The organism is Streptomyces sp. NPDC001100 (genome assembly GCF_053598575.1).
Genome location: NZ_JBSFKO010000051.1, coordinates 1 through 54655 on the forward strand (window position 1 = coordinate 1; position 54655 = coordinate 54655).

The 54655-nt window shown below is 70.5% G+C and carries 51 protein-coding genes and 1 pseudogene; 32 read left to right on the forward strand and 20 right to left on the reverse strand.

The genetic code is table 11. The features are described 5' to 3' along the window. Positions 1–175: 175 nt before the first annotated feature. Positions 176–349 (reverse strand): hypothetical protein, encoded by a 174-nt coding sequence (locus tag ACWDEW_RS43870; protein ID WP_019072956.1) that lies wholly within the window; start codon positions 347–349, stop codon positions 176–178. A gap of 415 nt (positions 350–764) precedes the next feature. On the opposite strand from ACWDEW_RS43870, the gene ACWDEW_RS43875 reads away from it, so the two are divergent. The 4 genes from ACWDEW_RS43875 (at position 765) to ACWDEW_RS43890 (ending at position 4280) form a co-directional block, all read left to right on the forward strand. Beyond that, positions 765–1418 carry a response regulator transcription factor gene (locus ACWDEW_RS43875; protein ID WP_010983842.1) on the forward strand — a complete coding sequence of 218 codons (654 nt, stop codon included), beginning with the start codon at positions 765–767 and terminating at the stop codon, positions 1416–1418. Between the two features lie 6 nt (positions 1419–1424). Then, positions 1425–2657, forward strand: a complete 1233-nt coding sequence (locus tag ACWDEW_RS43880; protein ID WP_450521206.1) for a sensor histidine kinase — start codon at positions 1425–1427, stop codon at positions 2655–2657. A 395-nt stretch (positions 2658–3052) separates the two neighbouring features. After that, a complete protein-coding gene (locus ACWDEW_RS43885) occupies positions 3053–3349 on the forward strand; it encodes a DUF4193 domain-containing protein (RefSeq protein ID WP_005481602.1) in 297 nt (98 codons plus the stop codon). Positions 3350–3362: 13 nt separating this feature from the next. Further along, positions 3363–4280, forward strand: coding sequence for a hypothetical protein (locus ACWDEW_RS43890; RefSeq protein ID WP_450521208.1), 918 nt, complete (start codon positions 3363–3365; stop codon positions 4278–4280). Between the two features lie 10 nt (positions 4281–4290). On the opposite strand, the gene ACWDEW_RS43895 is transcribed toward ACWDEW_RS43890, so the two are convergent. Continuing rightward, positions 4291–4755 (reverse strand): DUF3093 domain-containing protein, encoded by a 465-nt coding sequence (locus ACWDEW_RS43895; protein ID WP_399121467.1) that lies wholly within the window; start codon positions 4753–4755, stop codon positions 4291–4293. A 58-nt stretch (positions 4756–4813) separates the two neighbouring features. Between ACWDEW_RS43895 and ACWDEW_RS43900 the strand changes: the two genes are divergently transcribed. The 8 genes from ACWDEW_RS43900 to ACWDEW_RS43935 all read left to right on the forward strand — a co-directional run bounded on the left by ACWDEW_RS43900 (position 4814) and on the right by ACWDEW_RS43935 (position 12769). Continuing rightward, on the forward strand, positions 4814–5398 hold the full coding sequence (locus tag ACWDEW_RS43900; RefSeq protein WP_450521210.1) for a PaaI family thioesterase: 585 nt from the start codon (positions 4814–4816) through the stop codon (positions 5396–5398). Next, positions 5395–5916, forward strand: coding sequence for a dUTP diphosphatase (gene dut, locus ACWDEW_RS43905; protein ID WP_019072962.1), 522 nt, complete (start codon positions 5395–5397; stop codon positions 5914–5916). The genes ACWDEW_RS43900 and dut overlap by 4 nt, the downstream gene beginning before the upstream one ends. A gap of 1 nt (position 5917) precedes the next feature. Continuing rightward, positions 5918–6670, forward strand: a complete 753-nt coding sequence (locus ACWDEW_RS43910) for a DUF3710 domain-containing protein (protein WP_019072963.1) — start codon at positions 5918–5920, stop codon at positions 6668–6670. A 281-nt stretch (positions 6671–6951) separates the two neighbouring features. Further along, entirely contained in the window at positions 6952–8157 is a 1206-nt protein-coding gene (locus ACWDEW_RS43915) for an alginate lyase family protein (RefSeq protein WP_450521213.1), read from the forward strand. Between the two features lie 152 nt (positions 8158–8309). Further along, entirely contained in the window at positions 8310–10886 is a 2577-nt protein-coding gene (locus ACWDEW_RS43920; protein WP_450521214.1) for an ATP-binding protein, read from the forward strand. Continuing rightward, on the forward strand, positions 10883–11566 hold the full coding sequence (locus ACWDEW_RS43925; protein ID WP_019061071.1) for a response regulator: 684 nt from the start codon (positions 10883–10885) through the stop codon (positions 11564–11566). The genes ACWDEW_RS43920 and ACWDEW_RS43925 overlap by 4 nt, the downstream gene beginning before the upstream one ends. A 45-nt stretch (positions 11567–11611) precedes the next feature. After that, positions 11612–12010 (forward strand): OB-fold nucleic acid binding domain-containing protein, encoded by a 399-nt coding sequence (locus tag ACWDEW_RS43930; protein WP_019072967.1) that lies wholly within the window; start codon positions 11612–11614, stop codon positions 12008–12010. A gap of 3 nt (positions 12011–12013) precedes the next feature. Then, on the forward strand, positions 12014–12769 hold the full coding sequence (locus tag ACWDEW_RS43935) for a DUF3159 domain-containing protein (protein ID WP_450521217.1): 756 nt from the start codon (positions 12014–12016) through the stop codon (positions 12767–12769). Between the two features lie 146 nt (positions 12770–12915). Here the strand turns inward: ACWDEW_RS43935 and ACWDEW_RS43940 are convergent, their stop codons facing one another. Both ACWDEW_RS43940 and ACWDEW_RS43945 read right to left on the reverse strand, forming a co-directional pair. Next, positions 12916–13593 carry a potassium channel family protein gene (locus tag ACWDEW_RS43940; protein WP_019061074.1) on the reverse strand — a complete coding sequence of 226 codons (678 nt, stop codon included), beginning with the start codon at positions 13591–13593 and terminating at the stop codon, positions 12916–12918. Beyond that, the gene (locus ACWDEW_RS43945) at positions 13593–14264 is read right to left on the reverse strand and encodes a potassium channel family protein (RefSeq protein WP_329259214.1); all 672 of its coding nucleotides are present in this window, start codon (positions 14262–14264) and stop codon (positions 13593–13595) included. Before ACWDEW_RS43945 ends, ACWDEW_RS43940 begins: the two co-directional genes overlap by 1 nt. A gap of 381 nt (positions 14265–14645) precedes the next feature. Between ACWDEW_RS43945 and ACWDEW_RS43950 the strand changes: the two genes are divergently transcribed. From ACWDEW_RS43950 to ACWDEW_RS43960, 3 genes are all read left to right on the forward strand, one after another. Continuing rightward, complete coding sequence (locus ACWDEW_RS43950; protein ID WP_450521220.1) at positions 14646–16697, forward strand: APC family permease; 2052 nt, start codon at positions 14646–14648, stop codon at positions 16695–16697. Positions 16698–16799: 102 nt separating this feature from the next. Continuing rightward, positions 16800–18128: a class I SAM-dependent RNA methyltransferase gene (locus ACWDEW_RS43955; protein ID WP_450521222.1), complete on the forward strand. Its 1329-nt coding sequence runs from the start codon at positions 16800–16802 to the stop codon at positions 18126–18128. Positions 18129–18240: 112 nt separating this feature from the next. After that, positions 18241–18642: a hypothetical protein gene (locus tag ACWDEW_RS43960; protein ID WP_450521224.1), complete on the forward strand. Its 402-nt coding sequence runs from the start codon at positions 18241–18243 to the stop codon at positions 18640–18642. On the opposite strand, the gene ACWDEW_RS43965 is transcribed toward ACWDEW_RS43960, so the two are convergent. The 4 genes from ACWDEW_RS43965 to ACWDEW_RS43980 form a co-directional block, all read right to left on the reverse strand. After that, positions 18616–19212 carry a cysteine hydrolase gene (locus ACWDEW_RS43965; protein WP_450521226.1) on the reverse strand — a complete coding sequence of 199 codons (597 nt, stop codon included), beginning with the start codon at positions 19210–19212 and terminating at the stop codon, positions 18616–18618. The two genes, ACWDEW_RS43960 and ACWDEW_RS43965, sit on opposite strands and share 27 nt — an antisense overlap. Then, entirely contained in the window at positions 19209–20669 is a 1461-nt protein-coding gene (locus ACWDEW_RS43970; RefSeq protein ID WP_450521227.1) for an MFS transporter, read from the reverse strand. Before ACWDEW_RS43970 ends, ACWDEW_RS43965 begins: the two co-directional genes overlap by 4 nt. After that, positions 20666–21136 (reverse strand): MarR family winged helix-turn-helix transcriptional regulator, encoded by a 471-nt coding sequence (locus ACWDEW_RS43975; protein ID WP_450521229.1) that lies wholly within the window; start codon positions 21134–21136, stop codon positions 20666–20668. Before ACWDEW_RS43975 ends, ACWDEW_RS43970 begins: the two co-directional genes overlap by 4 nt. Before the next feature lie 66 nt (positions 21137–21202). Then, complete coding sequence (locus ACWDEW_RS43980; RefSeq protein ID WP_450521231.1) at positions 21203–22120, reverse strand: alpha/beta hydrolase; 918 nt, start codon at positions 22118–22120, stop codon at positions 21203–21205. 145 nt (positions 22121–22265) lie between these two features. Between ACWDEW_RS43980 and ACWDEW_RS43985 the strand changes: the two genes are divergently transcribed. Then, positions 22266–23141: a helix-turn-helix transcriptional regulator gene (locus ACWDEW_RS43985; protein ID WP_450521233.1), complete on the forward strand. Its 876-nt coding sequence runs from the start codon at positions 22266–22268 to the stop codon at positions 23139–23141. A 10-nt stretch (positions 23142–23151) separates the two neighbouring features. On the opposite strand, the gene ACWDEW_RS43990 is transcribed toward ACWDEW_RS43985, so the two are convergent. Both ACWDEW_RS43990 and nac read right to left on the reverse strand, forming a co-directional pair. Next, positions 23152–24144, reverse strand: coding sequence for a 2-hydroxyacid dehydrogenase (locus tag ACWDEW_RS43990; RefSeq protein WP_450521235.1), 993 nt, complete (start codon positions 24142–24144; stop codon positions 23152–23154). Positions 24145–24268: 124 nt separating this feature from the next. Continuing rightward, entirely contained in the window at positions 24269–25183 is a 915-nt protein-coding gene (nac, locus tag ACWDEW_RS43995; protein ID WP_450521237.1) for a nitrogen assimilation transcriptional regulator NAC, read from the reverse strand. Between the two features lie 340 nt (positions 25184–25523). On the opposite strand from nac, the gene ACWDEW_RS44000 reads away from it, so the two are divergent. The 8 genes and pseudogenes from ACWDEW_RS44000 to ACWDEW_RS44035 form a co-directional block, all read left to right on the forward strand. Then, entirely contained in the window at positions 25524–26306 is a 783-nt protein-coding gene (locus ACWDEW_RS44000; protein WP_450521239.1) for a LamB/YcsF family protein, read from the forward strand. Between the two features lies 1 nt (position 26307). Then, positions 26308–27021, forward strand: a complete 714-nt coding sequence (locus ACWDEW_RS44005) for a 5-oxoprolinase subunit B family protein (RefSeq protein ID WP_450521241.1) — start codon at positions 26308–26310, stop codon at positions 27019–27021. Then, on the forward strand, positions 27014–28000 hold the full coding sequence (locus ACWDEW_RS44010; RefSeq protein WP_450521243.1) for a 5-oxoprolinase subunit C family protein: 987 nt from the start codon (positions 27014–27016) through the stop codon (positions 27998–28000). Before ACWDEW_RS44005 ends, ACWDEW_RS44010 begins: the two co-directional genes overlap by 8 nt. 254 nt (positions 28001–28254) lie before the next feature. Further along, positions 28255–29571: an MFS transporter gene (locus ACWDEW_RS44015; protein WP_450521245.1), complete on the forward strand. Its 1317-nt coding sequence runs from the start codon at positions 28255–28257 to the stop codon at positions 29569–29571. A 69-nt stretch (positions 29572–29640) separates the two neighbouring features. Then, positions 29641–30384 (forward strand): SDR family oxidoreductase, encoded by a 744-nt coding sequence (locus tag ACWDEW_RS44020; protein WP_450521247.1) that lies wholly within the window; start codon positions 29641–29643, stop codon positions 30382–30384. A 4-nt stretch (positions 30385–30388) separates the two neighbouring features. Beyond that, the gene (locus ACWDEW_RS44025; protein ID WP_450521249.1) at positions 30389–31603 is read left to right on the forward strand and encodes an aspartate transaminase; all 1215 of its coding nucleotides are present in this window, start codon (positions 30389–30391) and stop codon (positions 31601–31603) included. A 9-nt stretch (positions 31604–31612) separates the two neighbouring features. Continuing rightward, a complete protein-coding gene (locus tag ACWDEW_RS44030; protein ID WP_450521251.1) occupies positions 31613–32287 on the forward strand; it encodes a 4-carboxy-4-hydroxy-2-oxoadipate aldolase/oxaloacetate decarboxylase in 675 nt (224 codons plus the stop codon). Between the two features lie 158 nt (positions 32288–32445). Beyond that, a pseudogene (locus ACWDEW_RS44035) lies at positions 32446–32550 on the forward strand (sigma factor-like helix-turn-helix DNA-binding protein); the annotation flags it as partial. A gap of 34 nt (positions 32551–32584) precedes the next feature. On the opposite strand, the gene ACWDEW_RS44040 reads toward ACWDEW_RS44035, so the two are convergent. From ACWDEW_RS44040 to ACWDEW_RS44060, 5 genes are all read right to left on the reverse strand, one after another. Next, the gene (locus ACWDEW_RS44040; protein ID WP_450521253.1) at positions 32585–34321 is read right to left on the reverse strand and encodes an RICIN domain-containing protein; all 1737 of its coding nucleotides are present in this window, start codon (positions 34319–34321) and stop codon (positions 32585–32587) included. A 49-nt stretch (positions 34322–34370) separates the two neighbouring features. Further along, positions 34371–35207, reverse strand: a complete 837-nt coding sequence (locus ACWDEW_RS44045) for a carbohydrate ABC transporter permease (RefSeq protein ID WP_450521255.1) — start codon at positions 35205–35207, stop codon at positions 34371–34373. Continuing rightward, entirely contained in the window at positions 35204–36067 is an 864-nt protein-coding gene (locus ACWDEW_RS44050; RefSeq protein ID WP_450521257.1) for a carbohydrate ABC transporter permease, read from the reverse strand. The genes ACWDEW_RS44045 and ACWDEW_RS44050 overlap by 4 nt, the downstream gene beginning before the upstream one ends. A 72-nt stretch (positions 36068–36139) precedes the next feature. Continuing rightward, positions 36140–37387: a sugar ABC transporter substrate-binding protein gene (locus ACWDEW_RS44055; RefSeq protein ID WP_450521259.1), complete on the reverse strand. Its 1248-nt coding sequence runs from the start codon at positions 37385–37387 to the stop codon at positions 36140–36142. Positions 37388–37435: 48 nt separating this feature from the next. Then, positions 37436–39358 carry a glycoside hydrolase family 127 protein gene (locus ACWDEW_RS44060; RefSeq protein WP_450521261.1) on the reverse strand — a complete coding sequence of 641 codons (1923 nt, stop codon included), beginning with the start codon at positions 39356–39358 and terminating at the stop codon, positions 37436–37438. Positions 39359–39542: 184 nt separating this feature from the next. On the opposite strand from ACWDEW_RS44060, the gene ACWDEW_RS44065 reads away from it, so the two are divergent. Further along, positions 39543–40562, forward strand: coding sequence for a LacI family DNA-binding transcriptional regulator (locus ACWDEW_RS44065; RefSeq protein ID WP_450521263.1), 1020 nt, complete (start codon positions 39543–39545; stop codon positions 40560–40562). Between the two features lie 6 nt (positions 40563–40568). Here the strand turns inward: ACWDEW_RS44065 and ACWDEW_RS44070 are convergent, their stop codons facing one another. Next, positions 40569–41057 (reverse strand): MarR family winged helix-turn-helix transcriptional regulator, encoded by a 489-nt coding sequence (locus tag ACWDEW_RS44070; RefSeq protein WP_450521265.1) that lies wholly within the window; start codon positions 41055–41057, stop codon positions 40569–40571. Positions 41058–41170: 113 nt separating this feature from the next. Here ACWDEW_RS44070 and ACWDEW_RS44075 point away from each other — a divergent pair, with 113 nt between their 5' ends. Then, positions 41171–41683 (forward strand): YceI family protein, encoded by a 513-nt coding sequence (locus tag ACWDEW_RS44075; protein ID WP_450521267.1) that lies wholly within the window; start codon positions 41171–41173, stop codon positions 41681–41683. 7 nt (positions 41684–41690) lie between these two features. Here ACWDEW_RS44075 and ACWDEW_RS44080 read toward each other — a convergent pair whose 3' ends face one another. Together ACWDEW_RS44080 and ACWDEW_RS44085 are read right to left on the reverse strand one after the other, a co-directional pair. Beyond that, the gene (locus ACWDEW_RS44080; protein ID WP_450521269.1) at positions 41691–43367 is read right to left on the reverse strand and encodes a hypothetical protein; all 1677 of its coding nucleotides are present in this window, start codon (positions 43365–43367) and stop codon (positions 41691–41693) included. A 199-nt stretch (positions 43368–43566) separates the two neighbouring features. Then, positions 43567–47601: a molybdopterin-dependent oxidoreductase gene (locus ACWDEW_RS44085; protein WP_450521271.1), complete on the reverse strand. Its 4035-nt coding sequence runs from the start codon at positions 47599–47601 to the stop codon at positions 43567–43569. Between the two features lie 198 nt (positions 47602–47799). Here ACWDEW_RS44085 and ACWDEW_RS44090 point away from each other — a divergent pair, with 198 nt between their 5' ends. The 4 genes from ACWDEW_RS44090 to ACWDEW_RS44105 all read left to right on the forward strand — a co-directional run bounded on the left by ACWDEW_RS44090 (position 47800) and on the right by ACWDEW_RS44105 (position 50517). Further along, a complete protein-coding gene (locus ACWDEW_RS44090) occupies positions 47800–48195 on the forward strand; it encodes a cell division protein SepF (RefSeq protein ID WP_450521273.1) in 396 nt (131 codons plus the stop codon). Positions 48196–48293: 98 nt separating this feature from the next. After that, positions 48294–49520: an AAA family ATPase gene (locus tag ACWDEW_RS44095; protein ID WP_450521275.1), complete on the forward strand. Its 1227-nt coding sequence runs from the start codon at positions 48294–48296 to the stop codon at positions 49518–49520. Further along, positions 49517–49843 (forward strand): nucleotide pyrophosphohydrolase, encoded by a 327-nt coding sequence (locus ACWDEW_RS44100; protein WP_262063276.1) that lies wholly within the window; start codon positions 49517–49519, stop codon positions 49841–49843. The genes ACWDEW_RS44095 and ACWDEW_RS44100 overlap by 4 nt, the downstream gene beginning before the upstream one ends. A 191-nt stretch (positions 49844–50034) precedes the next feature. Continuing rightward, positions 50035–50517 carry a DUF6099 family protein gene (locus tag ACWDEW_RS44105; protein WP_450521277.1) on the forward strand — a complete coding sequence of 161 codons (483 nt, stop codon included), beginning with the start codon at positions 50035–50037 and terminating at the stop codon, positions 50515–50517. A 30-nt stretch (positions 50518–50547) separates the two neighbouring features. Here ACWDEW_RS44105 and ACWDEW_RS44110 read toward each other — a convergent pair whose 3' ends face one another. Continuing rightward, positions 50548–50724, reverse strand: coding sequence for a hypothetical protein (locus ACWDEW_RS44110; RefSeq protein WP_200713655.1), 177 nt, complete (start codon positions 50722–50724; stop codon positions 50548–50550). 244 nt (positions 50725–50968) lie between these two features. Here ACWDEW_RS44110 and ACWDEW_RS44115 point away from each other — a divergent pair, with 244 nt between their 5' ends. Then, positions 50969–51892 carry an LLM class F420-dependent oxidoreductase gene (locus ACWDEW_RS44115; protein ID WP_450521279.1) on the forward strand — a complete coding sequence of 308 codons (924 nt, stop codon included), beginning with the start codon at positions 50969–50971 and terminating at the stop codon, positions 51890–51892. 83 nt (positions 51893–51975) lie between these two features. On the opposite strand, the gene ACWDEW_RS44120 is transcribed toward ACWDEW_RS44115, so the two are convergent. Beyond that, a complete protein-coding gene (locus ACWDEW_RS44120) occupies positions 51976–53445 on the reverse strand; it encodes an MFS transporter (RefSeq protein WP_450521281.1) in 1470 nt (489 codons plus the stop codon). A gap of 164 nt (positions 53446–53609) precedes the next feature. On the opposite strand from ACWDEW_RS44120, the gene ACWDEW_RS44125 reads away from it, so the two are divergent. Next, positions 53610–54281, forward strand: a complete 672-nt coding sequence (locus ACWDEW_RS44125; protein WP_450521283.1) for a TetR/AcrR family transcriptional regulator — start codon at positions 53610–53612, stop codon at positions 54279–54281. The last annotated feature ends 374 nt before the right edge of the window (positions 54282–54655 follow it).

Genomic DNA, 54655 nt, shown 5'->3' on the forward strand with positions numbered 1-54655 from the left:
CGCCTCCGCGCGGTGGGCCTCTCGACACCGGCGCGCCCCTGCGGCTCCCTCTCGGCCGGCGCGTGGGGACGGTGGGAGTTGGTGGGCCCTTGCCGTGGGTCGGGGTGGGCGGGGAATGCAGCAGAACCCCGGCGCTGGATTCGCCGGGGTTCTGCTTTTCTGCTGTTTGCGCTGATCAGACGCTCGTCGCGCTGACCTCCACACCGTGGTCGGCGGCGAGGCGGCGCAGGTCGTCCAACTCGGCCTGTTCCACCTCGACGAGGAAGTCGTCGCCCTCGTCGCGAGCCCGCGTCAGGTCGGTCTCGGTCGCCCTTATGCGCTGCAGAAGTCCTGCGGTGAATGCGTCCATGCTGCGCCCCCTCGTCCTGGGTCGTGGGTCGGGTGGCACGGGGGTGTGCCGTTCGGAAGGGGCGATCACGTCTGCGGATGCGGGTGCCCAGCGCTGCCCTGGCTGGGCGGCGACGGTGCCGGACACCCACGCCCGCTCTGCGGAAGCGTTGGACGTACCACAAGGTGGCTTGCCACATGCAGAGCGTGATCGCGGGGTGTAAAGCCGTCCTCCCCGCACTCCCTCCGGTGGAAACCTCAACCCATCGAGAAAATCCCGCATTCCCGGGCCGCATACCCGACCTTCATCTTGCGTCCGGCCGCCTTACAGCCGACTTATGGCCGAAAAGGGCAGGATGGAGGTCACACAGCCACGAAGACCCTGCCCGCGTGCGCCGAGACGCGCTACGCGGGTGGACAGAGGAAGGACAAGCGACGTGCGCGTACTCGTCGTCGAGGACGAGCAGCTGCTCGCCGATGCGGTGGCCACCGGACTGCGCCGGGAGGCCATGGCCGTCGACGTCGTGTACGACGGTGCGGCCGCCCTGGAGCGCATCGGCGTCAACGACTACGACGTGGTCGTCCTCGACCGCGACCTCCCGCTCGTGCACGGCGACGACGTCTGCCGCAAGATCGTGGAGCTCGGCATGCCCACCCGCGTGCTGATGCTCACGGCGTCCGGCGACGTCAGTGACCGCGTGGAGGGCCTGGAGATCGGCGCCGACGACTATCTGCCCAAGCCCTTCGCGTTCAGCGAGCTGACGGCACGCGTGCGTGCCCTCGGCCGCCGTACGAGCGTGCCGCTGCCGCCCGTCCTGGAGCGCGCGGGCATCAAGCTCGACCCGAACCGGCGCGAAGTGTTCCGCGACGGCAAGGAAGTCCAGCTCGCCCCGAAGGAGTTCGCCGTCCTGGAGGTGCTGCTGCGCAGCGAGGGCGCCGTCGTCTCCGCGGAGCAGCTCCTGGAGAAGGCGTGGGACGAGAACACGGACCCGTTCACCAACGTGGTGCGAGTGACGGTCATGACGCTGCGCCGCAAGCTCGGCGAGCCCCCGGTCATCGTCACCGTCCCCGGCTCCGGCTACCGGATCTGATCCACCGTGGCGACGACCCCCGCGCCTCCCCAGGCGCCCCCGAAGCCCACGTGGGACCCCAGAAGGCCCGAACCGCCGTTCCCCTGGCTGCGTCCCACCATCCGCATAAGGCTCACGCTGCTGTACGGCGGCATGTTCCTGATCGCCGGGATACTGCTGCTGTCGATCATCTACCTGCTCGCGGCGCACGCGCTGAACGTGGGCAGTGAGCTGCCCTTCAAGGTGATCTCCGGCTCGGTCAGCAGCAGCACCTGCAACTTCCCGTCCGAGCCGCTGGCCAGCGAGCTGAACAACGCGATGAACCAGTGCGTCAACGAACAGCGTCAGCACGCCCTGGACGACCTGCTCAGCCGCTCCCTGCTGACCCTGCTCGGCCTCGCGATCATCGCCTTCGCCTTCGGGTACGCGATGGCGGGCCGGGTGCTGTCCCCGCTGGGTCGGATCACCCGGACCGCCCGCGCGGTGGCCGGCTCGGACCTGTCCCGCCGGATCGAGCTGGACGGCCCCGACGACGAGCTCAAGGAACTCGCGGACACCTTCGACGAGATGCTGGACCGGCTGCAGCGGGCCTTCACCGCACAGCAGCGTTTCGTGGGGAACGCCTCGCACGAGCTGCGCACCCCACTGGCGATCAACCGCACGCTCCTGGAAGTGCATCTGTCCGATCCCGGCGCCCCGGTCGAGCTCCAGCAGCTCGGCAAGACGCTGCTGGCCACCAACGAGCGCAGCGAGCAGCTCGTGGAGGGACTGCTGCTGCTGGCCCGCAGCGACAACCAGATCGTCGAGCGCAAGCCCGTGGACCTCGCCGAGGTCGCCGAGCAGGCCGTCGACCAGGTGCACGCGGAGGCGAGCGCGAAGAACGTGGTCATCCGCGGCGAGCGCAAACCCGCCGTCGTCCAGGGCAACGGCGTCCTCCTGGAGCGGATCGCCCTGAACCTGGTGCAGAACGCGGTGCGGTACAACGTGCCCGAGGACGGGTGGGTCGAGGTCACCACCGAGGTTCAGCACGGCCACGCGGTGCTGGTCGTGTCCAACACGGGTCCGGTGGTCCCGGCGTACGAGATCGACAACCTCTTCGAGCCCTTCAGACGGCTCCGTACGGAGCGAACGGGCAGCGACAAGGGTGTGGGCCTCGGCCTGTCGATCGCGCGGTCCGTGGCGCGCGCACACGGTGGCCATATCTCGGCCCAGCCCCGCGAGGGGGGTGGGCTCGTGATGCGAGTCACCCTGCCCATCTGAGATCATGTCGCCGACACACGAGGATGTTCGCTTTGCGCGGAATTTTCGGACCGCATCTTCGGCACTCTTGTGTGTGATCGATCACAAGCACGATTTTCGGGGCATCTACTCTCCGTGATCATGCACCCTGTCGGAAAGCCGGGAAAATCCGGGTTTTCAGGGGTCTTGATCACGGGAAGTACACGGTGAGGTGCCTTTGAAGAGCGGCATTGGGACCGTGTACGGTCCCCTTCGCCATCCAAGCCGATCACTCTTGAGGGGTCCGGTTGGGTGTCGATTGAGTAACAGACCTTGATGTGAGGCAAAATCTCCGCCTCAGGTCGGGCACAAGTCCGGCCTCTCACGCGTTACGTGCGCTGGAGACACCGCAGACACCCAGAGGGGGAGAGCGCGACATGGCAACGGATTACGACACCCCACGCAAGACCGACGACGACGTCGACTCGGACAGCCTTGAAGAGCTCAAGGCGCGTAGGAACGACAAGTCGACTTCCGCAGTGGACGTCGACGAATTCGAGGCGGCCGAGGGCCTCGAACTGCCCGGAGCGGACCTCTCGAACGAAGAGCTGGCCGTCCGGGTGCTGCCCAAGCAGCAGGACGAGTTCACTTGCATGAGCTGCTTCCTGGTGCACCACCGCAGCCAGCTGGCCCGCGAGAAGAACGGCCAGCCGATCTGCCGCGACTGCGACTGAGGAGGGGTCGGCCGTGACTGGCTCGACCCCACCCTGGAAGCGCCGCTCCCTCCAGCAGGGAGCGGACGAAGGGCCGACCGACGGCCCTCATGGCGCGCGTGACGACGAGCGGGGCTCATCCGATCTGGGATCAGCCTCGCTCGAACCGGCGGCCGACCGGGTTGACCTCCCGGTGCCGTTGGACGTTCCCGCAGCCGCCCCCGTCGCCAAACGACGGGTGGCGGTCATCCGGGACAAGGCCAGGGAAGGCGTCCGCAAGGGCGGCAGCCGGGCCAGGGCGGGCCTGGCGTACCTCGCCGACCGAATAATCGACATCGCCCCGCGGATCCCCGTACGGGACCTCGAAGCCCTTCGGCGCCAGTTCCCGGGCCTCGGGCCCGAGCAGCTCGCCGACAAGCTGGTGGCGGGCGCTGCGAACGCGACGTCGACCGTCGGCGCGGGCATCGGTGCCGCGGCGATGCTGCCCGTCCCGCCCGCGATGCCCACCGAACTGGCCGCCGAGATCACCGGCGTCGCCGCGATCGAGCTGAAGCTGATCGCCGAGCTGTACGAGGTCTACGGCGTCCGCCCGCCCGGCGACCTGAGGCAGCGCAGCACCGCGTATCTGAACTCCTGGTCCGGGGAGCGCGGTATCGACGTGACCAAGCCGTCGACCATGAGCGCCGCGCTGAACGGCCACATGAAGCGCGAACTGCGCCAGCAGATCATGAAACGTATGGTCCGCGACCTGCCGAACCTGATGCCTTTCATGGTCGGCGCCGCCGTCGGAGCGGTCATGAACCGCCGGGACACCAAGAAGCTCGCCGAGCGCATCCGCAAGGACCTGCGCAAGGCCCAGGTGCCCTGGGACGCGCTGCCCGAACTCCCGCCCCTGGAGGCCCCGCCCGACCCGTTGAGGATGGGCGAGATCGCCAAGGAACTCGGTCCCTAGGGGGCAGGTGCTAGACGGCCGCCGCCTGTGCGGCCCTCAGCGCCTCCGCCAGCCGCTCCGGCTCGCGCGTCGACAGGTACAGGTACGGCGTCGGGTCGGCCGGATCGGTGACCTCCACGCGCAGTGCCGTGGGGATGTAGGAGCGCAGCAGCAGGAAGGCGCGGGTGTCGGCCTTGTACGTGCGCCAGGCACGTGCCTCCTCCGGGTCCAGGATCTCCGCCTCGCCCAGGGCCGTCACCGGGATCTTCGCCTCGCCGGCGATCAGCGAGTCGCCCACGATCCGGATCCGGAGCGAGCCGTAGGAGCTGGCCGTGACCGCGGCGAACGCGGTGCCGCCGACCAGGCCGCCGAGCAGCGGCAGGGTGCCGAAGGGCAGCAGGATCAGGGCGAAGGAGACGCCGACCAGGAACGAGATGAACCACCACGAACGGGGGGCGGTGAGGCGCTCGTCGTAGGGGGAGGCGGAAAGCTGCATGGAGCCAAGCTTGGCACGGTGTCGGGAACTTACCGACGCGCGGGTAAGGTCTGCGCCTGTGGGTGGTACTTCTCCAGCTCTCAAGCCTCCGTCCGACGCCGTGAAACCGGTGCGGCACCCTGACGCGCCCGCGCCCGGTGAGTTGCTGGGTGCCCACTACGAACAGTGTTTCGGGTGCGGCGGCGACCAGCAGCACGGGCTGCATCTGGCGGCGCGGGCCGGCGAGGGCGTGACCATCACCGCCGAGTTCACCGTGCGGGCCGCCCACCAGGGCGCCCCGGGCCTCGCGCACGGCGGAGTGCTCGCCAGCGCGCTGGACGAGACCCTCGGCTCGCTGAACTGGCTGCTGCGGACGATCGCGGTGACCGGCCGCCTGGAGACCGACTTCGTGCGGCCGGTGCCCGTGGACACCGTGCTGTACCTGGAGGCCGAGGTGACGGCCGTGGCCGCCCGGAAGATCTACTCGACCGCCACCGGACGCATCGGCGCCCCCGACGGGCCGGTCGCCGTCCGCGCGGACGCGCTCTTCATCGAGGTGAAGGTCGACCACTTCATCGACAACGGCCGCCCGCAGGAGATCCGGGCCGCCATGGACGACCCGGACCAGGTCCGGCGTACCCGTGCCTTCGAGGTGAACCCGTGAGCAGTGGCCGTAGTCCCCTGGACGTACTGATCCGGCGCGTCGACCCCGACGTACCGCTTCCGTCGTACGAGCATCCCGGTGACGCGGGCGCGGATCTGCGGACCACCGAAGGCCGGGAACTGAAGCCGGGTGAACGGGCCGTACTGCCCACGGGGGTGTCTGTCGCGCTCCCGGAGGGGTACGCGGCCTTCGTACACCCCCGTTCGGGGCTCGCCGCCCGCTGCGGTGTTGCCCTGGTGAATGCCCCGGGGACGGTTGATGCCGGGTACCGTGGGGAGATCAAGGTGATCGTGGTGAATCTCGACCCGTACGAGTCGGTACGGTTCGAGCGCTTCGACCGGATCGCCCAGCTGGTCGTCCAGCAGGTCGAGAGGGTCCGCTTCCAGGAGGTCGCGGAACTTCCCGATTCGGCGCGGGCCGAGGGGGGCTTCGGGTCCACCGGCGGTCACGCCGCAGTGGGCGGCACCACGGGTGGGAATCGATACGCTTCGGTCGTATCCGACCGGGAAGGACAGTGACGTGTTCGGACGTCGCAAGAAGGGCACTGCCGCCGAGGACGCGGCGAGCGAGGCCGAGCAGGTCGTCGACGACGTCGACACTGAGGCGGACGCGGTGGAGCGCGTGAGGCTCGAACCGGAGCCCCGCCCCGACGGACCCTGGGACGACTCGGAGGTCGGCGACCCCGCGGAGGGCCGGGTGGACCTGGGCGGTCTGTTCGTGCCGGGAGTCGACGGCATGGAGTTGCGGGTCGAGGTCGCGGGTGACGCGATCGTCGCCGCCACCGTGGTCCTCAAGGACAGTGCCATCCAGTTGCAGGCCTTCGCCGCTCCCAAGCGCGAGGGCATCTGGGGTGAGGTCCGCGAGGAGATCGCCAGCGGCATCACCCAGCAGGGTGGCATCGTCGACGAGGTCGAGGGTCCGCTGGGCTGGGAGCTGCGCGCGCAGGTTCCGGTGCAGCTGCCGGACGGCACGGGCGGTTTCCAGGTGGTGCGGTTCGTCGGTGTGGACGGTTCGCGCTGGTTCCTGCGCGGGGTGATCTCCGGGCAGGGCGCGGTGCAGCCGCAGGCGGCCGGTCTGCTGGAGCAGATCTTCCGGGACACGGTCGTCGTGCGCGGCGAGGGCCCGATGGCGCCCCGCGACCCGATCGTCCTGAAGCTGCCGAACGACGCCCAGATGGTTCCCGAGGGCGTCCAGCAGGAGGAGGCGGGTTCCCGCTTCTCCGGTGGCATGGGCCAGTTGCAGCGCGGACCGGAGATCACCGAGGTCCGCTGAGCGCTCCGCTGGGACGGCCGGGTTGCGCCGTCCGTCGTCTGCGGCGCCGTCGTGGCTGGTCGCGCCTACGCGGCGGAGCCGCAAATCGGCACAGCCCCGCGCCCCTTCGGAGCGCGGTCGAACCATGGCCGACTTCGCCGGACCCGCCTGATGGGAACGAACAGAGGCGAAAGGGCCGTATCCCTCCCGGGGTGCGGCCCTTCGTCATGCGCGCACTCTTGACGGTGCATTGGTCCGTACCTATGGTCTCGGCTCAACGCCCGAGTTCATGAGGGTGCTCTGTGTTCACATACGAGAACGGAGTCACCGTGCGCCGCGCTGCCCTGCTCTCCGTCGTCACCGCACTCGTCCTGGGCTTCTTCGCCCAGCCCGGCGGCCCCACCGCCGAGGCGGCCCCCGCCACCTTCGTCCACCCCGGGGTCGACGTCTCCAGAAGCCAGCTGGACTTCGCCCGCACCGAGGTCCTCGCCGGCGCCCAGCCCTGGAAGGGCGCCTACGACCAGATGATGGCCAGCTCCTACGCCAGTCTGAGCCGGACCCCGAAGCCCAGAGCCGTCGTCGAGTGCGGCTCGTACTCCAACCCCAACTACGGCTGCACCGACGAACGCGAGGACGCGATGGCGGCCTACACCGACGCGCTCGCCTGGTACATCACCAAGGACGCGCGCTACGCCCAGAAGGCGATCGAGATCATGGACGCCTGGTCGGCCACGATCACCAGCCACACCAACAGCAACGCGCCCCTGCAGACCGGCTGGGCCGGAGCCTCCTGGCCCAAGGCCGCCGAGATCATCAAGTACACGTACACCGGGACCTGGACCAACTCGGCCCGCTTCACGACCATGCTCCGCAACGTCTACCTCCCCGAGATCATCAACGGCTCCAATTCCAACGGGAACTGGGAGCTGACGATGATGGACGCGGTGATCGGCATCTCCGTCTTCCTGGAGGACAGGACGTCGTACGACAAGGCGATGGCGCTCTTCCGGACGCGCACGGCCGCGTACATCTACCTGGCCTCGGACGGTTCCGTACCGAAGACCGTGCCGAGCCAGAACCTCAACACCACGGCGAAGATCGTCGCCTACTGGCAGGGCCAGTCGACCTTCGTCACCGGGCTCACCCAGGAGACGTGCCGCGACTTCACGCACACCGGGTACGGCCTCTCCTCGATCTCGCACGTCGCCGAGACCAGCCGGATTCAGGGCACCGACCTCTACGGCACCGACGTCGGCGAGCGGCTGCGGCAGGCGCTCGGCTTCCAGTCCAAGTACCAGCTGGGGGTGGCCGTCCCGAGCTGGCTGTGCGGCGGGTCGCTGACCCTCGGGCTCGGACCGGTCACCGAGGTCGGCTACAACGCGCTGCACAACCGCCTGGGCATCGCCATGACCAACACCCAGACGCTCACCCTCGACAACCGCCCGGCCGGCACCAACAACCTCTTCGTGGCCTGGGAGACCCTGACTCACGGCGACAACCCCAACTGAGCACCGCCGCGCCCCGATGCCCGTACCGTGCCGTACGGGCATCAGGGTTGTGTCAAAGACGTCCAGGACCAGGCTCGTCACCCCTTTTGTCGGACTTATTGGCCGTAAAGTCGACGCTGCGTGCACGGGTGTGACGGGAAGACAATGGGGCCATGGGACGCGGCAAGCTTCGGATCTACCTCGGTGCGGCACCGGGCGTCGGCAAGACGTACGCCATGCTGTCCGAGGCCCACCGCAGGGTGGAGCGGGGCACCGACTGCGTGGTCGCCTTCGTGGAGCACCACGGCCGGGCCCGCACCGAGGTGATGCTGCACGGTCTGGAGCAGGTCCCGCGCGCGGAGCTGGCCTACCGGGGCACCGTCTTCACCGAGATGGACGTCGACGCCGTACTGCGCCGGGCCCCCGCCGTCGCCCTGGTGGACGAACTCGCCCACACCAACATCCCGGGCTCCCGCAACACCAAGCGCTGGCAGGACATCGAGGAGCTGCTCGCGGCGGGCATCGATGTCATCTCGACCGTCAACATCCAGCACCTGGAGTCCCTCGGCGACGTCGTCGAGTCGATCACCGGAGTGCGCCAGCAGGAGACCGTGCCGGACGAGGTCGTCCGCCGGGCCGACCAGATCGAACTGGTCGACATGTCGCCACAGGCGCTGCGGCGACGGATGGCGCACGGCAACATCTACCAGCCCGACAAGGTCGACGCGGCCCTCTCCAACTACTTCCGCCCCGGCAACCTCACCGCCCTGCGGGAGCTGGCCCTGCTGTGGGTGGCCGACCGGGTCGACGAGTACCTCCAGGAGTACCGCAGCGAGCACCAGGTGTCGGCGATCTGGGGTTCGCGCGAGCGGATCGTCGTAGGACTGACCGGCGGGCCGGAAGGGCGGACGCTGATACGGCGGGCCGCGCGGCTCGCCGAGAAGGGGGCCGGCGGCGAAGTGCTGGCCGTCTACATCTCCCGCAGCGACGGCCTGACCTCCGCCTCCCCGAAGGAACTCGCGCAGCAGCGCACCCTGATCGAGGACCTGGGCGGCACCTTCCACCACGTAGTGGGCGACGACATCCCGGCCGCGCTGCTCGACTTCGCGCGCGGGGTCAACGCCACCCAGATCGTCCTCGGCTCCTCGCGCCGCAAGACCTGGCAGTACGTCTTCGGGCCCGGCGTCGGCACCACGGTCGCCCGCGAGTCCGGTCCCGACCTGGACGTCCACATCGTCACCCACGAAGAGGTCGCCAAGGGGCGCGGACTGCCGGTGGCCCGGGGCGCGCGGCTCGGCCGGGCCCGGATCGTCTCGGGGTGGGTGGTCGGCGTGGCCGGGCCGGTGGGCCTCGCGTTCCTGCTCAACGCGATCCATCTCGGGCTCGCCAACGACATGCTGCTGTTCCTGTCCCTGACCGTCGCGGCGGCGCTGCTCGGCGGACTGCTGCCGGCGCTGGTCTCGGCGGCCCTCGGGTCGTTCCTGCTGAACTACTACTACACGCCCCCGCTGCACCGGCTGACCATCGCCGACCCCAAGAACATCGTCGCCATCGCGATCTTCGTCGGGGTCGCCGTGTCCGTGGCCTCCGTCGTCGACCTCGCCGCGCGACGCACCGAGCAGGCCGCCAGACTGCGCGCCGAGTCGGAGATCCTCTCCTTCCTCGCGGGCAGCGTGCTGCGCGGCGAGACCAGCCTCGACTCGCTCCTGGAGCGGGTCCGGGAGACCTTCGGCATGGAGTCCGTGGCGCTGCTGGAACGCAAGAGCGACGTCGACCCCTGGACCTGCGCGGGCCGGGTCGGCGTCGGGGCGCCGCTGGAGCGGCCCGAGGACGGCGATGTGGACATGCCGGTCGGCGACCACATGGCCCTCGCGCTGACCGGCCGGGTGCTGCCCGCCTCCGACCGCCGGGTGCTGGCCGCCTTCGCCGCCCAGGCCGCCGTCGTACTGGACCGCAGACGCCTGCGCGAGGAGGCCGACCAGGCCCGTGCGCTCGCCGAGGGCAACCGCATCCGTACGGCCCTCCTGGCGGCCGTGAGCCACGATCTGCGGACCCCGCTGGCCGGCATCAAGGCGGCTGTCTCCTCCCTGCGCTCCGACGACGTGGCGTGGTCCGAGGAGGACCGGGCCGAGCTCCTGGAGGGCATCGAGGACGGCGCCGACCGGCTCGACCACCTCGTGGGCAACCTCCTCGACATGTCCCGCCTGCAGACCGGCACGGTGACCCCGATCGTCCGGGAGATCGACCTCGACGAGGTGGTGCCCATGGCGCTGGTCGGGGTCCCCGAGGGCAGCGCCGAACTCGACATCCCGGAGACGCTGCCCATGGTCGCCGTGGACCCGGGGCTGCTGGAGCGGGCGGTGGCCAACCTGGTCGAGAACGCCGTCAAGTACAGCCCGCCGGACCGACCGGTCCTGGTGTCCGCCAGCGCCATCGCCGACCGGGTGGAGGTCCGGGTGGTCGACCGGGGCCCCGGAGTCCCGGACGAGGCCAAGGACCGCATCTTCGAGCCCTTCCAGCGCTACGGCGACGCCCCGCGCGGTGCCGGAGTGGGGCTCGGCCTCGCCGTGGCGCGTGGCTTCACCGAGGCCATGAACGGCACCCTGAACGCCGAGGACACTCCCGGTGGCGGCCTCACCATGGTCCTCAGCCTCCGCGCGGCGAAGCCACTGGAGCTCGCGCCGGAGGACAGTGCTCTGGAAGACGTGCGTGACGCGAAAGACGTACAACCGGAAAGGCAGGTCTCATGACCAGGGTCCTCGTGGTCGAGGATGAGCCGCAGATCGTGCGGGCCCTCGTGATCAACCTCAAGGCGCGGAAGTACGAGGTCGACGCGGCGGCCGACGGCAAGACCGCGCTCGACCTCGCCGCCTCCCGCCACCCCGACGTGGTCGTCCTCGACCTGGGGCTGCCCGACATGGACGGCGTCGAGGTGATCAGGGGGCTGCGCGGCTGGACCCGGGTGCCGATCCTGGTGCTGTCCGCCCGGCACTCCTCGGACGAGAAGGTGGAGGCGCTGGACGCGGGCGCCGACGACTACGTCACCAAGCCCTTCGGCATGGACGAGCTGCTGGCGCGGCTGCGGGCCGCCGTGCGCCGGGCCGAGCCCACCGGGGGCGGCGAGGACGACGTCCTGGTCGAGACCGAGGAGTTCACCGTCGACCTGGCCGCCAAGAAGGTCCAGCGCGACGGGCGGGACGTACGGCTGACGCCCACGGAGTGGCATCTGCTGGAGGTGCTGGTGCGCAACACCGGGCGGCTGGTCAGCCAGAAGCAGCTGTTGCAGGAGGTGTGGGGGCCGTCCTACGGGACCGAGACGAACTACCTCCGCGTCTACATGGCACAGCTGCGGCGCAAGCTGGAGACGGACCCCGCGCACCCGAAGCACTTCATCACGGAGCCCGGGATGGGCTACCGGTTCGAGCGCTGACGACGCGGGTACGTCGCTGTCGGTGGACCCCGGTACGCTTCAGATATGAGCGCTGTCTCCCGTTCCGAAAAGCCGGCCGGCCGGTTCCGGCGCATGCTCGACCGGCTGTCCTCCTCGCAGGAGGACCTGGAGTCCGAGGAGCTGCGTGAGGACTCCGAGACCGAGGGCTGTGTCCGGATCGGCGACTGCCACGACCGACAGATCGTGACGGTTACTGGTACCTTGCGCACGGTCACGCTGCGCCCCCGGGCAGGAGTCCCGGCCCTGGAGGCCGAGCTGTTCGACGGCTCCGCCGCCCTGGACGTGGTGTGGCTCGGCAGGCGTTCCATCGTGGGCATAGAGCCGGGACGCAAGCTGATCGCGTCCGGCCGGATCTCCATGAGCAGAGGCCGCCGGGTGCTCTTCAACCCGAAATACGAACTGAGACCCCTCGGACGGGAGTAGCCGGTGACGTCGCTCGACAAGCCGACCACAGAGACCGTGGACGCCGAAGACAGCGAGCAGGATGTCCGGGCGGTGACCGAGGCGGCCCTCTTCGAGGCGTTCGGCGGACTGCGCGGCATGATCGAAACGGTCCTGCCCGGCCTCCTCTTCGTCACCATCTTCACGATCAACAAGGACCTGCACTGGTCGGCGATCGCCGCCCTCGCCGTGTCCCTGGTCCTGGTCGTGGTCCGCCTGGTGAAGCGTGACACCGTCAAGCACGCCTTCAGCGGTGTCTTCGGCGTCGCCTTCGGTGTCGTCTTCGCGATGATGACCGGCAACGCCAAGAACTTCTACCTCCCCGGCATGCTCTACACGCTGGGCCTGGCGCTGGCGTACATCATCACGACCCTCGCGGGCGTCCCCCTGATCGGCCTGATCCTCGGCCCGGTCTTCAAGGAGAACCTCTCCTGGCGCACCCGCAACCCCGGCCGCAAGAAGGCCTATGCCAAGGCCAGTTGGGCCTGGGGCCTGATCCTGCTCGCCAAGTGCGCGATCCTCTTCCCGCTCTACTGGTGGGCCAACACCGCCCAACTCGGCTGGGTCCTGGTCGCGTTGAAGATCCCGCCCTTCCTCCTCGCCGTCTGGCTCACCTGGGTCTTCCTCGCGAAGGCGCCCGCGCCGATCGACGTGTTCGCGGAGATGGAAGCGGAGGAACAGGCGGAGAAGGAACGCAAGGCGGCGGCCGCGGCGGAGGGGCGTCACCGGCGAGACGTGTGACCGGCGTCGGTGTGAGCGTCCCTGGGGCTCTGCCCCCAGACCCCGGGGACCTTTGCCCGCCCACCAGCCGTTTACCGCCTGTCGAGAAGTGAACGTGGAAGGGCGCCCTGTTTTCCAGGGCGCCCTTCTCGTCGTATCGCCGCCGATCAGCTCGCCGCGTCCTCCCGGCGCACCGACAGCAGGTCCTCCAGCTGCTCCTCGCGAGCCTGGGCCGCGACGAACAGCAGCTCGTCGCCCGCCTCCAGGGAGTCCTCGCGGGACGGGGTCAGGACGCGGGTGCCGCGGATGATCGTGACCAGGGAGGTGTCCTCGGGCCACTCCACGTCGCCGACCTGGGTGCCGGCCAGGGCAGACTCCTCCGGAAGGGTCAGTTCCACCAGGTTCGCGTCGCCGTGGCTGAAGCGGAGGAGGCGGACCAGGTCGCCGACCGAGACCGCTTCCTCGACCAGGGCCGACATCAGGCGCGGGGTGGAGACGGCCACGTCGACGCCCCAGGACTCGTTGAAGAGCCACTCGTTCTTCGGGTTGTTGACGCGGGCGACGACGCGCGGAACGCCGTACTCCGTCTTCGCCAGGAGGGAGACGACCAAGTTCACCTTGTCGTCGCCCGTCGCGGCGATCACCACGTTGCAGCGCTGGAGCGCCGCCTCGTCCAGGGACGTGATCTCGCAGGCGTCGGCCAGCAGCCACTCCGCCTGGGGGACCCGCTCGACCGAGATCGCGGTCGGGGCCTTGTCGATGAGAAGGATCTCGTGACCGTTCTCCAGCAGCTCTCCGGCGATCGAACGTCCGACCGCGCCGGCTCCGGCAATGGCGACCCTCATCAGTGACCGCCCTCCTCTTCGGGACCCTTGGCGAACGCCGCCTCGACCTTGTCGACCTCGTCCGTACGCATCATCACGTGCACGAGGTCGCCCTCCTGCAACACGGTCTGCGAAGAGGGCAGCATCGCCTCGCCGAGACGGGTGAGGAACGCCACGCGGACGCCCGTCTCCTCCTGCAGTTTGCTGATCCGCTGGCCGACCCAGGCGGCCGAGGCGTGCACCTCGGCGAGCTGGACACCGCCGGTGGGGTCCCGCCACAGCGGCTCCGCGCCCGAGGGCAGCAGCCGGCGCAGCATCTGGTCGGCGGTCCAGCGGACCGTGGCGACGGTGGGGATGCCCAGGCGCTGGTAGACCTCGGCGCGGCGGGGGTCGTAGATACGGGCCGCCACGTTCTCGACGCCGAACATCTCGCGGGCCACCCGCGCGGAGATGATGTTCGAGTTGTCACCGCTGGAGACGGCCGCGAACGCGCCCGCCTCCTCGATGCCCGCTTCGCGCAGCGTGTCCTGGTCGAAGCCGACCCCGGTGACCCGGCGACCGCCGAATCCCGGGCCCAGCCGACGGAAGGCGGTGGGGTCCCGGTCGATCACGGCGACCGTGTGCCCCTGTTGCTCCAGGGTCTGGGCGAGAGCGGAACCCACTCTGCCGCAGCCCATGATGACGATGTGCACGACCGTCCTTCCGGTGTCCTGAAATCAATGCTCAGCCCCATCAGGGTCTCAGACCGAGGCCAAAGTACACACGTCCGGCCCTTCCGGGGCACCCCTGTGCGTCAGCGGCGCCCGATGCTGCGCACACTGGCCAGGGTGAGGATTCCGAGGCCGGCCAGGGCGGCGAGGGCGCCGATCAGCTCTGCGGTCGAGGGCATGGAACCTCCAGGGGGCGGGCGGGAGCGGGGTTTTGTCATATAGACACGGAGTCGCCACTCCCGACGGAATCCGCAACTCCACTCGTCACCGATTTCACCCGTGAGGCAGATGAGAGGCAGATGACATGGCTCAGGCAGGTGGCGAGTAGAGGATCGCCTGTTCGAAGGCCTACGATCCTCTGTTGTGTCCAAACTGACCGACGTGCCCAAGCGCATCCTCATCGGGCGCGCACTGCGCAGCGACCGGTTGGGCGAAACGCTCCTGCCGAAGCGCATCGCACTCCCCGTCTTCGCTTCCGACCCGCTGTCCTCCGTGGCCTACGCGCCCGGCGAGGTGCTGCTGGTCCTCTCCATCGCGGGCGTGTCGGCCTACCACTTCAGCCCCTGGATCGCGCTCGCGGTCGTGGTGCTGATGTTCACGGTGGTCGCCTCCTACCGGCAGAACGTCCACGCCTACCCCAGCGGTGGCGGCGACTACGAGGTGGCCACCACCAATCTCGGCCCCAAGGCCGGCCTCACCGTCGCCAGCGCCCTGCTCGTCGACTACGTCCTCACCGTCGCCGTCTCGATCGCCTCCGGCATCGAGAACCTCGGCTCCGCGGTCCCGTTCGTGGTCCAGCACAAGGTGATCTGCGCCATCGCCGTCGTGGTCCTCCTCACGCTGATGAACCTGCGCGGGGTGAAGGAGTCCGGCTCGCTCTTCGCGATCCCGACCTACGTCTTCGTCGCGGGCGTCTTCATCATGATCGCGTGGGGCGCCTTCCGCGGACTCGTCCTCGGCGACACCATGCGCGCGCCGACCGCCGACTACCACATCAAGGCCGAACACCAGGGCCTCGCGGGCTTCGCGCTGGTCTTCCTGCTCCTGCGCGCCTTCTCCTCCGGCTGCGCCGCCCTCACCGGCGTCGAGGCGATCTCCAACGGCGTCCCGGCCTTCCGCAAGCCCAAGTCCAAGAACGCGGCGACCACCCTCGCGGCGATGGGCCTGCTGGCCGTCACCATGTTCTGCGGGATCATCGCCCTCGCCATGACGACCAAGGTCCGTATGGCCGAGAACCCGGCCACCGACCTGATCCACAACGGCGTCGCCATCGGCTCCGGCTATGTCCAGAACCCGGTGATCTCCCAGGTCGCCGAGGCCGTCTTCGGCAAGGGCAGCTTCCTGTTCGTCGTGCTGGCCGCCGCCACCGCGCTGGTCCTCTTCCTGGCCGCCAACACGGCGTACAACGGCTTCCCGCTCCTCGGCTCGATCCTCGCCCAGGACCGCTACCTCCCGCGCCAGCTGCACACCCGCGGCGACCGCCTGGCCTTCTCCAACGGCATCGTGCTGCTCGCCGGCACCGCCACCCTGCTGATCGCGATCTACGGCGCCGACTCGACCCGTCTGATCCAGCTCTACATCGTGGGCGTGTTCGTCTCGTTCACCCTCAGCCAGACCGGCATGGTCCGGCACTGGAACCGCCACCTCGCCATCGAGAAGGACCAGGCCAAGCGCCGCCACATGGTCCGCTCGCGCGCGATCAACGCGTTCGGCGCGTTCTTCACGGGTCTCGTCCTGGTCGTCGTCCTGGTCACGAAGTTCACGCACGGCGCCTGGGTGGCGCTGCTCGGCATGTGCATCTTCTACGCCACGATGACCGCGATCCGTAAGCACTACGACCGGGTCGCCGAGGAGATCGCGGCCCCCGAGGGCCCCAGCGACGACAGCCTCCGCCCGTCCCGCGTGCACTCGGTCGTCCTGATCTCCAAGATCCACCGCCCGGCGCTGCGGGCCCTGGCCTACGCCAAGCTGATGCGCTCGGACACCCTGGAGGCGCTCAGCGTCAACGTGGACCCGGCCGAGACCAAGGCGCTGCGCGAGGAGTGGGAGCGGCGCGGGATCGACGTACCGCTCAAGGTCCTCGACTCGCCGTACCGCGAGATCACCCGGCCGATCATCGAGTACGTGAAGGGGCTGCGGAAGGAGTCGCCGCGCGACGCGGTCTCCGTGATCATCCCCGAGTACGTCGTCGGCCACTGGTACGAGCATCTCCTCCACAACCAGAGCGCGCTCCGGCTCAAGGGCCGGCTGCTGTTCACGCCGGGCGTGATGGTGACGTCGGTGCCGTACCAGCTGGAGTCCTCCGAGGCGGCGAAGATCCGGGCGCGGAAGCGGCAGGAGTGGAGCGCTCCGGGTGCGGTGCGGCGGGGGCCGGCGGAGGAGCGGCACAAGGAGCCCTCGGACACCAAGGGCTGAGCCTCGCGGCGGACTTTGTGGTGAGCGGCCGGGCAGGGCCCACGTAGACTGGTGGGCTGTTGTCCGGCCGTTCCCCCTTTGACGTTGTGGAGTCACCCCGCCATGCAGGCAGAACCGAAGAAATCGCTGGTGGGGGAGGAGTACGAGGTCGAGGTCGGCCCCGTCGCCCATGGCGGGCACTGCATCGCCCGTACGGCCGAGGGCCAGGTCCTGTTCGTCCGGCACACGCTGCCCGGTGAGCGTGTGATCGCGCGGGTCACCGACGGCGAGGAGGGCGCGCGGTTCCTGCGGGCCGACGCCGTGACGATCCTGGAGGAGTCCAAGGACCGCGTCGAGGCGCCCTGTCCCTACGCCGGCCCCGGCCGCTGCGGCGGCTGCGACTGGCAGCACGCCAAGCCGGGCGCCCAGCGCCGCCTCAAGGGCGAGGTCATCGCCGAGCAGCTGCAGCGGCTCGCGGGCCTCACGCCCGAGGAGGCCGGCTGGGACGGCACGGTGATGCCGGCCGAGGGTGACAAGCTGCCCGCGGGCCAGGTCCCGCAGTGGCGAACCCGCGTCCAGTACGCGGTGGACGTCGACGGCAACGCCGGTCTGCGCAAGCACCGTTCGCACGAGGTCGAGCCCATCGAGCACTGCATGATCGCGGCGCCGGGCGTCAGCGAGCTGGGCATCGAGGAGCGCGACTGGTCCGGCATGGCCTCGGTCGACGCGATCGCGGCGACGGGTTCCCAGGACCGCATGGTCATTCTGGAGCCGAGGCCGGGAGCCCGCCTTCCGCTGGTCGAACTCGACCGCCCTGTCTCCGTCATGCGCGTCGAGGAGCACGACGGCGGCATCCACCGCGTCCACGGCCGCGCGTTCGTCCGCGAGCGGGCCGACGGCCGTACGTACCGCGTCGGCAGCGGCGGTTTCTGGCAGGTCCACCCGATGGCCGCGGACACCCTGGTCAAGGCGGTCATGCAGGGCCTGCTCCCGCGCAAGGGCGACATGGCGTTGGACCTGTACTGCGGCGTCGGCCTCTTCGCGGGCGCCCTCGCCGACCGCCTCGGCGACAAGGGCGCGGTCCTCGGCATCGAGTCCGGCAAGCGCGCCGTCGAGGACGCGCGGCACAATCTCGCCGGGTTCGAACGGGTGCGGATCGAACAGGGCAAGGTCGAGAGTGTGCTTCCGCGCACCGGGATCACTGAGGTCGACCTGATCGTCCTCGACCCGCCCCGCTCGGGGGCCGGGAAGAAGACCGTGGAGCACCTGGCGTCACTGGGGGCGCGGAAGATCGCGTATGTGGCGTGCGATCCGGCGGCGCTGGCACGGGACCTGGGGTATTTCCGGGACGGTGGGTATCGGGTGCGGACGTTGCGGGCGTTCGACCTGTTTCCGATGACCCACCATGTGGAGTGCGTGGCGATTCTGGAGCCGGTGGCGAAGGGCGTCTGACCTGCGGTTTTGTGCGTGCAGGTTATGTGCGGTGTGGGCGTTGCGGGCGATGTCCTGACGCTGAATTGCTGGTCGGCGGTCGGTGTCGTGCACGAGAACGCCGGGCAGCGCGATGCAGTCAGCCGCGCAATCGCACGCGACAAGCCCGGCGACGTCGACGGTCATCGGGATATTGGTCGCCAGCGTGGTGCGCGGTCAACTGCCCGGCGAGATCCTGGAGTTGTGGCCGGCGGAGACCGAACTGGTCGGCGTCCTCAACAAGGAGGGCGGCCGCGTCCATCCCTTCCCGGCCATGCAGGAGACCAGGACCAAGGGCGTGACCCGGCATCTGCGCCATGTCGTGGCCAGCCGCGACATCGCCATCTGGGAGATGGAGCCCGTCAACCCCGCCGTCGTCCCCAACCCCTGCCCGCCCAGCCTCGCCTGGCTGATGTCCCGGCAGGACGGGCGGGTGCGGAAGCTCCGGGTGGTCTTGCCGGGGACCCCGTCAGGCGGAGCGCAGCAGCTCTCGTAGCGCCGCCGTGTCGATGACCTGGGACCGGGACGGGAACACCTTCTCGACCAGCACCCGGTGGGTCTCGGCGTCGGGGTCGGCGACGCCGTCGGACAGGACCAGGACGCGGTAGTCGCGGTCGGCGGCGTCCATGACGGTGGACAGGACGACACCGCTGGTGCTGATCCCGGCGAGCACCAGGGTGTCGATGCCCCGCTCGTCCAGCTGCTGGTGGAGATCGGTGGTGGAGCCGGAGCCGTAGCGGATCTTGCGGACGACCAGGTCGCCGTCCTCGGGGGTGAGCCGCTCGTCGATCTGGGTCGAGGCGTCCTCGTGGTGCAGCATCTCCGCCCCGGCGACCCCGCTGAAGGTCGGGTTGTGCTCGGGGACGGCCGCCCAGTCGTCCTCGGTGAAGGCGACGCGGACGTAGCCGATGGTGCCGCCGGCGGAGCGGACGTGGGCGACGGAGTCCTTGACCCGCTCGACGAGGGCGTCGGAGTCGGGTACGGCGGGGACGATCCCGTTCTGGAAGTCCATGACCAGCAGGGCGGTGCGCGTGGGGTCGATCGTGGGGAGGGGGGTGGTGCTCACGTGAGGTTCTCCTTGGTGGGGTTTTCCGTACGTGCGGGGGAAGTGGTCGTGCCGCGGCCCATCAGACGGCGGTCCAGGACGGTCAGCAGGAGGACCACGACGCCCGCCCCGACCAGGACTAGGCCGAGGATGTGCAGGCCGTGGTCGCTCGCGCCGGCGCGGAAGACGATCCCGCCGATCACGGCGGACGTGATGGTGCCGAGGTAGCCGAAGGTGCGGAACAGTCCGGAGGCGGTGCCGATCTGGTCGGGCGGCGCGGCGAGGTAGAGGGCCGTCTGGTTGCCGACGGTGGTGGCGGCCGAGGTGACGCCGAAGACCAGCGAGACCAGTACGAGGGCGATCGCCGGGCTGTCCGAGGTGAGCAGCATGATCCCGGCCGAGCCGATCAGCATGGTCAGCGCCGAGACGATCAGCGGGCCGCGCACCAGGTTGCGGCTGGCCAGCGGGCGGGAGAGCAGTGCGGAGACGGCGCCCATCGGCAGCAGGAGAAGTCCCGCCGTCACGGTGGAGTACCCGTGCGCGGCCTCCATCCACTGCGTCATGCCGTACATCACCGAGTAGGTGCCGAGCAGGGTGAGCCCCTGGCGGAGATAGGTGCGGGTGAGGGCGCCGTTCGCGGCGAAGGCGCGGAAGTCGAAGAACGGCGCCGTCCTGCGCAGTTCCCAACTGACGGTGGGTACGGCGGCCAGCGCGAAGACGGCGAGGGCGATCCAGTCGGGCCGGGGGAGGTCCATGAGGAAGATGACCAGCGCGCTCATCGTCACGGCGAAGCCGAGGATGCCGGGCAGGTCGATCCGGTCGGCGACCCTGCGAAACCGCCGGTCCGCGCGGTCGAGCGCCGGGTCCTTGGGAAGCCAGCGCACCGCCATCACCATGGCGATCGCGGTGACCGGGATGTTGATCAGGAACGCCCAGCGCCAGCCGCCCGCGCCGACGAGCAGCCCGCCGATCGGTGGCCCGACGGCGGCGGTGGCCATGCCCGCGATCGCGATCCCGCCGAGCACTCCGCCCGGCGGCCCGTCGAGACCGGCGTCCTGGGCGCGGCGCCGGATCAGCACCATCGCGCAGGGGAACGCGGCCGAGGTGCCGATACCGACCAGGACACGGGCGACGGTCAGCATCGCCAGGTTCTGGCCGAGCCCCCCGACGACACCGCCGAGCAGCACCAGGACGATCCCGGCCAGGAAGATCCGGCGTGCCCCTAGCGCCTCCGCCAGCTTGCCGGCGGTGGGCTGCGCTATGGCGCTGGCCAGGTACAGCGAGGAGACCAGCACGGCGGTGCTGCCGACCGAGACGTGCAGCTCGGTGGCGATCGGCACCAGGGCGGTCGCGATGATGGAGCTGTTGACCGGGTTGAGGCTCGCGCCCACGTAGAGCGGGGTCGTGAAGGTCCAGGAGAACGGCTTGCGCGCGAGGTCGCGTGCCGCGGCGACGGCTTTGGCGGCGTCGGCCCTCATGTCCGGTCGTCGTCCAGCTCGGCCCCGGCGAGGCGCTCCAGCAGCTCGATGGCCTTGTCGACGTCCTTCCGCTCCTCCGGGGCGACCAGCTGGTCGATGGCCCGGGCCAGGAAGGTGGCGCGGCCCCTCAGCAGCTTGTCGATCAGCTCGGCCGCGGAGGGATCGGCGCTCATCAGCTTCTTGCGGCCGTCCCGCGCGTCGGGCTCGCTGTGCACCAGCCCTGCGGCCTTCAGTACGGCCAGGCTCTGCGCGATGGACTGCGCGCTGACCCGCTCCAGCGCGGCCAGCCGCGCCGCGGTGACCGGCCCCTCCCGTACGACGCTCCCCAGTACGGCGAGCTGCGTGGGCGTGAGACCGGTCGCGTGCTGCCCCGACTCGGTGCGCAGTCGTGCGCGCACCCGGATGATCGCGTCGCTGAGCCGCTGCGCGGTGGCGACGGTCGGCGGCTGCTCGGGGTTCGTGTTCATGACCCCACCGTAAAACTCCACAAGTAACTTTGCCAAGTTACTTGTGGAGTTTCGTCTGTCTACGGATCACACCCCCAACCCCGCGGCGAAGAAACCGCTCAGCTTCTCGACGGCGGGCGTGACGTACTCGTCCCGGTCGTAGAGATCGACGTGCGAGGCGCCCTCGATCCACGCCAACTCCTTTGCTCCGGAGGCCTTTTGGAACGCCTCCACGCTCATCCAGGACGTCACGGCCGCACGCCCGGCGATCAGCAGCACGGGACGCGGAGCGATCAGGGCGACGGACGCGAACGTGTCGAAGGCGACGACGCGATCCACGCTGGTCCAGGTCAGGGCCTTCGCCGAGCGGGGGTGGCGGGCACGCGGAGTGCAGTAGTACTCCCAGCCCTCGTAGACGTGCGGGCCGCCCGCGCGCGCCTCCTCCTCGGTGCTGGGGAAGACCGGGAATCGCTGGACGTCCGCACCGCGGGCCTCCGCGGTGCGGGCCGCGGAGGCGGCGGCCAGCATGCCTTCCACGACGGCCGGGTCCTGCGCGCCGTCCGCGCCGAGCCGGAACTGCCGTGACATGTCTGCGGCGCTGACCGTGCCCACGGCCCGGATGCGCGGGTCGGTCGCGGTCGCGGCCAGGGCGTACCCGCCGGAGGCGCAGATGCCCAGCGCCCCGATGCGGCCGGGGTCCACCTCGTCGAGGGTGCCGAGGAAGGAGACAGCGGCCTTGAGGTCCTCGACCCGCTGCCCCGGATCCTCCAGACCGCGCGGCTCGCCCTCGCTCTCGCCCTGGTGGGCGGCGTCGAAGGCGAGCGTGACGAACCCGCGCTCGGCGAGCAGGCGGGCATACAGACCGGAGGCCTGTTCCTTCACCCCGGTGCCGGGATGCCCGACCACGATCGCGGGACGCGGCACCCCCGGCGTCTCCTCGTCCGGGGTGTAGAGGTGACCGGCGAGCTTCAGGCCCGCGCTGAGGAAGGTGACGTCGCTACGCATGGGATGCACTCCAGTCGGAGGTGGGGGAGCCGGTGTACGGCCGTGCCCCCACCGTCACTCCACCCCACCGCGCGCCGCCAGGGACGGCTCTGCCTATGCGGTTCTGTACCAGGCACGCCCCCGTCGGCCCGAGGACACTGGGGTCATGGCAGATCGCGACGCGTCCTCCCCCTCCGGCAACGAACTGGGCGACTTCCTGCGCGCCCGCCGCGCGGAACGCGACCCGCACGAGGCGGGCTTCCCCGACGACGGCAGGCTGCGCCGCGTGCCCGGGCTGCGCCGGGAGGAGCTGGCCTTCCTCGCGCATGTGAGCGTCGACTACGTGGTCCGGCTGGAACAGGGCCGCACACGCCGGGGTTCCCGCGCCGTCCTGGACGCACTGGCCGACGCGCTCCAGCTCGCCCCGGACGAGCGCACCTACCTCTTCACGCTGGCCGAGGTCGCGCCGGGAGCCTCCCCCCGTCCATCCGGGCGCCCCGAAGTCGCCCCGCGGCTACGGCAGTTGCTGGACACGATGCACGACGTCCCGGCGATGGTGCTGCACCGTCGCATGGACGTACTCGCCTGGAACCGCGCGGCCTCCGCGCTCCTGACCGACTTCGGCGCACTGCCCCCGGCCGAGCGCAACCTGATCCGGCTCACCTTCCTCGACGCCGACTTCCGGGCCCTGTACGCCGACTGGCCCCGGGCGGCCCGCGAGTGCGTGGCCGTCCTGCGCATGGAGGCGGGCCGTACCCCGCACGACCCCGCGCTGGACGCCCTGATCGGTGAACTCGGGGCCCGCGACGCGGACTTCCGCACCTGGTGGGCCGAGCATCAGGTACGGGGGCCGCGGCAGCTCACCAAGACGTACGTCCATCCGGTCGCGGGAGAACTCACCCTCGACGTCCAGCAGTTCACCGTGGACACCCACCCCGAGCAGCTGCTCGTCGCCTACACCGCGCCGCCGGACTCGCCCTCGCAGGAGGCGCTGCGGTTCCTGTTGCAGTGGGCCGGTCTCACCAGCACGCAGGCGGGGTGAGCGGCGGGGTTCAGCCGCCGACCGGTGCGCCCGCCACCGCCGTGCTGCCCGGAAGGGGCGTACGGGCGGCCCGTTCGGCCAGGACGTCGAGGATGTTGTCGACCGCCAGGTCGACCATCGCGGCCCGGGTCGCCTCGGTGGCCGATCCGATGTGGGGGAGGGCGATCACGTTCGGCTCGGCGACCAGCGGGGACAACTCCCGTCCCATCGGCTCGCGTTCGAAGACGTCGAGCCCGGCGGAGTGCAGCCGTCCCGCACGAACGGCATCGAGCAGGGCCGCTTCATCCACCACTCCGCCGCGCGAGGTGCTGACCAGCGTGGCCGTGGGCTTCATCGCGGCCAGTTCGCGGGCCGAGATCAGATGGCGGGTCTCCTCGGTGAGCGGCACGTGCAGCGACACGACGTCGGCGTCGGCCAGCAGTGCGGCCAGGCCGACCGAGGTCGAGAGGTCGTCGTCGGGGGCGTAGGGGTCGTGGTGGATCACCCGCATGCCGAAACCGTGTGCCCGGCGGGCCACGGCGCGGCCGATCTGGCCGTAGCCGATCAGGCCGAGGGTGGCGCCGTGGACGTCGAGGCCCAGGTGGTCGTGCATCCGGAACAGTCCCCAGGAGCCCTCCGCGAGGCTCGCCCCGGCCGCGCCGAGCCTGCGGCGGGCGGCGAGGATCAGCGCGAAGGTGAGGTCGGCTGTGGTCTCCGCGAGCACGCGGGGCGTGTGCGTGACGACGATGCCGCGTTCTGCGGCGGCTGCCCGGTCGACGTTGTCGAAGCCCATGCTGGCGAGGGCGATCACGCGCAGCGAGGGGCCCGCCGCGTCCATCAGGGCGGCGTCCACCGGGTCGTTGCCGAGGGCCAGTACGCCGCTCACCCCGGGGGCGAGTGCGGCGAGGTCGGCGGGTCCGGGCTTGCCGGCACCGGGCCAGGCCACCAGTTCCGCGCTCTCGGAGAGCCGGTCCAGACCCTGGCCGGGCAGGTTTTCACGGGTGGCGAGGACACGCTTCTTCATGTGGTTCTCCAGTGACGAGCCGCGTATTGCCGACCGGGCGAACAATTTCGAAGTGGTTGCGAAGTGGTTGCGAAGAAAGCTAGCCGCGGCGGCCACCGGAAACAAATAGCGGATTCGTGTGACGCTATTCGGCGTCCTTATTCTTGTCGCCGGCGATCAGTTCCAGGAAGAGATCGTGCACCGCCAGGGCCGGCTCCGAGAGCGGCTGATTGTCCGACGTGACCACGGACAGTTTGACCTGGATGACCGGTTCCACGATCCGCCGTACGGACAGGGCGCGGACATCGAGAATGGCGCGCGCCGCCGACCACGGCAGGACCGTCGCCCCGAGGCCCGCGTCCACCGCGTTGACCAGGGTCAGCGCCGACTCCACCTCGCCCACCACGTTCAGCCGCAGCGACGCCTGCTGGAAGGCCGCGTCCACCACCTGCCGGATCGTGTGGATCCGGCTGGGCAGCAGCAGCGGCAGGCTCGCCAGCTCCTCCAGGCGCACTTCGCCCTTCCCCTGCGGGGCCGCGTCACCGGGCGCCTCGATCAGGAAGAGGTCCTCGGTGCGGACGGGCTCGAACTGCACACCCCGCAGCGGCCCGGCGCCGTAGATGAACGCCATGTCCATCCGGCCGGTCATGATCGCCTCGCTGATCACCCCGCCGAAGTTCTCGTTGATGTGCAGCAGGATGTCCGGGTAGCGCTCGCGCACGCTCTTGAGCAGCGGCAGCGCGAGGGCCGCGCCCAGGCTGTACGGCGCGAGGCCCACCGACACGCTGCCCGCGGGGGCCCGGCCGGAGACGTCGACGGCCGCCTGCGCGAGGTCCACCTGCCGCAGGATGAGCTGGGCGTGCCGGTACAGGGCACGGCCCGCCTCGGTCGGGGCGACCCCGCGCTTGCTGCGGATCAGCAGCTGCTGCCCGAACTGTGCCTCCAGGGCGGACAGTTGCTGGCTCAGCGCCGGCTGGGCGATGTGCAGGATGTCGGCCGCGCGCGTGATGCTCCCCGCGTCGATGATCTTGATGAACGAGTAGAGACGTCTGGTGTCCATGCGCGGGGCCTTCCGGGTGGAACGAAGCCTCATCGTAGGGAGGGATCACCCCGAAGCACAGCCCCGGCGGGTGGCGGGTGCGAGGGGAGTCATAGCGGTTCGCGATAACGCCAGACCGAACGGATATTGGCGATCACGCGACAGGCGGAATAAGTTGTGCGGAACAAGTCGAGCGGAGCATCCGCACCGGGCCATTCCCCGTCCACGGTTTCCGATCCACGGTTTCCCGCCCACGGTTCCCGTCTACGGTTTCCGGTCTCACGAAGACGTGACGGCATCCGCTTCCCCGAATTCCCTCTCTGGAATTCCCCTTCCCGGCATTCCCCCTCCGGAGGACGTCATGACCCCCATGGTTGATCTCGTCGCCGATCTCGGCGAGGGATTCGGCGCCTACACGATGGGCGACGACGCGGCCCTTCTGGAGTTGCTCACCTCCGCCAACGTGGCCTGCGGATTCCACGCCGGCGATCCCCGCATCATGGACGCGACCGTGCGGACCTGCGTGGAGAAGCAGGTCGCCGTGGGTGCCCACCCCAGCTTCCCCGACCTGGTCGGCTTCGGCCGCCGCGCGATGGACCTCACCCCGGACGAGGTCCGCACCGACGTGCTCTACCAGATCGGCGCCCTCCATGCCTTCGCCGTCGCCCACGGCACCCGGGTGCACCACGTCGCCCCGCACGGCCGCCTCGGCAACCTGGTCGCCGTACGCGCCGACTACGCCCGCGCCGTCGTGGACGCCGTGGCCGCCCTGGACGAGTCGCTGATCGTCCTCGCGCAGGACGGCGAGCTGGCCGACGCGGCCCGCGCCCGCGGCCTGCGGGTCGGCATCGTGGGCATCGCCGACCGCGCCTACCGCGCCGACGGCACCCTCGTGCCCCGCTCCGAGCCCGGCGCGGTGATCCACGACCCGGACGAGGTCGCCCGCCGCACCCTGCGCATGGTGACCGAAGGAGTCGTCCGCAGCGTCGACGGCACGGACGTCCAAGTCGCCTGCGACACCGTCCTGTTGCACGGCGACAGCCCCGGTGCCATCGCCCTGGCCGGCCGCATCCGCGAGCAACTCCTCACCGCGGGAGTCGAGATCACCTCGCTCGACAAAGTCCTGACCGGCAAGGACGGTTGAGATGACCGGCAACGTGACCATCGCAGACTGCGGCGACTCCGCCCTCGTCGCCAAGGCCGTGGGCCTGGACGCCGAACCCGCCTGGCGGCTCGTCCACGCCCTCGCCGACGCCCTGAACGCCGTACGGCTCACCGGTGTTCACGACGTGGTGCCGACCTACGACGCTCTGCTCGTCGAGTTCGACTGCGCCGCCACCGACCACGCCACCGTCCGCCGCGTCCTGGCCCACGAGGCGGCCCGCCTCGGCCCGCACCCCGCGCCCACCGCGCCTCCGCGCCGCTTCGTCGTGCCCGTCGTCTACGGCGGCGAGTACGGACCGGATTTGCCCCAGGTCGCCGCCCAACTCGGCCTGTCCGAGGGCGAGACCGTCGCCCTGCACTCCGGAACCGACCTCACCGTCCGCTGCCTCGGCGCACCCGCGGGCGCCCCGATGACGGACGGCCCGCCCTTCCCGAAGCCGGTGCCCCGCCTCTCCTCGCCCCGCACCCGTGTCGACGCCGGATCGGTCGCCGTTGCCGGACGGCAGGCGGTCATCTGCCCGATGCCCTCGCCCGGCGGCTGGCCGCTCCTGGGCCGCACCCCGGTGCGCGTCCTCGACCTCCACAGCGACCCGATCACCGCGTACCGGCCCGGCGACACGTTCCGGTTCGTGCCGATCGAGCCCCAACGGTGGGACGAATACGCCGAGTTGAGCCTGGCGGACTGCCATGGCTGACACCCTCACCGTCCGCACCGCCGGCATCGTCACCGTGCAGGACCTCGGCCGCGTCGGCCGCTCCCGCTACGGCCTGCCCACCAACGGAGCAGCCGACCAGCACTCGGCGCGCGTCGCCAACGTCCTGTGCGGCAACGACGACCGCGCCCCGCTGTTGGAGATCACCGCCCTCGACTTCGCCTGCGTCCCCTCCGGCGACATCCTCATCGCCGTGACGGGCGCCCCCGCCGAGGTGAGCGTCGCGGGAGTCGTACGCCCCCAGTGGGAACCGCTCCCGGTCCGGGCCGGCGAGACCGTCCGTGTCACCGGCATCAACCGCGGCCTCCGCGTCTACCTGGCCGTACTCGGCTCGTTCGAGGCCGACCACCTCCAGGGCAGTTGCGCCCCCGACACGATCCTGGGCTTCGGCCCGCCTCTCCACGCCGGCGACGAACTCGCCCTGCGCACGGCCTGCCCGCCCATCGACCACCCGTTCTCCCGCATCCCCCTGTTCCGCCTGAACGCACCCGTTCCCCCGTTCCCCGCCAGCTGGACCATCGACGTCACCGACGGCCCCGACCGGGCCGAGTTCGGCGACACGGGCCGGCGCCTGTTCGACGCCCCCTTCACGGTCACCCCGCGAAGCAACCACATCGGCCTGCGCCTCCAGGGCGAGGTGCCCCGCCGCGTCGCCCAGGGCGAGGTCCTCTCCCGGGGCGTCCCCATCGGCGCCGTCGAAGTACCCGCGGGAGACGAACTCCTCGTACTCCACCGCGGTCGTGGTGTCACGGCCGGCTACCCCGTCCTCGCCGTGGTCACCGCCACCGGCCTGTCCGCCCTCGGCCAGGTCCGCCCCGGCCAGACCATCCACTTCCGCCACCGCACCCTCGACCAGGCGGTCACCGCCCACCGAGCCCAACGCCAGGCGATAGACGCCCTGAGATCCAGGGTCCGAACGGCCTTCGAGGCCCTGCGTATTCGCTCACCTGCGGGGGCTTGACCGCCGGTACTTCTTCAACACCGGCCCGCTCCAAAGGGGCGCGGGGCCGTGACATATGCGGCTCCGCCGCGCGGGCGCGCCCAGCCCCCACCGACCCGCACGCCACACCAAACCGAAACCAACGCCCGCGGTCCCCACCCGCACATAGCTCACCCGCACACAAGACCCATCCGCTCCCCGCTCACCCGCTGGAAGCACCCGCACGGAGCCGCAACACCCCTCATCCCCCGCCTGCTGCCCAGACAGGAGACGCCATGAGTACCGTGGCCGCTCAGCCAGTCCCCAACACGGTCGATCCCAGAACCGCCCGCAAGGTCACCCTCGCGGGATGCGTCGGAATCTTCGCCGAGCTCTACGACAACGGCATCTTCGGCTTCATGGCCGGATCGCTCGCCGCCGTCTTCTTCCCGAACTCGGACAACGCGACCGCCGTCCAGTTCGTCTTCCTCGGCTACGCCGTCTCCTTCTTCTTCCGCCCCCTCGGCGCGGTCATCTGCGGTCACCTCGGCGACCGCATCGGACGCCAGCGCATGCTGGTCTTCGTCATCCTCCTCATCAGCGCCGCCACCGCGGCCATCGGCGTACTGCCCACCTATGCCAGCATCGGCGTCGCCGCACCCGCCCTGCTGATCCTGCTCCGCGTCGCCCAGGGCTTCTCCGTCGGCGGCGAGGCCTCCGGCGCCATGAGCTTCCTCGCCGAGCACGCCCCCGAGGGCAAGCGCGGCCTCTACACCAGCTACGCGCAGATCGCCTCGTTCCTCGCCCTGCTCACCGGCACGCTGATCGCCGCAGCCATGACCAGCGGACTCGGCTCCGCACGCATGGAGTCCTGGGGCTGGCGCATCCCGTTCCTGCTCGCCGTCCCGCTCGGCATCGCCGGTATCTACATCCGCAAGCGCATCAGCGACACGCCCAACTTCACGCGCCTGAAAGAAGAGGACGGCCTCTCCAGGAACCCGCTCAAGGAGGCCTTCGCCTCCGCCGAGCACCGCCGCGCGATGCTGCTGGCCCTGTTCATCCCCCTGATGAACGGCTCCGGCTACTACGTCCTGTTCAGCTACATGCCCACCTTCATGAGCACCGAGCTGCACTTCAGCAAGGTGCAGGGCCTCCTCGTCACCGCCTCCAGCCTGGTCGTGATCTGTTTCGCCATCCCCTACATGGGCCGCCTCTCCGACCGCGTAGGCCGCAAGAAGGTCCTCGTGGGAGCGGCCATCGCCATGGCGATTGTCGGCATCCCCTGCTACCTGCTGATCGGCACCGGCAACGTGGCCCTCGCCGTCCTCGGCGCCTGCATCATGGCGGTGGTGTTCGCCGGCCACACAGGTGTCATCCACATCCTGCTCGTCGAGCTCTTCCCGACCCGGGTGCGCTACTCCGCCTACGGCCTCGGCTACAACGTCTCCTCCGCCCTCTTCGGCGGTACGGCCCCCCTGCTGATGACCTACCTCATCGCGCAGACGGGCAACGTCAACATGCCGGCCTTCTACGCCGTGATCACGGCCCTGGGCACGCTCCTGGCCGTGTCCAAGGTGAAGGACCGCGCCCACCTGCCCCTGCGCGACGCCTGACCGTCCCGCGCAGCCAGGCACCCGCACGCCCGCGCACCCCCCACCCCGCACAACAAGGAGCACCTCAGCATGCCCATCTCCGACTACAGGACGGCCCTCGTCACCGGAGCGTCGACCGGCATCGGAGCCGTGGTCGTCGAACGGCTCGCCAAGCGCGGCCTGGAGGTCCACGCCGTGGCCCGCAACGCCGACCGGCTCAACACCCTTGCCGACGAGACCGGTTGCATCCCCCACGCCGTCGACATCATCGACACCGAGGCGCTCACCGCCGTGCTCGACGGCCTGGAGATCGACGTCCTCGTCAACAACGCGGGCGTCTCCCGCACCGGCAACATCCTCACCGCCGACGAGTTCGCCGTCGACGAGCAGATCGCCGTCAACATCCAGGCCGTCCTCCACCTGGTCCGCCTGCTGATGCCCGGCATGGTCGAGCGCGACCTCGGCCACATCGTCAACATCAGCTCCATCGCCGGTGTCTACAACTTCGGCGGCAACACGATCTACCACGCCACCAAGGCCGCCGTGCACACCCTCTCCCGCCAGCTCCGCGTCGACGGCTACGGCCGCCGGGTGCGCGTCAGCGAGATCTGCCCCGGCCGGGTGGAGACGGAGATCTTCGGCCGCCTGCTCGGCGACATGGAGGCCGCCCAGCGCGAGTACTACGACGGCTACGAGTCCCTCAAGCCCGAGGACATAGCCGACGCCATCGAGTTCGCCGTCGACTCGCCCCGGCACGTCAACATCGGCCACATCGAGATCCTGCCCACCTTCCAGGTGCCCGGCGGCCTCAACTTCGAGCGCAGGGAGGGCTGATCACATGAAGACGGCCGAGCGGCTCCGCCGTATCAAGCCCTCGCCCAGCACGGCGGCGGCCCAGCGCGTACGCGAGCTGAAGAGCCAGGGCCTCACCATCCTCGACCTCACCGTGGGCGAGCCCGACTTCGACACCCCCGACCACGTCAAGGCCGCCGCGATCCGGGCCATCGAGGCGGGCGAGACCAAGTACACGCCCGTGAACGGCACTTCGACCCTCCGGGCGGCCATCGCCGGCAAGCTTCGCGAGCGCCACGGCCTGGAGGTCACGGACGGTCGGATCACCGTCGGCGGGGGTGCCAAGCAGGTCATCTTCCTCGCCCTGATGGCCACGCTGGACGAGGGCGACGAGGTGATCGTCCCCGCGCCGTACTGGGTGTCGTACCCGGACATGGTCCGCGCCAACGACGGCACCCCGGTCATCGTCGACTGCCCGGAGTCGGACGGCTTCAGGCTCACGCCCGAACGGCTCGCGGCGGCGATCACCGAGCGCACCCGCTGGGTCGTCCTCAACACCCCGGGAAACCCCACCGGATCCGCCTACACCACCGGCGAACTCCGTGCCCTCGCCCAGGTGTTGCTGGCCCACCCGCAGGTCGGCGTCCTCACCGACGAGATCTACGACGAGATCTGGTACGGCGACCAGGAGGCCTCGTCCCTCGCGGCCGTCGAACCCCGTCTGGCCGACCGGGTGTTCCTCACCAACGGCGTCTCCAAGACGTACGCGATGACGGGCTGGCGCATCGGCTACGGCGTCGGTCCGGCGGACCTGGTCACCGCGATCAACACCCTCCAGTCGCAGACCTCTTCGTGCCCCTCCTCGGTGAGCCAGGCCGCCGCGGCCGCCGCGCTCACCGGACCGCAGGACTTCGTCCAGGACACCGTGCGGGTCTACCGCGCGCGCCGCGACGAGACCGTGAAGCTGGTCAACGACGTGCCTCGGCTCAGCTGCACGGTCCCGGACGGCGGCTTCTACCTCTTGGTCAACTGCCGGGCCGCGATAGGGCAGTTCACACCCGCCGGCACCCGGATCGAGAACGACGAGGACTTCGCCCTGTACCTCCTCGACAGCCGGCAGGTGGCGGTGATCCACGGAGCCGCGTACGGAGCGCCCGGCTACTTCCGCATCTCCTTCGCCACGTCGACGGACGTCCTCACCGAGGCCTGCGAACGCATCGCGGCGGCCTGCGCCGCACTGACCGACGCCCCCACTGTCTGAAAGGTCATCATGATCCGCGTCAGTACGAAGTTCGACCGGCCGGACGACGCCCTGGTCAAGCAGTTGAGCGCCTTCTCCTCTGCCACGATCCACGAGGCACAGGGCCGCCTCGGGGCACTGGACTCGGCCATCAAGCCGGTCGACCACACCATGTCCCTGTGCGGCCCCGCCTTCACCGTCCAGTGCGCCCCGCGCGACAACCTCATGCTCCAGACCGCCATCGCCTACGCCCGCCCGGGCGACGTCGTGGTCGTGTCCGCCGGCAACTACGAGGAGGCGGGCTCCTTCGGCGACGTCCTCGCCAACGCCTGCCAGTCCAAGGGCCTCGCCGGTCTGATCACCGACACCGGCGTCCGCGACACCGAGGACCTGCGCGCCCTGGGCTTCCCGGTCTTCTCCCGCAGCGTCTCCATCAAGGGCACGGTCAAGGAGACCGTCGGCCCCATGTGCGAGCCGGTCACCATCGGCGGCGTACTCGTCAGCCCCGGCGACATCATGCGCGCCGACGCCGACGGCGTGGTCGTCGTCCGCCGCGAGGACGCCGCCGAGGCGGCCGCCGCCTCACAGGAACGGGTCGACGCCGAGGCGGGTTTCATCGCCGCGTACCGCGCGGGCAAGACGGTGATCGAGATGTGCGGCCTCGCCCCGGTACTGGCGGCGAAGGGCCTGGTCATCGAGGAGTAGGACGGGTCAGCGGCGGCCACCATCGGCTCCGCCCGCGCCGCCCCCGTTCCGAGCGGGCGCCGCGGCTTCCCCTTCTCGTCCACGCGATCCCCTTTCACGGTGACCGAGAAGGACCTCAGGCGATCACTCCTGCCCTGCCCGCCGCGCGGTAATCGACACTCCTCGGCCTGCCCTACGCGGAGATGGCGGAGCTGAACAACTGCCCGGTGGTCACGGTCCGTTCGAGGGTGGCCCGGGCCACCCTCGTCGACCTGCTGGCCGACGAGGGTGGCCTGCCCGCTCTCCGGCCGGGATCCCCTAGCGGGCGGTCAGGCTCCACAGATGGTCGGCCGTTCCGTTGTCGTCCCACTGCAGGACCTGCGCACCGGAGGAGGTGCTCATGCTGGTCACGCCGAGCAGCAGACCGCTGTTGTAGTTGGCGATCTTGTACGTGCCGTCCCCGGCCGGGATCAGCTGCCAGAGGTGGTCGGCGGTGCCGTTGTCGCCCCAGATCAGGGCGGTGCCGCCGTCCGCCGTACTCGCGTTGGTGATGCCGAGCAGTAGTCCGCTCGCCTTGTTGCTGATCTTGTAGAGCCCGGACCCGGCGGCCGTCAGCGTCCAGGACTGACTGCTGCCGGTGCTCGACGTGGCCTGAACGACCGCAGTCCCCTGTGCGGTCGCCGCCCCCTGCGTGTCCAGCGCCAGTCCGCTGTTCTTGTTCTTGATCTGGTACGTCCCCGCCAGCGAGGTCGAGGTCCCGGTGGGCGTGACGACCAGGTGATAGCCGTCGGAGGCGTTCATCGCGACGGGCACGGTGATCGAGCCGTTCGACACGGTGTAGGTGGCGTCCGAGACGGTGATCGGCGCCGCCACGGCCGTGGTCCGCCCCTTCGACGGCGTGTACTCCAGCTTGACGTGCACGGTGCTGCCGAAGGCGGACAGTGACCCAAGTCCATTCACCTGTACGGCAGCCGAGCCGACCCCGCCCCCGAAGATCACGCTGATCTGCTTGCCGTCGCCGGTCAGCGCGGCGGCGCCGTCGATGCCCGTCTGGGCCGGGGGAGTGGTGGTGAGCATGGTCCCGGACATGTCGCCGTACCACTTGTAGAGCCAGTACGACCCGTTGGGCGAACCGCCCGTGTCGGTCAGGGTGTCGCCGAGGGTGCCGTAGTGGTTCCAGAAGGCGAGCTCGGCGTCATGGATGCCGGCCCGCTCGAACTTGGCGACATAGCCGACCAGTTGGCCGGGGACACCGACCTCGCTCGTCGTGCCGTACTCCTCGATCGAGATCGGGCGCGGGCTGATGCCCAGGCTCGATTCGAGGGAGCGGTACGCGGCGACGTGCGCGGCGATGTTCTGCGAACCCTGCAGCTCGTGCCAGCTGACGATGTCGGGGAGTGTGCCGCTGGCCTTGGCGTCGGTGAGGAACGTGCTCATCCAGCTCTGGTTCCACGCCGAGTAACTCGGCCCCTGGATCGGCGTGTTGGCATCCTTCCCGCGGACCTCCCGGTAGGTCGTGGCCCAGCCGGCGTCGAAGGCGCCGGCCGCCGAGGTGTCCCAGGTCCAGTCGGGCTCGTTCCACAGCTCGTACGCGCCGACATTGGTGGCGCCGGAGGACTTCACGGACGCGACCTGCTTGTCCACGGCGGACAGCCAGTCGCTCCAACTCACCCACTTGTACGGGAAGTTCGGATACCAGTCGGGCATCCGCACCACCACCTCGGCACCGGCCCGCGCCGCCTTGGACGCCACGACGAGCGCGTCACCGGCGGGCTTCGGCTCACCGTTGGGCAACTGGGCGCCGCCCGGGGCCATCTGGACGAAGGTGTTCGGCTTGAGCGGGGTGACCAGGCTGTCGGCGGGGGTGCTCGCGTCGGCCAGGCCGTAGAGGCTGCCGGTCGCCACATGGGTGACCGACCGCAGGGTGGAGGCCGCGTTGACGACCAGGGTGGTCGCGGCGGTGGGGGCGGCCTGCGCGGGGGCCGCGGTACCGAGGGCGGCGACGGCCGTGAGGGTCGCGGCTCCGAGGACGGCTCTGAGGGATGTGCGGCTCATGACATGGATCTCCTCAGGAAGATGGCTGTGCCAGGGGAGTTCGGGGTTGTCAGTCCTTCACCGCGCCCGCGGTCACGCCCGCGGCCACGTAGCGCTGGGCGAGGACCAGGAGGACGGCTGCCGGGATCGACGCGACGACGGCGGTGGCCATGATCGCGTTCCACTCCTGGTTGTTGTTGCCGATGTACTTGTAGATGCCGAGGGTGATCGGCCGCCAAGTACCTCCGCCGTCGAGGGTGTTGGCGAAGACGAAGTCGGACCAGGCCCACAGGAAGCCGAACAGCGAGACCGTGACGATCGCGTTGCGGCTCAGCGGGAGGACGACCGACCGGAAGGTGCGCCAGGTACCGGCGCCGTCGATCAGGGCGGCCGAGATCAGTTCGCCGGGGATGCCCGACATGAACGCGGTGAAGATCATGACGCCGAAGGGCACGGCGATGGTGGAGTCCGCGATGATCAGCCCCCACCAGGAGTTGAGCAGGCCGAGGTCGAGGAAGATGCCGTAGAAGCCCATCGCCATGACGATGCCCGGGATCATCTGGGCGATCAGCAGGGCCAGGCTGAGAGTGCCGCCCGTGCGCGGTCGCAGCTTCGCCAGCGAGTAGCCGGCCGGGGCGGCGATCACGAGCGTCAGGGCGACCGTGCCGATCCCGATCAGCAAGCTGGTGCCCAGGTAGGGGAGTTGGTCGTCGAGGACCGCCCGGTAGCCCTCGAACGTGGGGTGCAGCGGGAACAGGTCGGGCGGGGACTTGCGCATGTCCTGCTGCGGGGTGAGGGACACGTTCAGCATCCAGTACACCGGGAACAGCATCAGCGCGGTGAGCAGCAGCCCGATGGTGGTGTAACGCCGTTTTCCCGTACGGGACTTCACGCCTCCCGGGGTCATGTCTCCTGCCTCCTCTGGATGCGGATGTACAGCAGCCCGAAGACGAGCGCGATGAGGATGAGGATGTTGCCGACGGCCGCCCCGGGCCCGAACTTCGGCAGCAGCGTGCCGAATCCGAGCTGGTACGACCAGGTCGCCAGCGTCGACGAGGAGTCGCCGGGCCCGCCCTTCGTCATGATCCAGATCAGGTCGAACACCTTGAGCGTGTAGACCAGCCCGAGCAGCAGGGTGATCGCGGACACCGGCCGCAGCAGCGGGAAGGTGATCCGGCGGAACTGCTGCCAGGCGCCCGCCCCGTCCAGGGAGGCCGCCTCGTACAACTCCGCCGGAATGTTCTGCAGCCCGCTGTACAGGATCACCAGGTTGAACGGGATCCCGATCCAGATGTTCGCGACGATCACCGAGGTCAGCGCCCAGTCCGGCGAGGTGAGCCACCCGACCGGGTCCACACCGACCAGATGAAGCCCGTAGTTCACCACGCCCGACTCGCTGTTGAACATCCACGACCAGGTCGACGCCGACACGATCAACGGCAGCAACCACGGGATCAGGAACAACGCCCGCAAGGTGGAGGCCAGTCGGGAGTGCCGGTTGAAGAAGACGGCGAGCGCCAGGCCGATGACGTACTGGTAGACGATCGACACGAAGGTGAACACCATCGTGTGCCGCATCGCCGGCCCGAACGTCGGATCGTGCAGCACGGCCGAGAAGTTCCGCCACCCGGAGTACGGCGCATCACCCTGCACGAACGACCGCACGGTGTAGTCACGCAGGCTCAGGTCGAGGTTGCGGTAGAGGGGATAGGCGTAGAAGGCGGCGAGGTAGACGAGCAGCGGGGCGACAAACGCGAGAGAGGCCAATTGTCGCGCCCCGAAGGGGCGCGGGGAACTGCGCGACCAGCCCCCGCCGAGCCGCAGACCGACCACGACCCCTCAACCCTTGCCGGCGGCCGACTGCGCCACATCCAGCGCGGCCTGCGGACTCTTCCCCCCGGACAACGCCGACTGCACCGCCGTCCACAACGGCTGGGAGATCGTCGGGTACTTCGTCCCCAGCCCCCCACTGGTCCGCCCCCGCGCGGCGGCGACCGCGCTCACCCACGGCTTCAATTCGGGGTTCTTGGCGACCTGTTGCGCCTGCACCGCGGCGGTCGGCGCCACATACGTCAACGTCGTGTCGGTCGCCAGCAAGCTCGTCGGACTGGTCAGACACGTCACGATCTTCTTGCTCACGTCATACCGGGCCGTGTCCTTCTGCACCGGCACCGTCACGAACTCGCCCCCGGTCGGCACCGGAGCCGAACCCCCGTTGCGCGCGGGGATGTTGACGATCCCGTACCCGAACCCGGCCTTGTCCGCGTTGCCGAGCTGCCACGTCCCGTTCTCGCTGAACGCGTAGTCCCCGGTCGCGAACTCCTGCCAGCTCGTGGTCTGGGTGTTGTTGAGGACGTCCTTGGGCGCGTAACCCGAGTCGACCCACTGCTTCCACAGCGTCAACGCGGCTGTTCCCTCGGGGGAGTTCAGCTTGGTCAGGTCGCCACCCGCACCCCAGAACCAGGGCAGGAACTGGAAACTGCCCTCCTCCGTGTTGATCGCGGAGAACGTGATGCCCTTCTTGCCCGCCGCCTTGACCTTCTTCAGGGCGGCCGTCAGCGAGGCCCAGTCCTTCACGGAGGCCGGGTCGACGTGCGCGTCGGCCAGGATCTTCTTGTTGTAGTAGAGGGCAAGGGTGTTGGCGCCGACGGGTATCCCGTACGCGGAGCCGTCCAGCGTGCCCGCGCCGATGATGTTCTTCTGGATCGACGACGTGTCGAGCCCGAGGTCGCTCGTCTTGTTGAGGATGCCCGCCTCCACCAGTGTGGAGACGACCGGGTTGTCCACCAGCATCACGTCCGGCGCGTTGCCCTGCTGGGCGGCGAGCAGCGCCTTGTTGCCCAGGTCCGTCGTGTCGTAGGCGGTCCGCTTGACCTTCACCCCGGCCTGCGTGCCGCACTGCGCGACCCGCTTGCCCCAGTCGGAGGAGGCGTCGAACTGCGGGTACGGGTCCCAGAAGGCGTACGTCTTGGAGTCGCCGGAGGAGGACGAGGAGGAGCCGGAGCCGCACGCGGCGATCGAGACGAGCGCGCCGGTCACGGCGAGAGCGGTGAGGAGGGTGCTACGGGTTCGGCGGGTATTTCGCACGGGAGTGACCTCGTTGTCAGGGTGAACCAGGCTGAAGGACAGGGGAGTTCAGGAGGTCGGCAGCCAGACGCGCATGCTGCCGTCCTGCCGGTTGGCCCACGCGTAGTAGGGGATCGCGGTGAGTTCGACCAGGTCGCCGGCCGGTGCGGCGTCGGGTCCGGCGGCCCGGTACGGCCACCAACTCCCGTCCTCCGCGAGGCGCCTGCGGTGCCCGGCCGCGACGACGGTGGTGACCCCGCCGAGCAGATCCGGGCGGTGTTTCACGGCGAGCGGGCGCGTGGGGTCGAGGACGATGTCGTCCAGGCCGCCGCCGGGGACGTCCACTTGCTCCAGGCAGTACACGAGCGGCCCGCGCTCGATCGCCGCGCAGCCGCGCACGGCGTCCACCCGCGGGTCGGCGCCGGTGAGCCGGGGTTCGAGCATCAGCTCCAGGACCACCGAGTCGCCGGGCGCCCAGGCCCGTTCGAGACGCAGCCAGCCGTTCTCAACGGGCGCGTCCGTCTGGTCGTACGTCAACTCCTCTGCGCGCACCCGGAATTCGCGGCACCACTGCGGGACGCGCAGGGAGAGGGTCCATGGCCGGTCGGGGGTGTCCTCGACGGTGAGGGCGATCCTGCCGTGCCAGGGGTAGTCGGTCTCGGCGCGCACGGACATCGCGCCGTAGGAGTAGCGGCCGGTGACGAACTGGTGGATCTGCAGGTCCTGTTCGTCACCGGACGACAGATAGTGCTCCAGGGAGGCCAGCAGCCGCATCACGTTCGGCGGGCAGCAGGCGCAGCGGAACCAGCGGGTGCGGCGGGCCGACTGGTCGCCGCCGGGGTCGGTGTGGCCGTCGCGGACCTGGAGCGGGTTGACGTACAGCCAGCGCTCGCCGTCCAACGAGACTCCGGCCAGGAAGGCGTTGTAGAGGGTGCGTTCGATCAGGTCCGAGTAGCGGGCCTCGCCGGTGAGCAGGGCCATGCGCCAGCTCCACTGGACTGAGGCGATGGCGGCGCAGGTCTCGCAGTAGGCGCGCTCGTTGGGGAGTTCGTACGGGTCGCCGAAGTCCTCCTTGCCGTGGTGGGCGCCGAGGCCGCCGGTGAGATGGGTCTTGGCCGTGGTCATCGCGTGCCACAACCGTTCGGCGGCGGACCGGAGTTCGGGATCGTCCGTCTCGGTGGCGAGGTCGGCGACCGCGGCCAGCAGATACAACTGCCGTACGGCGTGCCCCTCCACGTCGGTCGCCTCGCGCACCGGGACGCGGTCCTGGCAGTAGGCCTCGCCGCCGAGGAGCCCGTGGCCGTGCCGGTCGACGAAGTAGCCCGCCAGGTCGAGGTGTTCGCGGTCGCCGGTCTCCCGGTACAGCTCGACCAGCGCGGTCTCCACCTCGGGATGGCCGTCGATGCCGTCGATCGGCCTGCCGCTGCCGGGAGGTCCGAAGACCTCGCCGAGGTGAGCGGCGAACCTGCGGGCCAAGGTGAGGAGTTCGGGCCGGCCGGTGGCCCGGTGGTGGGCCACCCCCGCCTGGATCAGATGGCCCGCGCAGTACAACTCGTGGCCCCAGCGCAGGTCCTGGTAGCGCGCGCCGCCCTCCCGCACCTGGAACCAGGTGTTGAGGTAGCCGTCCGGCCGCTGGGCGGCGGCGACCAGGGCGATGATCCGGTCGACCTCCGACTCCAGTTCCCCGTCCGGCTGTTGGGCGAGCTGCCAGGAGGCGGCCTCCAGCCACTTGTAGACGTCGGTGTCGACGAACGGGTACGCGCCCCGGAACCCGCCCTCGGCCGTGCCGGCCGCCAGCCGCAGGTTGTGCAGATTGCCCGCGGACTCCAGCCGGCCGGGGCCCTGGGGCAGTGACACCCGTGCGTTGACCTCGCGGCGGCTGTGCCAGAAGCCCGCGTCGACGGCGGCGGTGGCGGGGCGCAGTGCCGCGCGGGCTGCCGGGCCGAGCCGGACCGGGCCGGCGGGGGAGGGGGCGGAAGGGATGCGGGGCATGGCTCTCCGGTTCATCTCTGGAACTCGTTTGAGCAATCGTTTTTCTGCCGGAAAGTAGAGGGGAGACGACGGATCCCGGTCAAGTAGCGCGACCACCTTTTTTCACGCCGGGCCAAGGCTGCTACTGTCGCCGATGAGGCCGTCGGCGCCGACGCGTCGTCGGCGAGGAGGGAAAGGACCGCCCGTGACCTCTGCTTCCCGTACGCCCTCTGCGGGCCGGGCCAGACTCACCGATGTCGCCGCGCTCGCGGGCGTCAGCGTGGGCACCGCGTCGAAGGCGTTGAACGGCGGCGGGCGGATGCGGCCCGAGACCCGGCAGCGGGTGCTGGACGCGGTGGAGGCCCTCGGCTTCCGGCCCAACCAGTACGCGCAGAGCCTGCACACCGGCCGGAGTTGGACGGTCGGGCTGATGACCACGGACGGCATCGGGCGGTTCAGCACGCCGGTGCTGCTGGGTGCCGAGGACGCGCTCGGGGCCGGCAAGATCTCCGTGCTGCTGTGCGACACCCGGGGCGACGCGATCCGTGAACAGCACCATCTGCGCAACCTCATGGACCGCCGCGTCGACGGCATCATCGTCACCGGCCGCCGCACCGACCCGCGCCCGCCGCTGACCGGCGTCGACGAGGTCCCGGTGGTCTACGCGCTGTCCCCGTCCACCGCCCCGGACGACACCTCCGTGGTCTCCGACGACGAGGGCGGCGCACGCCTCGCCGTGGAGCACCTGCTGGCCACCGGCCGCACCCGGATCGCGCACGTCACCGGCCCGGCCCACCATGCCGCCGCCCGTGACCGGGCCCGGTTCGCGGGCGACCATCTGAAGGGCGCCGGGCTCGAACTCGCCACCGGGCGCGTCCACTTCGGCGAGTGGAGCGAGGCCTGGGGCCGCCGCGCCGTCGACGCGGTGCTGCGCACGGCGCCCGGCACGGACGCGTTCTTCTGCGGCAACGACCAGATCGCGCGCGGGGTGACGGACGCGCTGCGCGAACGCGGGGTGGGCGTCCCCGCCGACATCGCCGTGGTCGGCTACGACAACTGGGACACCATGGCCCTGGCCAGCCGCCCGCCCCTCACCACGATCGACATGAGCCTCGCCGAGATCGGCCGGATCGCGGCCCTGCGGCTCCTGGAGGCGATCGACGCCGACCTCGCGCCGGGGCTGCACACGGTGCCGTGCCGGCTGGTGGTGCGGGAGTCCAGCTGAGCCGCGTCAGTTGGCGGTGAGATCGGGCAACAGGGCGCGCATGGCGTCGTGCTGGGCCGGTCCGACGAACCGGCCGAGGGCCCGCTTGACCGTCTCGGAGAGCGTCCCGGACGCCTCCTTCAGCAGCTCGCGCGCCTTCTCCGTGAGGGCCACCTCGACCCCGCGCTTGTCCCCGCAGACCGACTTGCGGGTGACCAGGCCCGCGTGCTGGAGGCAGGCGATCTGATACGTCAGCCGGGTCTTCGGGCGGCCGAGCAGCTCGGCGATCCGGGTCATGCGCAGCCCCTCGGGCTGCTCGGCGAGCAGGCACAGCACCAGGAACTCGTCGTGCGAGACGTCGAGGCTCCCCTTCACGACCGAGCGCAGCTCCTGCTCCACCGCACCGGTCGCCGCCAGCAGCAGCATCCAGGCCCGCAGCTCGGGCGGGAGCAGTCCGCCGTCCTGCGAGGAGGGGCATCCGGGCTGGTCGGCAGGGTGCTCAACAGAGTCGGCCATGATTCCGAGTCTACCTGCTGTTCAAATTTGGAGGAGATGGTTGTCCAGTTTTGGATAATGGGCTAGCGTGAGGCTCATTCAAATTTGGACTACTGGAACCAGCGGGAGAGATCATGACCGTCGTCGTCGAAACCGGGGTGTGGCAGCTCGACCAGGCCGCCTCCACCGTGGGCATCAGCCACAGGACGATGTGGGGCCTGGTCAATGTGAAGGGCACCTTCGGCACCGTCACCGGTCAGGGCGAGGTCCGGCCCGACGGGTCCGCGATCGGCACGCTGACCCTGGCCGCCGCCTCCCTGGACACCAAGAACGCCAAGCGCGACAAGCATCTGCGCTCCGCCGACCTGTTCGACGTCGAGAAGTTCCCGGAGATCACCTTCGCGGTGCGCAGCGCCGAGCTGACCGGTGACACCGTGCACGTCGTCGGTCAGCTGACCGTCCACGGCATCAGCCGCCCGCAGACCTTCACCGCCCGGCTCAAGGACGCGAGCGCCGAGGCGCTCACCCTGGACGCCGAATTCACCGTGGACCGCGACCAGTTCGGCCTGGGCTGGAACCAGCTGGGCATGCTGCGCGGCCTGACCACCGTGACCACCACGCTGCGTTTCCTGCGTACCGCCGCCTGACGGAGCGTCAACCCGTCGGCCGCAGCCGGACGTCCGAGCTGGACAGCGTCTGCGGGGTCGCGGTGAACGCCCGCACCCGGATCCGGACCTTCTTGTGGGGGAGGGTGAACTTCCCCCCGGACGGCCGGAGTTCGATGCGCTCGGTGCTGTGCGCGGGCAGCGTCGTCGGACCGCTCACCTGGGACCAGAACCTGCTCATGCCCTGACCCGTGGTGAGCATGTAGTGCGGCGAGAGGGCTGTGCCGGACGAGTTGGTGACCTGAACGGTCAGCCGGGTCACCACGGTCGGTGCCGCGCCGCGCCGCACCCCGGCGAGCTTCATGCTCATCGGCGGCGCGCCCGTCGCCGCCACGGCGGCGCTCGCCAGTGCGGGCGTGAGCAGCAGTACGGCCGCCGCGACCCTGGCCCGGCGCCGGTTCGGGCCGGACAGCGCCCGGGGGCGCGGCTGCCACGCGTCCCGGAACTCGGAGAGCGGTGTGGTGACCGCCGCCGCCAGCCACAGCGGGGTCATCATCAGGTAGTAGCCGTCCTGCGAACGGGTCGCCAGATAGAAGGCGCACCAGGGCAGGACGGTCGCGGCCGGCCCGAGCCGCCGTACGAACAGCACGAACACGGCGAGCAGCCCCGCCGCCAGCAGCATGCTCGCGTGCGAGTACCAGTCGAGCCGGTCGCTGCCGTTCGTGAAGTACAGCGAGATGTCCACCAGGCCCTGGCCGTGCACCACCGCGCCCTGGGTCAGCGGCAGCGCGATGCCCGCGATCCAGGTGCCCGGCTCGTGCACGATGAAGTACGTGTTGATCAGCAGCCATACGGTGAGCGCGACCCCGATGATCCGCAGCAGCACCAACCCCGCCTGCCTGGCCCCGAGTTCACCGCGCCGCACGGCGTAGATCCCGGCGAGCAGGAACGGCGTGAGGAACCAGGGGAGTTGCTGCGCCGCGCAGGCCGCCCCCAGGCACGCGGCCTGGGCGATCCCGGCGCGCCCGAGCCGGCCGCCCCTGCCGATCCGGGGCCAGCGGACCACCACCGGCACCAGCAACGCCATGGCCAGGACGGCGGGATAGCCCTGCCGGCCGTAGGTCGGCAGCAGGCCCAGGCCCAGGCACGCGATGGTGGCCGCCGAGCGCCACTGGGTGGGCAGCAGCCGCCACATCAGGATCGCGCCCGCGACGAGCGCACCGGTGGCGACGGCCGTCGCGGGGGCGCCGCCGTGCCCGATCCACAGCAGGGGAGCCGTCAACAGCGTTTCCAGCGGCGGATATCCGTAGGTGTAGTCGTAGCCGCCGGCCACGGTCGGGGTCAGCGCGACGCCACCGGAGTGGAAGAGCCACGGCCAGGGCTGTCCGTAGACCGGGTGCCCGGCGACCAGTTCCTTGGCGGCCTGGGTGGTGAGGACCGCCTCGTCGCCGCCGTTGTGGAACACGGACCACGCGGCCAGCGTCAGCAGGACCGCCGTCACCAGGACGGCGAGGTCGATCCGGGCCAGCGACCGCGCCCTGCGCACCACCAGGGCCAGCACCCCGCACACCAGGATCGAGACGTAGCAGAGGGACACGGCCGCCGCCACGACGAGCCGGTGGCTGGCGGCCTGCGTCCACACCGGGCGGACACCGATGAAGAGACTGATGTCGGCGAGCAGGGTGAGGATGCGATGCCACTGCGCGGGAGGTTCCGGGGCGGACACCGCCGACTGTGTCCGCCGACCGGGTGTCACCTGAGGTGTTTCTGCCAAGTGCACGACATAGGAGGCTATTCGGCCCCGGTGAGCGGGGTGTCGCGCATCGTGAAGAGTCGGGTGTGAGGGCGGTAAGAAGTCCGCTTTTGTGGCGGGAAAGCAGCAAAAGCGAACGTCATTGTTCAACTGGCCGAAGCCATCGGTTCATTCAGTAAACATCGCGCACATACCGTTTCGCCGCCGCCAGTTGCTTCACGTACGAGGCCGCCTCGGCCTCGTCGAGACCGCCGTGCGCGACCGCGATGTCACGCAGCGCCCGGTCCACGTCCTTCGCCATCCGCGAGGCGTCCCCGCACACGTAGAAGTGGGCGCCCTCCTGCAGCCAGTGCCACAACTCCGGCCCGTGCTCCCGCATCCGGTCCTGCACATACACCTTGGCCCGCTGGTCCCGGGAGAAGGCCGTGTCGAGCCGGGCGAGCGTGCCCTCGTCGAGCAGCTGGGCGAGTTCCTCCTCGTAGTAGAAGTCCGTCGCGCGGTGCTGCTCGCCGAAGAACAGCCAGTTCGGCGCCGCGTGCCCGAGCGCGCGCCGCTCCTGGAGGAACCCGACGAACGGCGCGACCCCCGTACCCGGCCCGACCATCACCATCGGTGTCCCGGCGTCGGTGGGCGGCCGGAAGTGCGGCGACCGCTGCACGAACACCGGTACCTCCGTGCCCGCCTCGGCATCGGCCAGGAACGGTGAGCACACCCCGCTGCGCGGGCGGCCGTCGAGATTCTCGTAGCGCACCACCGACACCGTGAGTGAGACGCTGTGCGGGTCGACGAGCGGGCTGGAGCTGATCGAGTACAGGCGCGGCTGCAGCTTCTTGAGCACCCCGGCCCAGTCCTCCGCGTCCGCCTTCACCGGGTACTCGGCGAGCACGTCCACTGCCTGCCGCCCCCAACTCCACTGCGCGAGCCGGTCCTTGTTGTCGGGCCGCAACAGCCTGCGCAACTCCCGGTCGTCCCGGGCCCGTTCGGCCACGAAGCGCAGCAGGTCCGGGGTGATGCGGGTGATGTCCAGCTGCCGGTGGAGCGCTTCGGCGAAAGGGAACTCGCCAACACCAGCCACTTCTACGACGGTTGAGGCATCGGCGCCGGTGACGGTCAGCCACTCCTCCACCAGGTCCGGCGAGTTGACCGGCCGCACGCCGAGCGCGTCACCGGCCTCGTACGTGAGGTCGATCCCGCTGGTGTCGAAGGTGAACCGCCGCACCTCCTTGCCCGCACCGGGCCGGCTGAGCAGCCGGTTGCCGACGAGCCGGGCGAGCGCGGGGGCGGGCTTGGGGGCGCGGCGCGGTGCTTCCGGGACTCCGGGTTCGGCGCCCAGCGCCGTGATGACCTGGCCCAGCCACGCGTCCGCCGACGGTTCGAAGTCCGGCTCGCAGTCCGTGCGCGGGGCCAGCCGCACCCCGCCCAACTCGTCGAGCCGCGCGTCCAGTCGGCGCCCGTGCCCACAGAAGTCGTCGTACGACGAGTCGCCCAGGGCCAGTACCGCGAACCGCACTCCGTCCAGCCGGGGCGCCTGCTCGCCGGCCAGCGCGTCCCAGAAGCCCGAGCCGTTGTCGGGGGCGTCGCCGTCGCCGAACGTGCTGGTGATGAAGAGGAGGTCGGCGTCGGCCGGAAGCGTGCCGACGTCGGCCTGGTCCATGCCCAGCAGACTCGCCCGGTGCCCGGCCGAGCCGAGACGCTCGGCGGTGGCCGCCGCCAACTCCTCCGCGTTGCCGGTCTGCGAGGCCCACAGTACGACGATCCGCCGCCCGGCCTGCGGCTGTTGCCGCCCTTCCTGTGGGGGAGCGGTCGTCGACCTCGAATACATCCCGGCGAGAACACCGTTGACCCACAAGGCGTGTTCGGCGCTGAAGGGCGCGTCCGGCGGAAGCGTCGGCACACCCGGGGCGCCGGACTCGATGCCCGCGAGGAAGCCGGTCAAATAGACGCGTTCCTGCGCGGTGAGCACGGGCGGCGGGGCGGGGTCGAGGCCGAAGGGATTCGCGCCCGTCGTGACGGCGGAAGGGGTCACGGAGGCCGGCAGGACCACCTCGGGCTGTGCCGGTGGTGCGCTCGCCACCTTCGCCAGCGACACCGCGCACACCTTGAACTCCGGCTGGAACGACACCGGATCGACCGCGTCACTCGTCACCGCGTTGACGCTCAGATACTCGCCGAAGAGGTCGTTCCAGTGGAACGGCGCGAAACAGCCCCCGGGCCGTACCCGGTCGGTCACCACGGCCGGCAGCACCGCCCGCCCCCGCCGCGACGCGACCTCCACCGAGTCGCCCTCCGCGATCCCCAACTCCCGCGCGTCCTGCGGATGCAGCTCGACGAAGGGTCCGGGGTTCAGCTTGTTGAGCTTGGCGACCTTGCCGGTCTTGGTGAGCGTGTGCCACTGGTGCTGAAGGCGTCCCGTGTTGAGCACGAACGGGTAGTCGTCGTCGGGCAGTTCGGCGGCCGGCATGTGCGGCCGGGCGTGAAAGACAGCCCGCCCACTGGGAGTCGGGAACCGCAGCTCACCGCCGCCCATGTACCGGATGGGATTGCGGTCCGGCCCGTTCTCCTCCGCCGCGGGCCACTGCACCGGCGTGGACCGCAGCCGCTCGTAGGTCACCCCGCGCAGGTCCCACCCGGTCACCGGGTTGAAGAACTGCCGTATCTCCGCGAAGACTTCCTCCGCGCTGTCGTAGGAGAAGCCCTTCTCGTAGCCCATCGCGCAGGCCACGGCCGCGATGAGTCGCCAGTCGGCCGTGGCCTCGCCGGGCGGGTCGACGACGGGGCGGGCGAGGGTGAGGGTGCGTTCGCTGTTGACCAGGACGCCCTCGGACTCGGTCCACAGGGCGCCGGGGAGGACGACGTCGGCGTACGCGTTGGTCTCGGTGTCGGTGAAGACGTCCTGGGTGACGACGAACTCGGCTGCTTCCAGGCCCTCGATGACGGTGCGTCGGTTGGCGACGGAGGCGACCGGGTTGGTGCAGATGATCCAGCAGGCCTTGATCTCACCGTCGGCCATCTTCCGGAACATCTCGACCGTGCCCCGGCCGACGCCGTCCGCGCGGAGGGTGTCGGGCGGCAGACCCCACACCTCCTCGGTGAACTCCCGTTCCGCGTCGACCAGTACGGACCGCTGGCCCGGCAATCCCGGTCCCATGTAGCCCATTTCACGGCCGCCCATCGCGTTCGGCTGGCCGGTGAGGGAGAACGGCCCGCTGCCGGGGCGACAGATGGCGCCCGTCGCGAGATGCAGGTTGACCAGGGCGTTGGTGTTCCAGGTGCCGTGCGTGGACTGGTTGAGCCCCATCGTCCAGCAGCTCATCCACTCGCCCGCCTCGCCGATCAGCCGGGCCGCCGTACGGATGTCGTCCTCGGCGAGTCCGGTGAGCGCGGCGACGGCGTCCGGCGCGTAGTCGGCGAGGAAGTCGGGCAGCGCCTCCCAGCCCTCGGTGTGCGCGGCGATGAACTCCTCGTCGGTGTGCCCGTTCTCGTGCAGCAGGTGCAACAGGCCGTTGAGCAGGGCGAGATCGGTGCCTGGAGCGATCTGCAGGAAGAGGTCCGCCTTCGCCGCCGTGGCGGTCCGGCGCGGGTCGACGACGATCAACTTGGCGCCCGCCTTGACCCGTTCCATCATGCGCAGGAAGAGGATCGGATGGCAGTCGGCCATGTTCGAGCCGATGACCAGGAACACGTCCGCCCGCTCGAAGTCCTCGTACGAGCCCGGCGGCCCGTCCGCGCCCAGCGACGACTTGTATCCGGCACCCGCACTCGCCATGCACAGCCGGGAGTTGGACTCGATCTGGTTCGTGCGCACGAACCCCTTGGCCAGCTTGTTCGCCAAGTACTGGGCCTCCAGGCTCATCTGCCCGGAGACGTAGAAGGCGACCGCGTCCGGCCCGTGCTCGTCGACGATCCTCCGCAGCCGGCGCGCGGTCTCGGCGACGGCGTCCGCTACGGGCGCGGGCGCCGGCTCCGCGCCCCGGTCGTCCCGGACCAGCGCGCTGGTGAGCCGGCCCGGGGCGGCGAGCATCTCGGCCGTGGTCGCGCCCTTGGTGCAGAGCCGGCCCGCGTTCGCCGGGTGCGCCTTGTCGCCGGACGCCCTGAGGACCGTACGCCTGCCGTCGGGACCCGCCCCGACGTCGAGCAGCATGCCGCAGCCCACACCGCAGTACGAGCAGACCGTTCGTACCTGCTGTGTGCGGAGGCTCGTCGTCATGCCGTAGACGCTACGAATTGCCCGTTACGCCGATGTCACACGGCTCGATCATGAGGGGTTACGCCCGCTGCACAACCGGCTCGGGGCCGGTGTGAGATGTGCCGGATCTTGTCGCGGAGTGTGTCGCTGTTGGGCCGAACGGGTGACAGTGCGCAACAATTGCCGGATGCAGACTGCCAGCGCGACCCAGGACGGAGCATGCCGGTGAACAGCCACGATGTCACCGACGAACAGTGGGAGGGGCTCGCGCAGGTAGTGCCGCTGCGAGGCCGGGACGCCTGGCCGTCCGCCGTGAGCCACCGGGCCGTACCCGAGGCCGAGACCGAGCCGCGGCGCCGCTTCGTCGTCCTGCGGGTGAATGTGTTCGGGGACGCCCGCGAGGTCGCGGAGACCCTGATGGCGGGCATACCGGTGCTCCTCGACCTGACCGGCGCGGAGAGCGAGGTCGCCAAGCGGGTGCTCGACTTCAGCACGGGTGTCGTCTTCGGGCTGTCGAGCGGGATGACCCGCGTCGACCGGAATGTGTTCCTGCTCACACCGCCTGGGACGGAAGTGCGGGGGCTGATGGAGGGGGCGGGGGTTCCGGGCGTGTGAGCCGCGCGGGGGCGGGAGCGGTGGGGGCGGTCCCTCGATCGTAGGAAGGTCCCCGGGACGGAACGGTTCGCCTCACGGCGGAGGCCTACGGTCCGGATATGGCCGTGTCCCCGCAGTCTCCCCAGTCCGCTCCGCCGTGCGAACCCCGCGTGCCGCCACAGGCCGCCTCACCCCGGCAGTCATCTGCGAGCCCCGGGAGTCCTGAGTCCCACCCCGACCGGCCGCACCTCACGGAGCTGCGCCTGTCGGCGTTCGCCACCCACCGGGGCGCCGGGTTCCCGCTCGGGCCGCTCACCCTCTTCGCCGGGCCCAGCGGCTGCGGCAAGACGAGCGTGCTGCGGGCGTACGAGGCGCTCGCGCGGCTCGGCGGCGGAGCCGAGGTGGGGGAGGTCTTCCCGGACCCGGTCGCCTGCGTCCCGGACCGGGCCCGGCCCGACGCCCAGCGCCGGCGCGGCTTCCGCATCGGCTGTACGGCGGACGGACCCGAGGGCCCGGTACGGCTCGACGTCGCCGTCCAGGCCGAGCCCGAACTCCGCATCGTGGGCGAGCGGTTGACGTCCGGCGGGCTGGTCCTCCTGGAGACCGCCCTGCGCGATCCCGCCCGCCGCTCGGTGCAGGCCGCCTGGCACACGGCGGGTTCGTCACCGGTCACCCGCGCCCCGCTGCCCGACGACCGGCTCGGCACCGCCCTGCTGCCGCTGCGGGTCGCGGGAAAGACGGACGGACAGCGACAGGTCCTGGCCGCCGCCGAGCAGATGGTGGTCGCCCTGCGCTCCGTCTTCGCCTGCGACCCGGTGCCCGGGCGGATGCGCGCACCCGTGCCGATCGGCGACGGCCGGCTGCTGCGGGACTGCGCCAACCTCGCCGACGTGCTGTGGCGCACCCGGAGCGAGTGCGGGCGACGGCACGGGCAACTCGTCGCGGCGCTGCGCACCGGATGCGCCGGAACCGTCGAGGACGTGCTCGCGGAACCGTTGCGCGACGGCCTGGTCAGGGCCGTACTCGACCGGGGCGACCGCGGGCGCACCGGCTTCGGACGGCTCGGAGACGGTGAACTCCGTTACGCCGCCCTCGCGTTGGTGCTTCTCACCGGCCCCGGCGTCCTGGAGGTTGACCCGCCCGGCGAGGTCCCGGCCGCGATGCAGACCCTCACCGTCCTCGCCGACGGCCTCGACCGCGCGCTGGACGTACGGCAACGCGCCGAACTGCTGCGGCTCGCCGCCCGGATGTGCGAGCGCGGGCACATCCGGCTGGTCGGCGCGGTGAGCGACGCGTCCTGGGCGGAGCGGGTCGAGGGGGTCACGGTGGTACACCTGGAGCCGTGACAGAACATCTCGACGTGGCGAAACTGCAGCGCAGGCTGGCCGAGTTCGCCGCCGCACGGAACTGGCAGCCCTACCACACGCCCAAGAACCTCGTGGCCGCGCTCAGCGTGGAGGCCTCCGAACTGGTCGAGATCTTCCAGTGGTTGACCCCCGAGGAGTCCGCGCGGGTCATGGACGACCCGGACAGCGCGCACCGGGTGCGGGACGAAGTCGCCGATGTGCTCGCCTACTTGCTGCAGCTGTGCGAGGTGCTCGGCATCGACCCGCTCGCCGCGCTGGAGGCGAAGATCGACCGGAACGAGGACAGGTTCCCCCGGCCGTAATGGACAAGTTGGGGGAGCGAGCGCGTCCATTTTCACTCTCCGGAGTCATTCATCTGTCCGCAACCGATTTGTTGTCCACAGATTTCCGCCTTCCTCTGGCTTTTCGTCTCAGGGACTCTCACTCTGGGTAGTGGACTAGGGAGTTCGGGCGGACGTGCGAACAGCGCGTCGGGATATGACGGGGGCAGTGCATGGACGCGATGCGGCTCATCCTGACGAGCAGGCGTGCCCTGGCCGGCAGCGGGGACGTACCGCAGACCATGACGGAGGTGTGGCAGGCGCAGGCCCTCGCGCAGGCGATCGGCAGCCGCCTCGCGGTCTTCGGCCCGCCCGAACTGCGCGGTGAGGCACTGGGGTTGACCGAGCTGGCGGGCCGGGGCTGCGGCGTCCTGGACACCCCGGTGCTCGCGGTGGAGGACTTACGGGCCGCGCAGCTCACGGAGTTGGGCGATGCCCGGCTCGCTCTCCTCTGCCTGGGCGGCCTGCTCGGCGAGGTCGGTATCGCCCTGGTCGGCATCGCCTGCGCGGCGGACGACGAGGGCACGTACTGGCAGTGCATGGAGGCGATCGACGCGGCGGACGAGTCGCGGGACCGGGTCCTGGAGATGCTGCGAAGACTGGCGGACCGGGAGCGGGCGGAGCTGGCGGAGATACCGGAGCGGGAGGCGGGGTGAGAGACGTCCGCCTCCGGCGCCGCAGAAGCGTCAGGCGGTCGCGCCGCCCTCCTCGGCGGACACCGACCCCGTGCTTCCGGCCGACTGCAGATCCGCGTCGAGGGCGGACAGGTCCGCGTTCAGTGACGCCATCAGCTCCTCCATCTGCTGCAACAACCCCTTCGGTTGCGCAGGCCCGCCCTGCTGCGGCACGGCTTCTTCGGACATGACGGCCTCCTCGGCCCGTGGCCTCCGAGAGCGGAGGCCGATGCGGGTGACGCCCCGACGTCGCCTTGCCGGTGCGGGAATCCGGGCGGTCCGGTTCCGCCCGAGCCAACGATCATCACCGGGGCGGGTCACTGGCACGGGCAGTCCCCGTGCGCACGGTTGACGCAATTTCACCCGACCGGGCAGGAGTGGGGCCGCAGGGACCGGTGGGGTTGACCGGCGTCCCGGAGTGCAGGATGGAGGCATGGATCTTCGCATCTTCACCGAGCCCCAGCAGGGCGCCACCTACGACACCTTGCTCGCCGTGGCCAAGGCCACCGAGGACCTCGGCTTCGACGCCTTTTTCCGCTCCGACCACTTCCTGAGCATGGGCTCCGGCGACGGCCTCCCCGGCCCCACCGACGCCTGGCTCACCCTCGCCGGCCTCGCCCGCGAGACCAGGCGCATCCGCCTGGGCACCCTGATGACGGCCGGCACCTTCCGCCTCCCCGGCGTCCTCGCCATCCAGGTCGCACAGGTCGACCAGATGTCGGGCGGCCGGGTCGAACTGGGCCTGGGCGCGGGCTGGTTCGAGCAGGAGCACAAGGCCTACGGCATCCCCTTCCCCAAGGAGAAGTTCGCCCGCCTGGAGGAGCAGCTGGCGATCGTCACCGGCCTCTGGGAGACCAGGCTCGGCGACACCTTCGACTTCCACGGCACGTACTACGACCTGACCGACTCGCCCGCGCTGCCCAAGCCCGCGCAGTCCAGGATCCCGGTGCTGATCGGCGGCCACGGCGCGAGCCGTACCCCGAAGCTGGCCGCTCGGTACGCCGACGAGTTCAACATCCCGTTCGCCTCGATCGAGGACAGCGAGCGGCAGTTCGGCCGGGTCCGCGCCGCCGCCGAGGCCGCCGGCCGCAAGGCCGACGACCTGATCTACTCCAACGCCCTCGTCGTCTGCGTCGGCAAGGACGACCAGGAGGTCGCCCGCCGCGCCGCCGTGATCGGCCGCGAGGTCGACGAGCTCAAGGCCAACGGCCTGGCGGGCTCCCCGTCCGAGGTCGTCGACAAGATCGGCCGCTACGGCGAGACCGGCTCCCGGCGCATCTACCTCCAGGTCCTCGACCTCGACGACCTGGACCACCTGGAGCTGATCTCGTCCCAGGTGCAGTCGCAGCTGTCGTAGCACCGCGAGGGCCGGGGGGCAGGGGACCCTCTCTGGAAAAGTGTGTCGCTTTCAGGGCAAAGTGACACACTTTTCCGGAACCCCTACCCCACCCCCGCCTCGGCGGGGGCCGTCGCCGACACCCCCGCACCGACGGCCGGCCGCCGGCCCGGAAGGAACGCGGCCAGTGCCAGGGCCGCCAGGGCCGCCGCCGAACCGATGCCCATGATCACGCGGAAACCGTCGTGGGAGGGGACCTTCACCGAGCCGAACGTCGTCGTCATGTGCGCCAGTACGACTCCGGCGACGGCGCTGGAGGCGGACGTGCCGATGGAGCGCATCAGGCTGTTGAGGCTGTTCGCGGCGGCCGTCTCGGACAGCGGCACGGCCCCCATGATGAGCGCGGGCATCGCGCCGTAGGCGAAACCGACCCCGGCCGAGATCACGCAGCACACCACGACGACCTGCCAGACCGCGGACAGCATGAAGACACCGAGGCCGTAACCGGCGGCCACGACGGACGCGCCCAGCATGAGGGTGACCCGGGGTCCGGCCGCCGCCGAGATCCGGGCGGACAGCGGCGCCGTGGCCATCATCACCAGGCCGGAGGGACCGAGCGTGAGGCCCGCCGCGAGCACGGACTGGCCCAGGCCGTAGCCGGTGAGCGTGGGCAGTTGGAGCAGCTGCGGCACGGCCAGCGACATGGCGAACATCGCGAAGCCGAACACCACGGACGCGAGGTTGGTCAGCAGCACCTGGCGCCGCGCGCTGGTTCGCAGATCGACCAGCGGCCGCTCGGTGCGCAACTCCCACCAGCCCCACACCAGCAGCACGGCGACGGCCACGACGAACAGCCCGGTCGTCGTCCCGCTGCCCCAGCCCCAGTCCGCCCCCTTGGAGACCGCGAGCAGCAGACACACCAGGCCGATCGACATCCCGACGCCGCCCACGACGTCGAACCGGCCCCCGCTGCGCACCGCCGACTCCGGTACGAGCGCCACGACGAGCGCGGTCACGACGGCACCGAGCACCGCCGCCGTCCAGAACAGCACATGCCAGTCCGCCTTCTCGGCGATGAACGCGGCCGTCGGCAGCCCCAGCGCACCGCCGACCCCCAGCGACGCGCTCATCAGCGCGGTCGCCGATCCCAGCCGCTCGGGCGGGAGTTCGTCACGCATGATGCTGATGCCGAGCGGGATGACCGCCATCGAGAAGCCCTGGAGCGCCCGGCCGACGATCATCGGCGCGAGCGAGTCGCTGAGCGCGCCGACCACCGAACCCGCTATCAGCAGCACGAGGTTGAGCAGCAGCATCCGCCGCTTGCCGTACATGTCCCCGAGCCGCCCCACCACCGGGTTGGCGACGGCACCGGCCAGCAGGGTCGCGGTGATCGCCCAAGTGGCGTCGGACGGCGAGGAGTTCAGCAGCTTCGGCAGCTCGGGCACGATCGGGATGATCAGCGTCTGCATCAGCGAGACGGTGATCCCACCGAGGGCCAGGACCCAGACGACGGCGCCGGAGCGCGGGGGACCGGACCCCTCGAGAGGCGGGGTGGGGACGGCGGACGCGGACATGGCGAAGCCTCCGGCTGATGCGTGCGACAGGGGGCCGAACGAAACGAGTCTGGCATGTTTTTCGTACGCCATACGCAAAATAATGGGAGCCGGGCCCGGAAAGTGCCGGAGCGGTAGCCTTCCCCTGTCCGGGCACGGCTGTCGCGGACGGAGAGGCGCAACGGATGACGCAGGTGGCGACGGGTTCCGGCCGCCGGGGCAGGGGACGCCCGCCCCGGCTGTCGCGGGAGCGGATCGTCGCGGGCGCGGTCGAGGTGCTGCTCGCCGAACCGGCCGTCTCCCTCACCATCAAGCGGGTCGCCGACGTCGTCGGGGCCGCCCCCATGGCCCTCTACCGCTACTTCCCGGACCGCGACGCCCTCCTCCAGGCCGCCGCCGACCACGTCCTGGAGGCCATGCGGCGCGCCCCCGTCGCCGACGGCCCCTGGCCGGACCGGCTCCGCGCCTGGATGCGGGCGGGGCTGGCCAACCTCCGCCCCTACCCGCAGCTCATGCCGTACATGACGACGACCCGGCACCCCGCCTGGATCCCAGGCCTGACCCGGCTGCGCGAGATCCTCACCCCGGCCGGCCTCTCCGACGAGGACCTCGCCCTCGCCGTGGCGCTGATCTCGTCCACGATGCTCGGCCATGTCGTGTACGAGGGTTACCGCAGGTCCGACGAGGAGATGACGGCCCTGCTCGACGACGTCCCCGACTCCGACCGCGACCCCGCGACGGACTCGCTGCGCCCCCTCCTCGCCGGCCTTCCCGCCGCGCACGCCCGCCTCTACGACACGATCCTCGACCAGACGGTCACGACGGTGGAGCGCCTGGCGACGACCGGTCGGCCGTAGCCAACCACCGATCGACCCTGACCAACGACGCACCACGGCCAGGCAGTTGGGCCCACCCCGCAGCAACGATCGATACCCGCCCGGCCAGCTGTCAGGCTGCGGCCGGGCCCCGACCGGACTGCCGTCAGGCTGCGGCCAGGCTCCGACCGGACTGCCGTCAGCCCTCGGTCAGCCTTCGGCCGGCCGCGGTCTCCGGCTCCGGCCGGCCTCCGGCCACGGCCGGGCCGGGCTTCGGCCGGCCGCTGGCCATGGCGGGGTCAGACTTCGGCCGGGTCATGGCGGCGCCAGCCTTCGGCCACGGCCGGCCCAGGCTCCGGCCCGCTCTGCCCAGGCCGAAGGCCGCGGCCTCGGCAGGGCTTCGGGTCGGCCCGGCC

Coding starts and splice junctions, on each gene's coding strand:
- ACWDEW_RS43870 (WP_019072956.1), bottom strand. CDS start 349: ATGGACGCATTCACCGCAGGACTTCTGCAGCGCATAAGGGCGACCGAG.
- ACWDEW_RS43885 (WP_005481602.1), top strand. CDS start 3,053: ATGGCAACGGATTACGACACCCCACGCAAGACCGACGACGACGTCGAC.
- ACWDEW_RS43895 (WP_399121467.1), bottom strand. CDS start 4,755: ATGCAGCTTTCCGCCTCCCCCTACGACGAGCGCCTCACCGCCCCCCGT.
- ACWDEW_RS43920 (WP_450521214.1), top strand. CDS start 8,310: ATGGGACGCGGCAAGCTTCGGATCTACCTCGGTGCGGCACCGGGCGTC.
- ACWDEW_RS43925 (WP_019061071.1), top strand. CDS start 10,883: ATGACCAGGGTCCTCGTGGTCGAGGATGAGCCGCAGATCGTGCGGGCC.
- ACWDEW_RS43930 (WP_019072967.1), top strand. CDS start 11,612: ATGAGCGCTGTCTCCCGTTCCGAAAAGCCGGCCGGCCGGTTCCGGCGC.
- ACWDEW_RS43940 (WP_019061074.1), bottom strand. CDS start 13,593: ATGAGGGTCGCCATTGCCGGAGCCGGCGCGGTCGGACGTTCGATCGCC.
- ACWDEW_RS43955 (WP_450521222.1), top strand. CDS start 16,800: ATGCAGGCAGAACCGAAGAAATCGCTGGTGGGGGAGGAGTACGAGGTC.
- ACWDEW_RS43960 (WP_450521224.1), top strand. CDS start 18,241: ATGCAGTCAGCCGCGCAATCGCACGCGACAAGCCCGGCGACGTCGACG.
- ACWDEW_RS43970 (WP_450521227.1), bottom strand. CDS start 20,669: ATGAGGGCCGACGCCGCCAAAGCCGTCGCCGCGGCACGCGACCTCGCG.
- ACWDEW_RS43975 (WP_450521229.1), bottom strand. CDS start 21,136: ATGAACACGAACCCCGAGCAGCCGCCGACCGTCGCCACCGCGCAGCGG.
- ACWDEW_RS43980 (WP_450521231.1), bottom strand. CDS start 22,120: ATGCGTAGCGACGTCACCTTCCTCAGCGCGGGCCTGAAGCTCGCCGGT.
- ACWDEW_RS43985 (WP_450521233.1), top strand. CDS start 22,266: ATGGCAGATCGCGACGCGTCCTCCCCCTCCGGCAACGAACTGGGCGAC.
- ACWDEW_RS43990 (WP_450521235.1), bottom strand. CDS start 24,144: ATGAAGAAGCGTGTCCTCGCCACCCGTGAAAACCTGCCCGGCCAGGGT.
- nac (WP_450521237.1), bottom strand. CDS start 25,183: ATGGACACCAGACGTCTCTACTCGTTCATCAAGATCATCGACGCGGGG.
- ACWDEW_RS44000 (WP_450521239.1), top strand. CDS start 25,524: ATGACCCCCATGGTTGATCTCGTCGCCGATCTCGGCGAGGGATTCGGC.
- ACWDEW_RS44005 (WP_450521241.1), top strand. CDS start 26,308: ATGACCGGCAACGTGACCATCGCAGACTGCGGCGACTCCGCCCTCGTC.
- ACWDEW_RS44010 (WP_450521243.1), top strand. CDS start 27,014: ATGGCTGACACCCTCACCGTCCGCACCGCCGGCATCGTCACCGTGCAG.
- ACWDEW_RS44015 (WP_450521245.1), top strand. CDS start 28,255: ATGAGTACCGTGGCCGCTCAGCCAGTCCCCAACACGGTCGATCCCAGA.
- ACWDEW_RS44020 (WP_450521247.1), top strand. CDS start 29,641: ATGCCCATCTCCGACTACAGGACGGCCCTCGTCACCGGAGCGTCGACC.
- ACWDEW_RS44025 (WP_450521249.1), top strand. CDS start 30,389: ATGAAGACGGCCGAGCGGCTCCGCCGTATCAAGCCCTCGCCCAGCACG.
- ACWDEW_RS44030 (WP_450521251.1), top strand. CDS start 31,613: ATGATCCGCGTCAGTACGAAGTTCGACCGGCCGGACGACGCCCTGGTC.
- ACWDEW_RS44040 (WP_450521253.1), bottom strand. CDS start 34,321: ATGAGCCGCACATCCCTCAGAGCCGTCCTCGGAGCCGCGACCCTCACG.
- ACWDEW_RS44045 (WP_450521255.1), bottom strand. CDS start 35,207: ATGACCCCGGGAGGCGTGAAGTCCCGTACGGGAAAACGGCGTTACACC.
- ACWDEW_RS44060 (WP_450521261.1), bottom strand. CDS start 39,358: ATGCCCCGCATCCCTTCCGCCCCCTCCCCCGCCGGCCCGGTCCGGCTC.
- ACWDEW_RS44070 (WP_450521265.1), bottom strand. CDS start 41,057: ATGGCCGACTCTGTTGAGCACCCTGCCGACCAGCCCGGATGCCCCTCC.
- ACWDEW_RS44075 (WP_450521267.1), top strand. CDS start 41,171: ATGACCGTCGTCGTCGAAACCGGGGTGTGGCAGCTCGACCAGGCCGCC.
- ACWDEW_RS44085 (WP_450521271.1), bottom strand. CDS start 47,601: ATGACGACGAGCCTCCGCACACAGCAGGTACGAACGGTCTGCTCGTAC.
- ACWDEW_RS44090 (WP_450521273.1), top strand. CDS start 47,800: ATGCCGGTGAACAGCCACGATGTCACCGACGAACAGTGGGAGGGGCTC.
- ACWDEW_RS44095 (WP_450521275.1), top strand. CDS start 48,294: ATGGCCGTGTCCCCGCAGTCTCCCCAGTCCGCTCCGCCGTGCGAACCC.
- ACWDEW_RS44105 (WP_450521277.1), top strand. CDS start 50,035: ATGGACGCGATGCGGCTCATCCTGACGAGCAGGCGTGCCCTGGCCGGC.
- ACWDEW_RS44110 (WP_200713655.1), bottom strand. CDS start 50,724: ATGTCCGAAGAAGCCGTGCCGCAGCAGGGCGGGCCTGCGCAACCGAAG.
- ACWDEW_RS44115 (WP_450521279.1), top strand. CDS start 50,969: ATGGATCTTCGCATCTTCACCGAGCCCCAGCAGGGCGCCACCTACGAC.
- ACWDEW_RS44120 (WP_450521281.1), bottom strand. CDS start 53,445: ATGTCCGCGTCCGCCGTCCCCACCCCGCCTCTCGAGGGGTCCGGTCCC.
- ACWDEW_RS44125 (WP_450521283.1), top strand. CDS start 53,610: ATGACGCAGGTGGCGACGGGTTCCGGCCGCCGGGGCAGGGGACGCCCG.